The organism is Streptomyces cellostaticus (assembly GCF_001513965.1).
GTDB lineage: Bacteria > Actinomycetota > Actinomycetes > Streptomycetales > Streptomycetaceae > Streptomyces > Streptomyces cellostaticus.
Genome location: NZ_KQ948016.1, coordinates 696448 through 752735, shown reverse-complemented (window position 1 = coordinate 752735; position 56288 = coordinate 696448). Strand labels below are relative to the sequence as shown.

Sequence of the window (56288 nt, the reverse complement as noted above, 5' to 3'; positions counted from 1 at the left end):
AGCTCCACGGCGGCCTTGGACAGGACCTCGACGGCGGGGGCCATGTGCTGGGTGTGGAAGGCGCCGGCCACCTTCAGCGGGACGACCTTGCGGACGCCCTCGGGCTTGTCCTCGCTCAGCGCGGCGAGCTGCTCCAGCGTTCCGGCGGCGACGATCTGGCCCGCGCCGTTGATGTTCGCCGGGGTCAGGCCCAGCTTCTCCAGGTGTGCGACGGAGACCTCGGGGTCGCCGCCGAGCAGCGCCGCCATACCGGTCTCGGTGATCGCGGCGGCGTCGGCCATGGCCAGTCCCCGCTTGCGGACCAGACTCAGCGCGGTGGTGTCGTTCAGGACACCCGCGACCGCGGCGGCGGTGAACTCGCCGACACTGTGACCGGCGACGGCGCCCGGAGCGATCTCGGCGATGTCACCGAGTGCCGCGGCGGACAGGAGCCCGGCGGCGACCAGCAGCGGCTGCGCCACCGCGGTGTCCCGGATGGCGTCCGCGTCGGCCTGGGTCCCGTAGTGGAGCAGGTCCAGTCCGATGGCGTCCGACCACGCGGCGACGCGGTCAGCGGCACCGGGGAGGTCGAGCCAGGGGGTCAGGAAGCCGGGCGTCTGGGCGCCCTGGCCGGGAGCGACGAGTACGAGCACTCTCACACTCTCTCTTGGGGACGGCCACGGCCGCCCGTGGGGACTGGGACGAAGAACGCGTGGGGCTTTTGTGGGTACCCGACAAAAGCCTAGACTTGGGGGTCTCCATCGGCGAGACGCCCCAGGATCAGCGCGATTCGCAGTGTGAACGCGGATCGTACATCCGAGGGCGACCAGCCGGTGACATCTGTCACACGTCGGAGCCGGTAGCGCACGGTGTTCGGGTGAACGAAGAGCATCCGGGCCGCGCCCTCCAGGCTGCTCGCCTGCTCCAGGTAGACACTCAGGGTCTCCAGGAGCGCCGAGCCCGCCTCCTCCAGCGGTCTGTAGATCTCCTCCACCAACTGCTCGCGGGCGCTCGGATCGCCCGCGATGGCACGCTCCGGCAGCAGATCGTCCGCCAGCACCGGCCGCGGCGCGTCCTGCCAGGCCAAACACGCCTTCAGTCCCGCCGCGGCGGCCTGCGCGGACCGCGTGGCCGCCAGCAGGTCGGCGACGACCGGCCCGGCGACGACCGCCCCTGCGGCGTACGGCCCGATCAGCGACTTGGCCACGGCGAGCGGATTCGCGCTGCCCCCGGCGATGACGACGAGCCGGTCCCCGAGCACCCCCGTGAGCACCTGGAGCTTGGCATGCCGGGCGGCCCGCCGGATGGCCTCGACGGTCAGCTCGCTGTCCCCGTCGGGCGCGGTCCCGAGCACGACGCACACATGCTCCGGCGAGTTCCACCCGAGCGCGGCGGCCCGGCTCACGGCGCCCTCGTCGGCCTCCCCGCTGAGCACGGCGTTGACGACCAGCGACTCCAGCCGCGCGTCCCAGGCACCGCGTGCCTCGGCGGCCTGGGCGTAGACCTGCGCGGTGGCGAAGGCGATCTCCCGGGCGTACACGAGCAGCGCCTCGCGCAGCACGCTCTCGTCACCCGGAGCCGCGACCTCGTCGATCGCGCTCTCCATGACCTCGATGGTGGTCCGCACCATCTCCACGGTCTGCCGCAGCGTGATGGCCCGGGTCAGCTCGCGGGGTGCCGTCCCGAAGACATCCGTGGAGATCGCCTGGGGCGCATCCGGATGCCGGAACCACTCGGTGAACGCGGCGATGCCCGCCTGGGCCACGAGCCCGATCCAGGAACGGTTCTCCGGGGGCATGGCCCGGTACCACGGCAGGGTCTCGTCCATGCGTGCGATGGCCTGCGCGGCGAGACTCCCGGAGGACCTCTCCAGCCGCTTCAGGGTCGCGGAGTGCGGGTGGACGCGCTGGGCTGCGGGTTCGCTGCGGTGGGATTCGGGTTCGGGCACGGGACAAGACTGCCTTATCCGGACGGGACCGTGCGCCGCCGGGTCAGGAGTGAGGTCTACGGTGGTGCGCGTGATGGACGTACGGCGCGCCGGCGAGCGCTACCGCGGAGGGGACCCGGAGACCGGGATCGACACCCGCCACGCCTTCTCCTTCGGCCCGCACTACGACCCCGGGAACCTGCGTTTCGGCGCGGTGATCGCCTGTAACGAGGAGCGGCTGGCGCCCGGAGCCGGCTTCGACGAGCATCCGCACAGCCACACCGAGATCGTCACCTGGGTCGTCGAGGGCGAACTGACCCACCGCGACTCCACGGGCCACGAGACCCGGGTCCGCCCCGGAGACGTCCAGCACCTGAGCGCGGCGGCGGGCGTCCGCCATGTGGAACGCAACGACGCGTCGGTGCCGCTGACCTTCCTCCAGATGTGGCTGGCGCCCCTGGAACCGGGCGGCGATCCGTCCTACGAGATCATCCACGGCATCGCCGACTCCACCCCGTACGCCGTCCCCGGCGCGGGCGCGATGCTCCACGTCCGCCGCCTGCTCCCGGGGGAGCGAACGGCGATACCGGACGCGGCGTACGTGTATGCCCATGTGGTTCACGGGGAGATCCGCCTGGACGGGGAGACCCTCGGCCCGGGAGATTCGGTTCGGATCACGGGGGCGGAGAGCCTGGAGGCGGTGGGGGTCACGGCAGCGGAACTCCTGCTGTGGGAGATGACCCCGTAGCTGGCGGCACCCGGCCGGCGCCGGTAAGCGCCCCCCGCCCTGACCTCAGCCCCGCAGCTCCGCGAGCACCGCATCCGTGAACACCGGCCACGCCTCGATCGCCCAGGGCCCGAACGCCCGGTCCGTCAGGGCGACGCCCGCAACCCCCGCATCAGGGTCGATCCACAGGAACGTACCGGACTGCCCGAAGTGTCCGAATGTCCGCGCCGACGACGAACTCCCCGTCCAGTGCGGCGACTTGGAGTCCCGGATCTCGAAGCCCAGCCCCCAGTCGTTCGGGTTCTGGTGGCCGTAGCCGGGGAGCACCCCCTTCGTCCCCGGGTACTGCACGCTCATCGCCTCCGCCACCGTCCGCGGATCCAGCAGCCTCGGCGCCTGCACCTCCGCCGCGAACCGCAGCAGATCCTCCACCGTGGACACACCGTCCTTCGCCGGCGAGCCCTCCAGCGACGTCGACGTCATCCCCAGCGGCTCCAGCACGGCCTGCCGCAGATACTCGGCGAAGGGAATGTCCGTCGCCTTGGCGATGTGATCCCCGAGCTGCTCGAACCCGGCGTTGGAGTACAGCCGCCGCTCCCCGGCAGGAGCCGTCACCCGGTGCTCGTCGAAGGCCAGCCCGGAGGTGTGCGCGAGCAGATGGCGGACGGTCGCCCCGGGCGGCCCGGCCGGCTCGTCCAGCTCGACGGCCCCCTCCTCGTACGCGACGAGTGCCGCGTACGCCGCCAGCGGCTTGGTCACCGAGGCCAGCGGAAAGCGGTGCCCGACGGGCCCACCGGTCCCGAGGACGGTCCCGTCGGCCCGTACGACACCCGCCGCGGCGGTCGGGACGGGCCAGTTCTCGATCAGTGCCAGACTCTGCAACGACATGCCGGTGAGCCTATGCGACGCGTACCGCGGCTCCGCCTCGGCGGATGCGCCGGTCCGTCGCGCGGCCGGATTTCTTACCGGGTTCCGCTTGCTTGGAGTGCACTCGAAGGCCATAGCGTGGGGGCATGACGGTGATGCAGACCACGCCAGCGGACACCGAGCAGGCCACCCCCGCCGACATCTGCTCCGCCCCACCCCGGCGCCATCCCCGCCCCGACGGCCAGGACCGCTACACGATCAGCGAGGTCGTCGCCTTCACCGGCCTGACCGCGCACACGCTGCGCTGGTACGAGCGGATCGGCCTGATGCCGCACGTCGACCGCTCCCACACCGGCCAGCGCCGCTACACCAACCGCAACCTGGACTGGCTGGACTTCGTGACCAAGCTGCGCCTGACCGGCATGCCGGTGGCGGACATGGTCCGGTACGCGGAGCTGGTGAGAGAGGGCGAGAGCACCTACGCGGAGCGCCAGCAGCTGCTGGAGTCGACCCGCAGGGACGTCCTGTCCAGGATCGCAGAACTGCACGACACGCTGGCCGTCCTGGACAGAAAGATCAGCTTCTACGCAAGGGAGCGCTGACTCCGCCCCCGGCAGACGCTACAACTCGGCCAGCAACTCGGCCTTCTTCGAGGAGAACTCCTCGTCCGTGACCAACCCCGCCTGATGCAGCTCCCCGAGATGCCGGATCCGCTCGGCGATGTCGGCAGGGTCCCGCCGCGACGGGGCCGGTACCGCCGGTACCGGCCCCCGCGTGCGTACCGCTGCCAGCACGGCCGCAGCGAACGGCAGCGACTCGTGCACAGGCCCGTACCCCAGCCCGAACACCACGGACGCCAGATCCTGATCGGGCTGCGCAGACTCCGCTGAACCGGCCGAGCGCCGCAGCAGCCGCAGATGTCCTTCGAAGACCTCCGGCGACCGCCACTCCACCCCGCTGAGGTCGGTGACCGCGAAGCTCTGGTCCCCGGCCTTCCACTTTGCCGAGGACGCCCCCGTCCAGGACCACCGGAACCGCACCGACGTCCCGTCGAAGGACGCCTTCCCGTCGTACGCCTTGAACTGGAGGGGCGCCTCGGGTGCGGTCACCAGGTACCGGTCGGCCGGCCCGGACTCGGTCAGCAGCCCCTTCAGCTCGTCGGCGTAGTACTCGGCGAGCGTCGACCGCTCGGCCGGCAGCACCAGCCGGTACGGGTCGGAGCCCTCGCGCAGCTGCCCGGCGGCCGCCTCCATCAGCGGATCCGCGCCGGGGCGCGGCCGTAGTCGCAGGGCGACCGTGCCGCGCTTGCCCGTGGTGAGGATCACTTCCTCCAGCGCGGACAGCGGGATCCGCCGCTCGCCCAGCGCCTGGAACAGCTTCGGTGTTCGAATCCCCCGTTCGTAACGGATGAGCACGGAGTCGGACTCGAACTCCCAGACGGCATGAAAACCCGCCAGTACGTCACCCATGCGGCTCATCGTATGCGGCACGTGCTCCTCCGTCGCCACCCGCGCAGACCGCACTTCCTGCTGTTTCTACGCGCGTCCGGCCGTCGTCGTGCCGGGCAGACCTGCCCGGCAGGCGTCGTTCTCGCGGGCACAGGTCACCTCGTCGTACGCGCCCACTCCGACGTAGGCGAGGTTGCGCAGGCTGTCCGTGCCCGGCTGGAAATAGCCCGCGTGGCCCTGCGCATCTTGCGCCGACAGCACCCGCGCGCCGAACGCCGAGGACACCGGGTCGGCGCCGTGCCCGAGGCCGCCGAGCTCCAGGTAGGGCACGTCCTGCACCCAGTCGGTGGCGTCCCGCATCGCCCACACCCGGGCCGAGGTGTCCAGGCGGGAGGCCTTGGTGACGCGCATGCCGGGGCTGGCGGCCACTGCTATGTCGGCCACCCGGCGGGGCATGTCGTGCGCGGCGACCCCGCAGACCACCGAGCCGTAGCTGTGGCAGAACATCGACACCGGAGCCCGGCCGGGCAGGGCGTCGAGCAGGGCGTTCAGGCGTACGGCGCCCTCCGCGGCGCGCAGCCCCGTGGCCGCGTCCACGCCGAGTCCGTCCGGGGCGGTGTAGTCGGCCCAGGCGATCACGGCCGTACGCGTCGTGGGGCCCTGCGTCTGCTCGGCCGCGTACAGGGCCTCGGCCATGCCGACCGTGGCGCTGTACTTGCGGTTCGTCTTCTGGAAGGTGAGCAGATCGGTGTCGACGCCGGGGACGACGACCGAGATCCGCTCGGCCCTGGTGAGGTTCCCGAACACCTCGGCGACCCGGCCCGAGCCCTCGGGGTCGAAGGCGAGGATCTGCCGGCCGGGGTGCATCAGCGCCTCGTAGCGATGCATACGGCGGCCCGCGTCCTGCTGGCCGGCCGTGCTGAGGCGGCTGTCGTGCATGCGCTTCTTCTCGACCTTGCGCGCCTGCTCCAGTGCGATGCGGTTGGCGCGGTAGCGCAGGGAGACGGGGGCGCCGTTCATGTTGCCGACCGCGAGGGGGTAGCGGTGGGCGAGGTGGTCGCGCTCGTGCGGGGTGAGCGAGGTGAAGAAGTGGGCGAGCCGGGCCGGCGAACTGTCGGGGTCCGGCAGGTGGAGACCGTGGATGCTGCCGTGCTCCCACTTGGCGAGCGAGGCCTGCAGGGCGGTCGACTCCCGGTGGGTGCGCAGGGCGGTCCAGCCGGTGGTCGCGAGCATCACGAACACCACGCTCAGGGCAAGCAGAGCGCGCCAGACATTGAGTTGCGGGGAGGTATCGAAGGAAGTCACTGGGAGGACACACTAGGAGAACGAGAGGGTCTCGCGGTAACCGAGTGACAGGGATCACGTTTCGTGAGGGGGTCGAACGATCCGCGAACGATCTCGGTTCTCGGCGGATTTCGCCTATCAGGGTGACTCCGCTAAAGATTCCTCGCCCTCGGTGCGTGCCGCAGGTCACAGTGGGTCAAGTCCTCCGCATGACATGGGAGGACCGCGGGACCGCGGCGCGCGCTGCCGGAGGGGGGCAGCGCGGTCCGCGTCCGCGGGGGGCCGCTGAAGCGGGGGCCGCGCTTCGACTACGGGTCGGTGGGGGCTTGTCGCGCAGATCCCCGCGCCCCTTTGGGGCGCTCATGAAGTCAACTCCGCTGCTCTTCGCGATCCCTGGCCAACCGAGCCACTTCGGCCCGCAGCAACCGGATCTCCTCGGTCAAAGAAGCAATCGCCTCCGTCTGGCGCCGCTCCTCCACGTCATCCTTCTCGAACCGGGAGATGAACCAGGCCGCGATGTTCGCCGTCACCACACCCAGCAACGCGATCCCCGACAGCATCAGCCCGACCGCGATCATCCGCCCGAGCCCGGTCGTCGGTGCATGATCCCCGTACCCCACGGTCGTCATCGTCGTGAACGACCACCACACCGCATCACCCAGCGTCCGGATGTTCCCCTTCGGTGACTCCCGCTCCACGGACAGCACGGCGAGCGAACCGAACATCAGCAGCCCGACCACCGCCCCGGCCACATACGTCGTGAGCCGGATCTGCGAAGCCATCCGCGCCCGCCGCCCCACCAGCAGCAGCGTCGACACCATCCGCAGCAACCGCAGCGGCTGAAGGAGCGGCAGTACCACCGCGCACAGGTCTATCCAGTGGGTCCGGACGAACTCCCGGCGCCGCCGGGTGAGCGCCAGCCGCATGAGGTAGTCCACGGCGAACGCCCCCCACACCACCCACTCCGTGGCCGTGCAGACGACCAGCAGGGGCCGGCTCGCGGGGTTGTCCACGATCGGCACGGCATAGGCGACGGCGAACGCCACCGCGAGCGCCAGCAGGGGTCGTTGGGTGCGCCGCTCCCAACGCGCCTGCGCCGACTGTTCGTTCATGCCCGCATAGTAAAGAACAAGTAAGGGGACGGTGCGCAGGCACCGCCCCCTTACCCCTTCAAACAAGCCCAGCGCTACGCGTCGCCGCCGGCCGCTCCCGGATCCGCCGCGGAGACGTCCAGCAACTGGTACCGGTCGATGGCCTGCTTCAGCACGGACCGGTCGACCTTGCCCTCCTTGGCCAGTTCGGTCAGCACCGCCACCACGATCGACTGGGCGTCGATGTGGAAGAAGCGGCGGGCCGCACCCCGGGTGTCGGCGAAGCCGAAGCCGTCCGCGCCGAGCGACTGGTACGTGCCCGGCACCCACCGCGCGATCTGGTCCGGAACCGAGCGCATCCAGTCGGACACGGCCACGAACGGACCCTCCGAGCCGCTCAGCTTCTGCGTCACGTACGGCACCCGCTGCTCCTCCTCCGGGTGCAGCAGGTTGTGCTGCTCCACGGCCACGGCCTCGCGCCGCAGCTCGTTCCAGGAGGTCGCCGACCACACGTCGGCCTTCACGTTCCACTCCTCGGCGAGGATCTTCTGCGCCTCCAGCGCCCACGGCACCGCGACACCGGACGCCATGATCTGCGCCGGAACGGCGCCGCCCGTGCCCGCACCGATCCTGTGGATGCCCTTGAGGATGCCCTCGACGTCCACGTCCGCCGGCTCGGCCGGGTGCTGGATGGGCTCGTTGTAGACGGTCAGGTAGTAGAAGACGTCCTCGCCGTGCGGGTGCTCGGCATCGCCGCCGTACATCCGGCGCAGGCCGTCCTGGACGATGTGCGCGATCTCGTAGGCGTACGCCGGGTCGTAGGCCACGCACGCCGGGTTGGTCGAGGCGAGCAGCTGCGAGTGGCCGTCCGCGTGCTGCAGCCCCTCACCGGTCAGGGTCGTACGACCGGCGGTCGCACCCAGCACGAAACCGCGCGACAACTGGTCGGCCATCTGCCAGAACTGGTCGCCGGTGCGCTGGAAACCGAACATCGAATAGAAGACGTAGACGGGGATGAGCGGCTCGCCGTGCGTCGCGTACGCCGAACCCGCCGCGATCAGCGAGGCCGTGCAGCCTGCCTCCGAGATGCCGTCGTGCAGCATCTGGCCGGTGGGCGACTCCTTGTACGCGAGCAGCAGATCGCGGTCCACCGCCTCGTACTGCTGGCCGAGCGGGTTGTAGATCTTCGCACTCGGGAAGAAGGAGTCCATGCCGAACGTGCGGTACTCGTCCGGCGCGATCAGCACGAACCGCCTGCCGATCTCCTTGTCCCGCATGAGGTCCTTCAGCAGTCGCACGAACGCCATCGTCGTGGCGATGGACTGCTGACCTGTGCCCTTCTTCACGGTCGCGTACGTCTTGTCGTCCGGCAGTACGAGCGGCTCGGAGCGCACGACGCGGGTCGGGACGTACCCGCCGAGGCCCTTGCGCCGGTCGTGCATGTACTGGATCTCCTCCGAGTCCCGGCCCGGGTGGTAGTACGGCGGCACGCCGGACTCCAGCTCCTGGTCGGAGATCGGCAGGTGCAGCCGGTCCCGGAAGCCCTTGAGGTCCGCGACCGTCAGCTTCTTCATCTGGTGCGTGGCGTTGCGGCCCTCGAAGTTCGGGCCCAGCGTCCAGCCCTTGATGGTCTTCGCCAGGATGACCGTCGGCTGGCCCTTGTGCTCCTTGGCCGCCTTGAACGCCGCGTAGATCTTGCGGTGGTCGTGACCGCCGCGGCCCAGGTGCAGGATCTGGTCGTCGGTCATGTTCTCGACCATCGCGCGCAGCCGGTGGTCGTCGCCGAAGAAGTGCTGCCGGATGTAGGCGCCGGACTCGGTGGCGTACGTCTGGAACTGGCCGTCCGGGGTCGTGTTCATCTTGTTGACCAGCACGCCGTCGCGGTCCTGGGCGAGCAGCGGGTCCCAGGTGCGGTCCCAGACCAGCTTGATCACGTTCCAGCCGGCGCCCCGGAAGACCGACTCCAGCTCCTGGATGATCTTGCCGTTGCCGCGCACCGGGCCGTCGAGCCGCTGGAGGTTGCAGTTGACGACGAAGGTCAGGTTGTCCAGGCCCTCGCGCGCGGCGATGGACAGCTGGCCGAGCGACTCCGGCTCGTCCATCTCGCCGTCGCCGAGGAACGCCCACACATGCGACTTGGAGGTGTCGGCGATACCGCGTGCCTCCATGTAGCGGTTCATCCGCGCCTGGTAGATCGCGCCGAGCGGGCCGAGGCCCATGGAGACCGTCGGGAACTCCCAGAAGTCCGGCATCGAGCGCGGGTGCGGGTAGCTGGACAGCGCGTTCGGGTACTTCGACTTCTCCTGCCGGAAGCCGTCGAGCTGCTCCTCGCTGAGCCGGTCGAGCAGGTACGCGCGCGCGTAGATGCCCGGGGAGGCGTGGCCCTGGAAGAAGACCTGGTCGCCGCCGTCGCCCTCGTCCTTGCCGCGGAAGAAGTGGTTGAAGCCCACGTCGTACAGGGAGGCCGAGGAGGCGAAGGTGGCGATGTGGCCGCCGACGCCGATGCCGGGGCGCTGCGCGCGCGAGACCATCACGGCCGCGTTCCAGCGGGTCGCGTTGAGGATCCTGCGCTCGATCTCCTCGTTGCCGGGGAAGAACGGCTCGGCCCGGGTGGGGATCGTGTTGACGTAGTCCGTGCTGCGCATCTCGGGCACGGCCACGCGCTTCTCGCGGGCCCGCTCGATCAGGCGCAGCATGAGATAGCGGGCCCGCTCCCGGCCGCGCTCGTCCACGGCGGCGTCGAGGGAGTCGAGCCACTCCTGGGTCTCTTCGGGATCGAAGTCAGGAACCTGACTCGGAAGGCCGCCAATGATGATCGGGTTGCGATCGGATCCGGAAGCCACGCTGTTCCTTACCTGTCAGAGGGCCGCTTTATTCTCGTAGTTCTTCTCGTAGGTTTTTCGTGCCTACACCGATCCCCATCGTGTACCTCGCGAAGGCCTGCGTCATCTCTACCGCGGGGTAATCGAGGCCCGGGGCCAGTCAAAACGCAACGATACGCCCGGGGTGTGACAGGCTTGGCAAAGTTGTTCGGGGGTCGTATCGCCTGGTGATTCCAAATCGTGCAAAGCGGGCACATCGGTGTGATGTGGGTCACGATGAATCGGGATACGGTGCCAGGGGTTGCGGCGACACGGCCGGGATCGTCACCGTTTCGGCGGTCTGAAGGGCCGGGTACTTGCGCGATCGGTCCCGCCCGTGTGGACTACGGCCAATGCTTCGCGCACGCGCGTGGCTGAGATATTCACCAAGACATGATCAGGAGGCAACCCGTGAGCGCGACCGCGGACCACGCGGAGGAGCGGACCAACCCTGCCGCCAGGCTGGGTTTCCAGCCCGGGCAGGTGGTCCAGGAGATCGGCTACGACGAGGACGTCGATCAGGAGCTTCGCGAGGCCATCGAGGAAGCCATCCAGAGCGACCTCATGGACGAGGACTACGACGATGTGGCCGACGCCGTCGTGCTGTGGTTCCGTGACGAGGACGGTGATCTGACCGATGTGCTGGTGGACGCCACCACGTACATCGAAGAGGGTGGCGCCATCCTGCTCCTCACGCCGAAGACCGGCCGTTCGGGCTACGTGGAGCCGAGCGACATCTCGGAAGCCGCGACGACCGCCGGCCTGAGCGCGGCCAAGAGCGTCAGCGTCGGCAAGGACTGGAGCGGCTCGCGTCTGGCGACGCCGAAGGCCGCGAAGTCCGGCAAGAAGTAAACGCCTCGTCCCAGGGGCGTCGGACGGGCCGGGAACACCCGGCCCGTCCGGAGGCCTGCGGTGGCCCCGCGGTGATCGCTGCGTAGGGTGGTTCCGAGCGCTTGCTGTGCTCTCACCCGAACAGCCCACCGAAGGGATGCACGACGATGGCGATCCAGGTCGGCGACAAGGCGCCCGACTTCGAGCTCAAGGACAACCACGGCCGCACCGTGAAGCTCTCCGACTTCCGCGGCGAGAAGAACGTGGTGGTGCTCTTCTACCCCTTCGCCTTCACCGGCGTGTGCACCGGCGAGCTGTGCGAGCTGCGCGACAACCTGCCGAAGTTCTCGGACCGCGACACCCAGCTGCTCGCCGTCTCCAACGACTCCATCCACACCCTGCGCGTCTTCGCCGAGCAGGAGGGTCTCGAGTACCCGCTGCTGAGCGACTTCTGGCCGCACGGCAACGTCTCGCGTGCGTACGGCGTCTTCGACGAGGACAAGGGCTGCGCCGTCCGGGGCACCTTCATCATCGACAAGGAGGGCGTCGTGCGGTGGACCGTGATCAACGGCCTGCCGGACGCCCGCGACCTGACCGACTACGTGAAGGCGCTCGACACCCTGTGATCCGGCCTCGGGGCCGACACCTGTGATTCGTCGGGTCCAGGGTCTGCGGGGGGCGGGAACCCGTCACTAGGATCGGCACGTTGATCCCATATCCGAAGCACTACGGGGCTCCCCGCCCCTGGACATCACATGGAGGACCCGTGGGAGTCAGCCTCAGCAAGGGCGGCAACGTATCGCTGACGAAGGAGGCCCCGGGCCTCACCGCCGTCATCATCGGTCTGGGCTGGGACGTGCGTACCACGACCGGCACCGACTTCGACCTCGACGCCAGCGCGCTGCTGCTGAACAACTCCGGCAAGGTCGCGAGCGACCAGCACTTCGTCTTCTTCAACAACCTCAAGAGCCCCGACGGCTCGGTCGAGCACACCGGTGACAACATCACCGGTGAGGGCGAGGGCGACGACGAGCAGATCAAGGTCAACCTGGCCGGTGTCCCGGCCGACGTCGACAAGATCGTGTTCCCGGTGTCGATCTACGACGCCGAGAACCGCCAGCAGTCCTTCGGCCAGGTCCGCAACGCGTTCATCCGCGTCGTCAACCAGGCGGGCGAGCAGGAGATCGCCCGCTACGACCTGAGCGAGGACGCCTCCACCGAGACCGCGATGGTCTTCGGCGAGCTGTACCGCAACGGCGCGGAGTGGAAGTTCCGCGCCATCGGCCAGGGCTACGCCTCCGGTCTGCGCGGCATCGCGCAGGACTTCGGCGTCAACGTCTGACGCCCGGCAGTTCCGCCGACGTCCGGCGCCGCACCGTTTACGGGCGGCGCCGGACGCGCAGGACAACCAGGGAAGCACCACTAGGGGAGGACCAGCATCATGGGCGTCACGCTCGCCAAGGGAGGCAACGTCTCCCTCTCCAAGGCCGCACCGAACCTCACCAACGTCACGATCGGGCTCGGCTGGGACGCGCGCTCGACCACTGGCGCCCCCTTCGACCTGGATGCCAGCGCTTTGCTGTGCGGCGCCGGGAACCGCGTGCTGGGCGACGAGTGGTTCGTGTTCTACAACCAGCTCAAGAGCCCGGACGGCTCGGTCGAGCACACCGGTGACAACCTCACCGGTGAGGGCGAGGGCGACGACGAGTCGATCCTGGTGGACCTGGCCAAGGTCCCGGCGCAGTGCGAGAAGATCATCTTCCCCGTCTCGATCCACCTGGCCGACGAGCGCGGCCAGACTTTCGGCCAGGTCTCCAACGCCTTCATCCGCGTGGTCAACCAGGCCGACGGCCAGGAACTCGCCCGCTACGACCTCAGCGAGGACGCCAGCACCGAAACGGCCATGATCTTCGGCGAGCTGTACCGCTACCAGGGCGAATGGAAGTTCCGAGCGGTGGGCCAGGGGTACGCGTCGGGGCTGCGGGGCATCGCTCTGGACTTCGGGGTCAACGTTTCGTGAAGCCGGGACCAGCGCGACCTGTGGCTTTTCCGTGCAGGTCGCCCTGGCCGCCGCCCTTGGCGGGATGCCCCTCTACACTCGTGGTCAACGTTTAGCAAAGCTGAGTACGGCGCGGGGGAGACCCGTACCAACACGATGGGGTAGCCAGTGCTTCTCAAAACCTTCGGCTGGTCGTTCGCGGTCACCGCGATCGGTCTGGTCGCTGCGGTCTTCTACGGGGGGTGGGAGGCCTTCGGTCTTGTGGCGATCCTCTCCGTCCTCGAGATCTCGCTGTCGTTCGACAACGCGGTGGTCAACGCCGGAATCCTGAAGAAGATGAACGCCTTCTGGCAGAAGATCTTCCTCACGGTCGGCGTGCTCATCGCGGTCTTCGGCATGCGGCTGGTCTTTCCCGTCGTCATCGTCGCGATCAGCGCCAAGATGGGTCCGATCGAGGCCGTCGACCTCGCGCTCAACAACAAGGACCGCTACCAGCAACTGGTCACCGACGCCCACCCGGCGATCGCCGCCTTCGGTGGCATGTTCCTGCTGATGATCTTCCTCGACTTCATCTTCGAGGACCGGGACATCCAGTGGCTGCGCTGGATCGAGCGACCCCTGGCCAAGCTCGGCAAGGTCGACATGCTGTCGGTCTGCATCTCCCTGATCGTCCTGCTCATCACCTCCTTCACCTTCGCCACCCACGCCCACCAGCACGGCGGTGCCCACGTCGACAAGGCGCAGACGGTCCTGATCGCCGGCGTCGCCGGCCTGATCACGTACATGATCGTCGGCGGTCTCTCCGGCTACTTCGAGGACAAGCTGGAGGAAGAGGAGGAGCGCGAGCACGAGGAGGAGGAAGAGGCCGCCCGCTCCGGCAAGCAGCGCTCGGCGGTGGTCCTGGCCGGCCAGGCCGCGTTCTTCATGTTCCTCTATCTGGAGGTCCTGGACGCGTCCTTCTCCTTCGACGGCGTCATCGGCGCCTTCGCCATCACCAACGACATCGTGCTGATGGCGCTGGGTCTCGGCATCGGAGCGATGTACGTCCGTTCGCTGACGGTCTACCTGGTCCGCCAGGGCACCCTCGACGACTACGTCTACCTGGAGCACGGCGCCCACTACGCGATCGGCGCCCTGGCCGTGCTCCTCCTGGTCACCATCCAGCACGAGATCAACGAGGTCATCACCGGTCTCGTCGGCGTGGTCCTGATCGCCTGGTCCTTCTGGTCCTCCGTCCGCCGCAACCGCGCCCTCGCGGCCGCGGAGGGGGAAGCGGGCTCGGACGAGAAGGCCGAGATCTCGTCCGGAGTCTGACCTCCGGCCTCCCCTGCGGGCGCCCCTACGGGCAAGATCAGGGACGTGACGGGGTGTGGCACCCCGTCCGGTGAGGAACGCTCTGTTCGGGGCGGCCGACGTGGTCGGCCGCCCCGAGGCGTTCGATATCTGGGGGGCGGGAATGGGATTCTTCGACGGGCTGCGTGGCGGACGCGCCGCCGACTTCGACTCGGGCAGTGCCGCGACCAATGCGATCGAGCTGACCAGGCGGCACCAGCAGGTGTCCCTCACCAAGCAGGACGCGGCCGGCGGCCATCTGCGCATCAACCTGACCTGGCGGATGCGGACCTCCGACTTCGACATCAACCAGCGCACGAGTCTGTTCCGGCACCCCTTCAGGGCACTGAAGCCGCCGGAAGTCCTCGGGCACGGGCAGAGCATGGTCAACGTCGACCTCGACCTGGGCTGCCTGTACGAGCTGACCGACGGCACGAAGGGGGTCGTCCAGCCCCTCGGCGGCTACCTCGGAGACGTGAACGCACCGCCGTACATCAAGCTCAGCGGCGACGACCGGTTCGGGTCGGCGTCCGGCGAGACGATGTACGTCAACCTGGACCACCGGGACGCGATCAAGCGATTGCTGGTCTTCGTGTACATCTACGACCAGACGCCGGCGTTCGACCGTACCCATGCGATCGTGACTCTTTACCCCAGCAATGGGCCACGCATCGCGATAGGCCTGGACGAGCGGCATCCGCAGGCTCGGTCGTGTGCGGTCGTGATGATCGAGAACGTGCGGGGTGAGCTGGTGGTCCGGCGCGAGGTGAAGTTCGTGTACGGGTTCCAGGGCGAGCTGGACCGGTTGTACGGGTGGGGGCTGACGTGGGGGCGGGGCTACAAGTCGAAGGTGGAGAAGTAGCTCCTATCGGCCGATGAACTGCGGCCCCTGCGGCGGCAGCCGGAAGTTCGGGTCCAGGGGTGCGGCCAGGACCGGCTGGGGCTGGGGGTAGCCGTAGGCGGGCTGGCTCGTCGGCTGGGGGTAGCCGTACGCCGGCTGCTGGGGTGACGTCGGCTGGGGATAGCCGTACGCCGGCTGCTGGGACGGGACCGTGGTCGGCTGCTCGGGCGGCAGGGGCTGGGACGTGGTCTCGGGCAGGGACTGGCCCACCTCCTCCTGCGCCGGCTCCGACTCGTCGACCGAGATGCCGAAGTCCGTGGCGAGGCCCTTCAGGCCGTTCGAGTAGCCCTCGCCGAGTGCGCGGAACTTCCAGCCCTCCCCGCGCCGGTACAGCTCGCCACAGATCATCGCGGTCTCCGCGCCGGTCTGTGGAGTGATCTCGAAGCGGGCCAGCGGTTCGGCGTCGGCGACGGCCGCGTCGTAGAGCAGGATGCACAGGGCCGGGACCCGGTCGAAGGAGACACCGTCGGCGGAGGCGACCAGCAGGATGCGGCCCACCCCGGGTTCGACGCCCGAAAGATCTGACTGGATCGTGTCGGTGAGGCCTTCGGTGATCCGCTTCTTGCCGAGGCGCCAGACCTTCCCGGACGGGTGCCGGGGCTGGTTGTAGAAGACGAAGTCCTCGTCCGAGCGCACCCGGCCGTCGAGGCCCAGCAGCAGCGCCGAGGCATCCACGTCCGGGACGCCCTGCCCGGGCGTCCAGCGCAGCACGGCGCGCACCGTGGCGGCTTCGAGCGGGACGTTCGACCCCTTCAGCATCGCGTGCGTCATGCCGTCATCCTGCCCTCTCGGTCCTGGCCACGACAATGCGGGGGGTGGTGTCACCGACACGGCCGAGTTACCGGAAATTCATGCCCGATGGGAACCCCTGACATGGATCCCTACGTACTATTACCGGCCACCCTTTACCGGAATCCCAGGCTCGGCTTGCGCACTGAGGAGTGCTATGCGTCATTTCGGGCACATCGCCCCCCAGGTGCGGCAGCGCCTCTTCCATCAGGAGCCCTGCACGTTCACCGCCGACTCCCCGGCCCGGCTGCTCTCCGCGGCCCTGGGCGCCACGCTGTACAGCCCGGCGACCCGGCCGCGGCTCGCCGACGACATCGTCAAGCAGGCGGGCAACGGCGTGGTCTCGATGGTGCTGTGCCTGGAGGACTCGATCGACGACGCGGACGTCGCGGAGGGCGAGGAGAACCTCGTCGGGCAGTTCGCCGACCTCGACGCACGGGCGGGGGCGGAGCTGCCGCTCCTCTTCATCCGGGTGCGCGCCCCCGAGCAGATCCCCGACCTCGTACGGCGCCTCGGCGCCTCCGTGCGCCTGCTGTCCGGCTTCGTCATCCCGAAGTTCACCGAGGAGCGGGGCATCCCGTTCCTGGAGTCCCTGTCCTCGGCCGAGGCCGACAGCGGACGCCGGCTGTTCGCCATGCCCGTCCTGGAGTCGCCCGAGCTGCTCTACCGCGAGTCCCGCGTGGACACCCTGGAGGGCATCGCCCGCGCGGTCGACAAGTTCCGCGACCGCGTGCTCGCCCTGCGCCTCGGCGTCACCGACTTCTGCTCCTCCTACGGTCTGCGCCGGGCCCCCGACATGACCGCCTACGACGTGCAGATCGTCGCCTCCGTGATCGCCGACGTGGTCAACATGCTGGGCCGGGCCGACGGCACCGGATTCACCGTGACCGGGCCGGTGTGGGAGTACTTCAGAGTCCCCGAGCGCATGTTCAAGCCGCAGCTGCGGCAGAGCCCCTTCCTCGAGGTCCAGGCCGTGGAGCTGCGCGAGAAGCTCATCGAGCACGCGATGGACGGGCTGCTGCGGGAGATCTCCCTGGACCAGGCCAACGGCCTGCTCGGCAAGACCTGCATCCACCCCTCCCACGTCCTGCCCGTGCACGCACTGTCCGTGGTCAGCCACGAGGAGTTCAGCGACGCCCAGGACATCCTGCGGCCGGAACGCGGCGGCGGGGGTGTACTCCGGTCGGCGTACACGAACAAGATGAACGAAGTGAAGCCGCACCGAGCGTGGGCCGAGCGGACCCTGCTGCGTGCCGAGGTGTTCGGCGTGGCCAACGAGGACGTCGGCTTCGTGGAACTGCTCGCCGCCGGAATACCCGGCTGACCCTTCCCAACCCAAGGAACGCATGAAGAACGCAGTGAACGACGGGGTCTGGTCCGGCAGCTGGGTCGCCGAGCGGCTCGGGGTCGAACTGGAGGGCGACGACGGGCTGCCGGCCCTGCTGGGGCTCGCGCTGCGCCGCAACCCCAAGCGGGCCCATCTGCTGGTCTCGAACGTGCTCGGCAAGCACGTGCCGCAGTCGCCGTCCGTGGTCTACGGCCATGGATTCCGTCTGGGCCGTCGGGTCCGCGAGCTGCTCGGCGAACCGGAGGCGGCCCGGGCCGTCGTCCTCGGCTATGCGGAGACCGCCACCGGCCTCGGCCACTCGGTGGCCGACGGCCTGGGCCTCGCCCCGTACCTGCACTCCACGCGCCGCCCGGTGGCCGGGGTCGCCCGGGCGGGCGGCTTCGAGGAGTCGCACTCCCATGCCACGTCTCATCTGCTGCTTCCCGAGGATCGGGAGCTGCTGTCCGGCCACGGCCCGCTGGTGCTGGTGGACGATGAGTTCTCCACCGGCAACACGGTCCTCAACACCATCCGTGACCTGCACGAACGGTATCCGCGACGGCGGTATGTGGTGGTGGCCCTGGTCGATATGCGCTCCGCCGATGACATCGCGCGGATGGAACGGTTCGCCGACGAGATCGGCGCGCGGGTGGAACTCATCGCCGCGGCTTGTGGGACGGTACGGCTGCCGGAGGGCGTGCTGGAGAAGGGGCAGGAGCTGGTTGCGCGGTATGAGTTCGGCTGCGGGTCCCATGTGCCTGGTCGCGCAGTTCCCCGCGCCCCTTTGGGGGCGCACCAGTCGGGGCAAGTTGTCCGCGTGGACCTGCGCTGGCCCCATGGGCTCCCCGATGGCGGTCGGCACGGCTTCACGCCTGCCCATCGGGCCCGCCTGGAGGCCGCGCTCCCCGAGATGGCCGCCCGCATAGCGGACGCCCTGCCCACCGGTGCCGGACGCGTCCTCGTCCTGGGCTTCGAGGAGCTGATGTACGCGCCGCTGCGCCTGGCCTGCGAGCTGGAGCAGCTCGTGGCTGCCGAGGTGCGCTACTCCACCACCACCCGCTCGCCCGTCCTCGCGGTCGACGACCCCGGCTACGCGATACGCACCCGCCTGGTCTTCCCCGCCCACGACGACCCGGCCGACGGCCCCGGCGAGCGCTACGCCTACAACGTCGCAGGCAGCGGCTTCGACGCCGTCGTCGCCGTGGTCGACTCGGTTGCCGACACCCCCGCACTGCATGCCCCGGGCGGCCTGCCGGCCCGCCTCGCCGCCCACACCCCGCACGTCCTGCTCGCGGTCGTCCCCTCGTACGTCCCCGGGCCCCTCTCCTCTCCCGAAAGGCCGGCCATGCTGCCCGAGCCCCTCCGCGGCCCCGCCTTCTCCTCGTACGCGCCCGAGGAGGTCGGCTGGCTGCTCCAGGACCTCTCGGACGTGACGCTGGAGGCGCCGACCGAGGAGCGGGAGGAGGCCATCCAGAGCGGCGGGGCGCACTACGCCGAGTCGCTGCCGGTGGAGTACCAGCCCAGCGAGCAGTACCAGGAGCTGTTCCACACGGCCCTGGACGCCTCGGCCGCCCGGATCGCCCAGGCGGTCGGTGTCGTGACCGAGACCGTCATCGCCGAGCGGTCGCCCCGCCCGGTACTGGTCTCCCTGGCCCGCGCGGGCACCCCGGTCGGCGTGCTCATGCGCCGCTGGGCCCGGTTCCGGCACGGACTCGACCTGCCGCACTACGCCGTCTCGATCGTCCGCGGCCGCGGCATCGACGCCAACGCGCTGCGCTGGCTCGCCGACCGCCACGACCCCCGGGACGTCGTCTTCGTCGACGGCTGGACCGGCAAGGGCGCGATCACCCGGGAACTCGCCCAGGCCATCGAGGAGTTCGAGGAGAAGGAGGGCATCACCGGCTTCGACCCGGAGATCGCCGTACTCGCCGACCCGGGCTCCTGCGTGCGCACCTACGGCACCCGCGAGGACTTCCTCATACCGTCCGCCTGCCTCAACTCGACGGTTTCCGGCCTGATTTCGCGCACGGTCCTGCGCGCGGACCTGGTCGGCCCGCACGACTTCCACGGCGCGAAGTTCTACCGCGAACTCGCCGGCGTCGATGTCTCCGTGGCCTTCCTCGACGCCGTCGGTGCCCGCTTCCCGGAGGTCGCCGACACCGTCGACATGGCGGCCAAGGAACTGATGGCCGAGGACCGCACCCCGACCTGGGTGGGCTGGCAGGCGGTCGAGCGGATCAGCGAGGAGTACGGCATCCACGACGTGAACCTGGTCAAGCCGGGCGTCGGCGAGACCACCCGGGTGCTGCTGCGCCGGGTGCCGTGGAAGATCCTCGCCAGGTCCGGCGCGGGTGCCGACCTCGACCATGTGCGTCTGCTCGCCGAGCAGAGAGGGGTTCCGGTGGAGGAGGTCGGCGAGCTGCCGTACACCTGCGTGGGGTTGATCCACCCCAAGTACACGCGGGGCGCCACGGGCGCCGACGGCCGGGCGGTGAACGTCTGATGCCGGTGCTGGTGGCGAGCGACCTCGACCGTACGCTGATCTACTCCTCGGCGGCCCTGGCGCTGACGATGCCGGACGCGCGAGCGCCCCGGCTGCTGTGCGTCGAGGTGCACGAGAGCAGGCCGCTGTCCTACATGACGGAGACCGCGGCCCAGCTGCTGACCGACGTGGGCGACACGGCCGTCTTCGTACCGACCACGACCCGCACCCGCAAGCAGTACCAGCGGATCAACCTGCCCGGCCCCCAGCCGGCGTACGCGATCTGCGCCAACGGCGGGCATCTGCTGGTCGACGGCGTCACGGACCAGGACTGGCACGCCGCGGTGCTGGCGCGGCTCGCCGACGAGTGCGCGCCGCTGGAGGAGATCCGCGAGCACCTGATGAGGACCGCCGACCCCGTCTGGGTGCGCAAGCACCGGGTCGCCGAGGACCTCTTCGCCTATCTGGTCGTCGAACGCGAGCTGCTGCCCGAGGACTGGGTGAAGGAGCTTGCGGTGTGGGCGGAGAACCGGGGCTGGACGGTCTCGCTCCAGGGCCGCAAGATCTACGCCGTCCCCGAGCCGCTCACCAAGAGCGCGGCCGTGCGCGAGGTCGCCCGCCGCACCGGCGCCGAGCTCACCCTGGCCGCCGGGGACTCCCTGCTCGACGCCGACCTGCTGCTGGCCGCCGACCGGGGCTGGCGCCCGGGCCACGGCGAGCTGGCCGACGCCGGCTGGAGTGCACCGCAGATCAGCGCGCTACCGGAGCGCGGCGTCCTGGCGGGGGAGCGAATCCTCAGGGAGTTCTTGAAAGCGAGCCGCACGCCGACCCCCTAGGGGCGTGGGGAACGGCGCGACCAGCCACCACGGCGCCGCACCCGAACGACGACACACCGCGGCACAACCAGCGGAGCTACCCGCAGCAACCCCCGCCGCAGCACCCGCCACCGCCGCCGCCCGCCCGGGGCGCGGCCGGTGCGGACGCCGAGCCGCCCACGGCCACCGTCGACAGCAGCTTGACCGTGTCGTCGTGGCCCGCGGGGCAGGCGGCGGGGGCGGCGGACTCCGCCATGGGGCGGCTCAGTTCGAAGGTGTCGCCGCAGGTACGGCAGCGGTACTCGTAACGAGGCATGTGCACAGGCTAACCGGAGTGGCGCTACTCACAGCACCTCAAAATTTCGTGAGTGTTCGCTTCTACTCGATACTTGTGCGGAGATATTGAAAAGATCGCTGATAGCTTTGCTGAGCCGCGAGGAGCCGCAAGACCGGGGGGAAGAGGGGGGTTCACCGCGCCGCGACCACCGCCGCGGCCGTGTCCACCTGCTGAGTCCGACCGCGCGCGCAAGCACCACTGCGAGGGGAGACGCAGCCTTGACCGACGCATGGCAGCGCTCAGACGGCCGTGAGGACGACGACGACGCCGAGCCCGAGGAGTGGCAGCCGCCGGAGACGGACGCCACCCTGCATCTGAAGGTCGACGCCCTGCGCGCGGACGTCACCATGCAACTGCGCGTGCCCCCGCCGCCGGAGCCTGCCGCCGCCGGCGGCCGCGCCCAGCGGCGGCGCAGCGCCCGCCCGCCGGCTGTCGCCCGCGTCACCGCCGTCGCCACGTCCGCCCTCGCCCGGCTGCGTGCCGCCGCAGGCCCCCGGCTCGCGCCGCTCGCCCCGTACGCCCGCCGCCTCAGGCCGCTGTACCCGCGCCCCGGCCGCACCGGCTGGCGCCGCTGGATGCCCTCCTGGCGCCAGTGGGCCGGCGCCGTGCTGTCGGGCTTCTTCGTGATCAGCCTGTCCCTGTTCATCGCCTACGAGATGACGGACATACCGAAGGACCTCAACTCCTTCGCCACCCAGCAGGACAACGTCTACTTCTGGTCCGACGGGACGCCGATGGCCCGTACCGGCTGGGTGCAGCGCCAGGACATGCCCCTCAAGGACATACCCGAGCAGGTCCGCTGGGCGGTGCTCGCGGCGGAGAACGCGAGCTTCTACTCCGATCCCGGCATATCCGTCAAAGGCATCAGCCGCGCCCTGTGGCGGACCGTCGGAGAGGGGGACACCGAGGGGGGTTCCACCATCACCCAGCAGTACGTCAAGAACGTCTACCTGAGCCAGAACCAGACCCTCAGCCGTAAGTTCACCGAGGCGATGATCTCCCTCAAGCTCGACAACAAGATGAGCAAGGACGAGATCCTGGAGGGCTACCTCAACACCAGCTGGTTCGGCCGCGGCACCTACGGCATCCAGCGCGCCTCCCAGGCCTACTACGGCAAGGACGTCACCAAGCTCAACGCGGGCGAGGCCGCCGTGCTCGCCTCCATGCTCAAGGGCGCCGCGCTCTACGACCCCACCCTCAGCAAGGCCAACCACCAGCGGGCGGTCGAGCGCTGGTCCTGGATCCTGGACCGGATGGTCGACATCGGCAAACTGTCACCGTCCCAGCGGGCCAAGTACAGGACGTTCCCCGAGCCGCTCAAGTCGGGCCGCGTCTACGACACCGGCAAGCAGAGCGACTACCTGGTGGAGCTGGCCCAGCAGTACGCCAAGAAGGCCGCCCACATCTCCGACCGGGACTTCGACCTCGGCGGCTACCAGATCTACACGACCTTCGACCGGGGGCGGGAGACCGCGCTGACCGACGCCGTGACCAAGGCCCGCCGGCAGGCCGGCCGGGACCGCCCCGGTGCGGCGAAGACCGCCCACTACGGTGCCGCCTCGGTCGCCACCGACGGCCGGATCCTCGCCGTCTACGGCGGCCCCGACCACCGTAAACAGGGCTACAACGAGTCCAACGCGGCCACCGTCCAGGCCGGCTCGGCGTTCCTGCCGTTCGACTACGCCGCCGGCCTGGAGTACGGGGTCCGCAAGACACGCAGCGGACCCGCGACGCCCGTCACGCCCGAGACGGTGTACGACGGTGACGACGGCGTCGCCGTCACCACGCCCGAGGGCCCCTACTGGGACCGCAGCGGCAGGAAGGTCGCGGCGCACAACGATGGCGGGAAGTCCTACGGGCGGATCACTCTGGCCAAGGCCCTCGCGCAGTCGGTGAACACGCCGTTCATGCAGCTCGGCATGGACACGGGTCTGGACAACGTGCGCAGGACCGCGGTGGCGGCGGGCCTGCTCTCCTCCAGCATGGGTCCGCAGGTGCCCGCCCTGTCCCAGGGCAGCTCCACGCCCAGCGCGATCCGGATGGCGAGCGGGTACGCCACGTTCGCCGCCTCCGGCATGCACACCGAGCCGTACTCGGTGCGTCGTATCACCCGCAACGGCCGGACGGTCCCCCTGGGCACCCCCGTCCCGCGCCGGGCGGTCGGCACCCGGGTGGCCGAGGACGTCTCCCAGGCGCTCACGGACTCCCTGCGCACCGCCCACCCCGCCGCCGGGTCCGCGGCAGGCAAGGCGGGCACCACCGGGGACGACACCGCCGCCTGGTACGCCGGCACGGCCGAATCCGTGTCGACCGCCGTCGTCGTCTACCGCATGGATCTGACGAAGAGTCTCGAACCGCTGCCGCTCAAGGGCCTCGCGGGCACCTCTGCCGATGATGTCCCGTACGGCATTTGGGCCCATGCCATGGGCCTCGGCTGATCCCCGGGGCCCCGGGTACCGCATCGACTTCCCACCTTCCCTCGCAGAATGAGCCCCGCATGAACAGCAAGCCGACGACCGGCCGTCGCCGCCGGGCCAAAGCCCGCCGCCGTCCCGTCCGCCCAGGGATGCGGACCCTCGCTGCTCTCCTCGCCGTCTCCTCGGCGGTCGCGGGCTTCCTGGTGCTGAACCACCGGGACAGCACCGCGCCCACCGCATCCGCCAAGGACAGCCCGAGGACCGCTGCGCCGAAGGGCGGTACGGAACCCGCATGGGACGGCAGGACGAAGGTCCTCGGCGACGGCTCCACCTCCTACACCGGACCCCAGAAAGGGCAGCTGAAGGCCGAGCCGCTCAAGCCCGGTGAGAAGCCGCCCCAGTTCGTCGTCTTCTCCTGGGACGGCGGGCTGGAGGGCAGCGACCACCTCTTCTCGCACTACCGGGAACTGGCCAAGCAGTACGACGCCCACATGACCTTCTTCCTCACCGGCATCTACCTGCTGCCCAAGAGCAAGAAGGCCCTCTACCACGGCCCGCAGCACTCCGCGGGCGACGCCGCGATCGACTACGCCACCGACGACCACATACGCACCACCCTGGAGCAGCTCGGCGAGGCCTACGGCCAGGGCAACGAGATCGGCACCCACTTCAACGGCCACTTCTGCGGCAAGAAGGGCGGCGGCGACTGGAGCGTCGAGGAGTGGAAGAGCGAGATCGACCAGTTCTACGACTTCGTGGAGCACTGGAAGACCAACACCGGCTTCAAGGACATTCCGGCACTGCCCTTCGACTTCAAGAAAGCGGTCACCGGCGGCCGCGCGCCCTGCCTGGAGGGCCAGGAGAACCTGCTGAAAGCGATCAAGGGCTACGGCTGGCGCTACGACGCCAGTTCACCGGGCGACTTCCAGATATGGCCGGCAAAGAAGAACGGCATATGGGACTTCCCGCTCCAGATGCTCCCGTACGAGGATGGCAAGTACCAAGGGCTTTCCATGGACTTCAATTTCCTCTACAACCAGTCCGAAGGTGAGACCAAGGGCGATCCGGCCGAATACCCCAAGTGGGAACAGCAGACCGTCGCCTCGTACATGGCCGGCTTCAACCGTGTCTACTACGGCAGCCGGGCGCCGCTGTTCATCGGCAACCACTTCGAGGACTGGAACGGCGGCATCTATATGAAGGCCATCGACCAGGTCGTCAAAAACGTCTGTACCAAGAAGGGCGTCAAGTGCGTCTCCTTCAAGGAACTGGCCGACTGGCTCGACGCGCAGAAGCCCGCGACCCTTCAGGCGCTGCGCGGTCTCGATCCGGCGCAATCGCCCGAATGGTCCACTGTGGTCAAGTGACCTGCGTGGGCAGCAAGTTCCACTTTCGCAACCCCCTTCACATCGTGCACACAAGTCATGCGAAGATGCCCCTCCCGGTAGGTGTACCGGTGTAGAGGGGAAGTTCATTGAAATCTAGAAAACTGAGCCGTAAGGGGCGCCGCGCCGGCATAGTCTCGCTGGCGGCCGCCTCGGTCGTCGCCGGTGTGGCCCTGGTGCCCAACTGGAGCGCGGGCGCGGCGGTCACCGACGACCCGACGGTGGACGCCGCGACCAAGGCGACCTTCCAGCGGCTGGCCGACGCGGTCTTCACCGATCGCACGGACGCCCTGGTGGACGGGGGCAGCACGAAGCGCGCCACGTCCGGTTTCTCCGGTGACGTCAAGCTGTCCACCTCGCAGTCGCGCGAGGAGAGCTCCGCGCTGACCGAACTGCACGGCCGTAAGTCCCGCCTCGCCAAGCTGGGCGAGAAGTACAGCGCCGGCAGCACCCGGGTCACGCTGGACGCGACGCGGGTGACCGGCCGCACCGCCAAGGCCGACGTCACCGAGACCACGACGCTGACCTACGAGAAGGTCAAGGGCAAGGAGCCGAAGACCACCGGCTTCCAGGCCCACCACGAACTGACCTTCAGGGCCGACTGGCAGGGCAACTGGCAGCTGACCGACGTCCGGGACACCGACAACGGCTACATCGCGGTGAACCAGGTGGCCAAGCAGCCGCCCGTCTCCGTGAAGGCCAGTCCCACCGACGACAGCCCGCCCGAGGCGCCCCGCGCGGCGACCACGTGGCCCGCGCCGGTCAACCAGAAGAACGTCACCACCGGCGCCTACGACTACAAGGCCATGGTGGCGTACGCGAGCAAGTACTGGAACAACTACAACCCGGACTACCCCGACTACAACGGGCATGGGGCCGGCGGCGACTGCACCAACTTCGTCAGCCAGTCCCTGAAGGCGGGCGGCTGGAAGCACGTACCCGGCTACACGTACGACTTCCACAAGTGGTTCGGCAACGCCGACATCCAGTCGGACTCGTTCGTCGGCGTCAACGAGTTCTCCTGGTTCGCCCTGTCCTCCAAGCGCGTCACCAGCCTCGCCAACGTCTACCAGCTGGACATCGGCGACGTGCTGCAGATGGACTTCAACAAGGACGGGTCCAAGGACCACTCCATGATCGTCACCTACCGCAGCCCGCAGGGCCTGCCGTACGTGTCGTACCACTCCACCAACACCTACAACCGGTCGGTGGCGAGCCTCGTCGCGTCCTACCCCAACGCGGCCTACTACGCCTATCGCACCTGACCCCGGTCCCCGGGGGCCCGCTGCTCCGGCTCCACTGCGTCGGGGTGGCGGGCCCGCCAGTACGGGTTGTCGTGCGGCAGGGTCGAGCCGACTCTGCCGTACATCCCGAAGACCATGAGCAGCACACCGACCACGAAGCTGAACAGGACGTTCTGGATCTTGAAGGCCAGGAAGTTGTAGTCGGTGTCGAGCAGGGACAGGTTCAGGAAACCGCTGAGGATGAACAGGATCCCGAGCGTCATGTTCAGCGTCGACGCGAAGTTCCCGCCGATCACCATGCCGACGAAGAGCAGCAGCCCGACGCACACGGACAGGACACTGAGCGAGCCATTGGTGTTCAGGCCCATGGCGGTGTTCCCGCCGGTGTCGAAGAAGCCGATGTTGTCGGTGAGACCGAGGATGCCGAAGGCGAGCAGGAACAGGCCCATCAGGCCCGCGCCCACCCGGTAGACCGTGTTCAGGCGGTGATCGACGGGGAGATGCTCGTCGAAGCGGATCCGGCGACGCGTCCCCGCGTGTGTGGTGTGTGAGGCCATCTTCGCCTCCCTGTGCGTGCTGGCGAAGGCCGAACGTACCTCCCCCAATATCCGCCCGGCGCGGCCCGACGGCAACGGCTCAGCGCCCGGGGCCCCCGCGCTCCTCCCGGATCTGGGCCACCACCCGGGCCACCGTCTGCCGCACGGCCTCCGTCTCGGTCAGGAAGTGCCAGTAGTCGGGGTGCCGGCCCTCCAGCGTGCCGACCGCCCGCTCCAGCCGGGCCACCGCGTCGTCCAGCGGCCGCGCATGCCGCGGATCCGGGGTCGTACGACCGGTCATGGCCAGCCGCTGGGCGTCCCGGATCGCGAACCGGGTCCGCTCGGTCTCCTGCTGCGGGTCCTTCTGCACCGCGTTCAGCCGGGTGAGCCGGTCACCGGCGGCCGACACGGCCTCGTCGGTGGTGTTCAGCAGGGCCCGCACGGTCGACAGCAGCGAGGTGGCGTCCGCCCAGCGCTGGGCGTCCCGGGCGGCCTGGGCCTCGCGCAGCTTCAGCTCGGCCTGCCCCACGTTCTGCGCGGCCTGCGCGGGCACCTGCTGCAGATCCTGCCAGCAGGCGGCCGCGAACCGCCGCCGCAGCTCGCTCAGCACCGGGTCCACCTGCCCCGCCCGGGTCGTCAGCGCCTGCGCCCGGGTGCGCAGGCTGACCAGCCGGTGGTCGATCTCGGCTGCCTTCTCGGGCAGCCGCTCGGCCTCCGCCCGGATCGCCGCGGCCTCCCGCTGCACCCGCTCGGCCCGCTCCAGCGTCTGCGGCAGCCCGTGCTGCCCGGCGCCCTGGTTCAGCTTCGTCAGCTCGGGGGAGAGGGCGGCCAGCCGCGCGGCGAGATCCTCGGCCGCAAGGCCCGTCTGCCGCACCGCGTCCAGGGCGTTGCTCGCGCCCAGCAGCGCCTGCCGGGCCCGCTCCACGGCGGGGGCGAGCCGGGCGAGCTGTGTCTCGGCCTTGCCGAGCAGCGGCCCCAGCGAGCTGCCGAAACGGTCCAGCTCCTGCCTGACCCGGAGCAGTTCGTCCTTGGCGGCGGTCAACTCGCCCCGCGCCCGGGCGGCCGTGGCGGCCTCCAGATCGTCCCGGTCGAGGTCGTGTGCGTCGACGGCCTGGATGTAGCGCTGACTGACCTCGTCGATCCGCAGGCCCAGCGCCTCGAAGTCGGCGACCGCGCGCCGGGCCGCGGGGGAGTCGTCGACAGCGGTGATGGTCTCGACGGAGATCCGGAGGTCCCGCTGAGCGGTGTCGAGTTCGTAGAACGCGGCCGCCGCGGCGTCCTTCGCGGCCTGCGCCTCGGCCCGCTGGCCCTCCGCACGCCCGCCGAACCAGCGCCGGGTGCCACCGCCGGCGAACGCGGCGGGCAGCGCGAGCGCGGCCAGTACCGGCAGACTCATCAAGGTGAGGGTGTCGCGCAGGGCGGCGGACCCGCCCCGGCCCCGTACGGTCGACGGCTGATGCGGGTACGACCGCGTCGATGGCGTGCCCGGTGTCGCCGTCACATCCCTCTCCCGTGCTGTGGTCCGCCCTGGGTGGTGACATTCTCCCACCTGTGCAAGACGAACACACGGGCCGGTCAGTTCGCCGTGCGCACCGTCACTTTCCCGTTCGAGGAGTGGGCGGTCACGGTGTGCGGGCTCCGGTCGTCCTGGGGCACGGACACCGACACCTGCCCGTTGTCCGATCCCGCCTTCACGTCGTACGCGGTGCGGGGCAGGGCGACCGTCACGGCACCGTTGTCGCTGGTGGCGTCCACAAGGTCGGGCACGCCGCCCAGTTCGAGGTGCACCGAGCCGTTGCTGGTACCGGCCCGCACCCGGCGCGAGGCGGCGTCCGCGCGTACCGCGCCGTTGTCGGACCGCAGGTCCAGCGGGCCCGTGGAGTCGGTGACGTGCACGGCACCGTTGTCGGTGTGGATGCTGAGCGGATCCGTGAACCCGTGTGCCTGTACGCCCCCGTTCGCGTCGACGACCTTGACCCCGGCCCCGTGCGGCACCTCGACGCGATACCGGGCGGAACAGTCGGCTATGAGGCCGGAGCAGTGCACGCGCAGCACCAGCCGGTCGTCCTTGAAGGTCCAGCTCACCTTGGGGCCGCTGCCCACGGTCACCGAGCCCTTGAACCACCGGGTGACCTCGACCGTTCCCGCCTTCTTCCCCTTCGCGGCGACGATCTCCAGTGCCGCGTCGTCGGAGTCGACGGTGAGGGTGTGACCGTGCAGCGCGAAGGACCGGTGGTCCGGGTGCTTGTCGTCACGGGCATCGGCCCCGCAGGCACTGACTCCGGCGACGAGGCCGCCGACGAGCAGCCCGGCGACGGCCGAGCGAGCGGGAAGGGAACGGGTCATGCGAAATCTCCCCCTGAGGTGGTCTGCGACGACAGTAAATGATCTGTAGAGGGGGAGGGGATCCTGCCTGCGCCCGGATCGGAGGTGGGGATAACCCCCGCATGGGCCCGGAAGCGGCTGTTCGGGTTTGCGGTGCACTGCCCCGGGCAAGGTAGGCTGTCGACTCGTCCTGGGCGCATGGTCCGGGGAACGGGTGCGTAGCTCAGGGGTAGAGCGCCTGCCTTACAAGCAGGATGTCGGCGGTTCGAAACCGTCCGCGCCCACCAGGAGAAGCGAGAAGCCCCCGACCGGTGCCGGTCGGGGGCTTTCGTGTCACTCCTGTTCCTCGGCCGTCTCCTCGTGGGCGTGCTTCAGCTTCATGCGGGCCTCGACCCGCTCCGCCGCCGCGACCTCGGCCCAGAAGCGGTGTCCACTGACGAACACCGCCAACTCGTGCTCCCGTTGCCGTAGCTTTTCCACCTCGGCCTGTTCGTCCGCCGTCCAGCCGGGGGACGCGGGCCGCTCCGCCTTGCGCCAGCCGTTGTCGTCGCTGAAACCGTCCATCGGCTCGACCGACCAGGGCAGCCGTTTGAGCAGGGCCGACAGCTCGGCCCGGACCTGATGCAGCTCCTCCTGACCGGCGAGGAGGTCACTGGGGAATTCATAGGTCGTAGCCACGCGGCAATGCTACGCCTGTTCGAATTTGGTGGGCGAGCTCAGTTGTGAGGTTCACGCGAACGGGTGTTCAGGGCGAAAACAGGCGGCTCAGTGACCGGCCGCGTGCAGTTCCTCGACCAGGCGGGCCGCCACCGGGACCGGTACGCCGTGCCGGTCCGCCGCGCGCAGCAGCGCACCGCCGATGGCGTCGAGTTCGAGCGGGCGGCCCGCCTCGGCGTCGCGCTGCATGGAGGACTTGGCCGAGGGCGGGAAGGCGTCGTACCGGGACAGGGCCTGAGCCGGGTCCGCGGGGGCGCCGCAGGCGCGGCTGACCGCGGTGGTCTCGGCGACCAGGGACTCCAGTTCCGCCCGGTGGCGGGTGCGGGCTTCGCCGAGGGGCAGGCCGTAGCGGGTGGTGAGCAGGGCGAAGGGCGCGAGAAAGGCCATTTTCGCCCACAGGGCCGCCGTCTCGTCCTCGAGTACGCGAGTGGTCGCACCGGCGGCGGAGAGGGTGGCGGCCAGGTCTTCGAGGCGGGGGCGGGGGACCGCGTCGCCCGTCAGGTCGATCTCCGTGAAGGGGCTGCCGTGGTCGATCACGCCGGGGGCGGAGCGGGTGGACTCCACGCGGATCACGGCGGGGGCCACGCGGTCGGGGCCGTAGCGGGCGCGCAGGGCCGCGGGGTGTTCGACGCCGTTCAGGAGCGGTACCACGAGGGCGTCGCCGAGGGCGGTGGGCGGGACGTGGGTGAGGGCGGCGTCCAGGGTGGTGTGCTTGACGGTGATCAGACAGGCGTGCACGGGCTCGCGCAGCTCCGTGTCCGCCTCGACCGGGGCCGTGAAGTCGCCGAACTGGCGGCTGCGGACCTGGATGCCGGTACTGCGCAGGGTGTCGGCCGTGGCTTCCCGGGCCAGGCAGATGACGCGGTGGCCGGAGCGGGACAGCAGGGCGGCGAGCAGGCCGCCGGTGCCGCCGGGGCCCAGGATGGCCACAGTGCGCTTGGTCGTCATGAGGATGTTCCTCTCGTCGGGTCGGCCCCGGGGATCGGTGGCCGCCTTCGGCGTGATCATCGCAGCAGCGCGCGCTGTGCGTGAGACTGGGGGCATGTGCCGGAGTATCAAGACGCTGCGTCCGCCCGTACTGCCCGGTGAGGCCACCGACGGCGACATCCGTGCCGCCGCGCTGCAGTACGTGCGGAAGGTCTCGGGGTTCCGGGCGCCCGCCGCCCACAACCGCGAGGTGTTCGACCGGGCCGTGGAAGCCGTGGCCGAGGCCACGGCCGAGCTGCTCGGAGGGCTGGAGGTGCGCGGTCAGTCGCTGCGAGGGGCGGGGTGACGGGGTGAGGGGGGCAGGGCGCCTTCCGGGTGCGGCTGAGCGGGGGCCGTCTGCCCCTCGGGGCGGGGGTGGGAACCGCCCCTGAGTGCGCGCCCGAGACCGGCATGACGGACAACTCGGGCCTGTTGGACAGGGGTTGGTGCGGGCCGGGTTCGGGGTGTCCCCTCCCGGCCGCTGCCCGGCAGGCATGATGAGGCGGACCGTCCGCTTCCCGTGGGCGATCTGCTGCCATGCGCCCCACACGCCCGGGAGTCACCCCTTTGTCTGCACCGACCCAGGAATCCCCCACGGTCTCCGTCGCCCTGGTCGGGGCCGGACCGCGCGGCACCAGCGTCCTGGAGCGCCTCTGCGCCTCCGCACCGGAACTCCTGCCGCCCGGCGTCCGGCTGACGGTCCACGTGATCGACCCGGCGCCGCCCGGCCCGGGCCGGGTCTGGCGGACCGCGCAGTCGGCCGAGCTGCTGATGAACACCGTGGCGAGCCAGGTGACGCTGTTCACCGACGCCAGCGTGGACTGCTCGGGCCCGATCCGCCCGGGCCCCAGCCTGCACGAGTGGGCGCAGGGCGAACTCGGCCCGGACGACTACCCCACCCGGGCCCACTACGGCCACTACCTGGAGTGGGTGTTCGCACGGACCGTCCGGACGGCCCCGCGGGCGGTGCGCGTCGAGACCCACCGGGCCCGTGCCCTGCGCCTGGACGACGCCCCGGACGGCAGCCAGGTGCTCACCCTCGACGACGGCCGCGTCCTGCCCGGCCTCGCGGCGGTGGTCCTCGCCCAGGGGCACCTGCCGACGGCCGCGGACGAGGAGCAACGGCGATCGGCCGGCTACGCCGCCCGGCACGGCCTGCGCCACATTCCGCCCGCCAACCCGGCCGACGTCGACCTCTCCGCGCTCGCGCCCGGCGAACCGGTACTGCTGCGCGGCCTGGGCCTCAACTTCTTCGACCACATGGCCCTGCTGACCACCGGCCGGGGCGGCCGCTTCGCCCGGGGCGCCGACGGCGTCCTGCGATACCGGCCCTCGGGCCGGGAGCCGCGCCTGTACGCGGGTTCGCGGCGCGGGGTGCCGTACCAGGCGCGGGGCGACAACGCCAAGGGTCCGTACGGCCGCCACCTCCCGCTGGTGCTCACCCCCGAGGTGACAGCGGGCTTCCGCAAGCGCGCCGCCTCCGGGGAGGCGCCCGACTTCCTCGCGGAGGTATGGCCGTTGGTCGCGAAGGAGGTGGAGACGGTCTACTACGGCGCGCTGACCGGCCGGCCCGACTTCGCCGACCGCTTCCTCGCCGTACCGCACGGTGACCCCCAAGAGGCGGCGCTGCTGGACGAGTTCGGGGTGGCTGCCCAGGATCGCTGGTGCTGGGAGCGGATATCCCGGCCGTACGGGGACCGGGAGTTCGCGGATGCCGGGCAGTGGCGGGCGTGGCTGCTGTCGTATCTGCGCGAGGACGCGGCGCAGGCCGCCCTGGGCAACGTACGCGGTCCGCTGAAGGCTGCCCTGGACGTGCTGCGCGACCTGCGCAACGAGATACGTCTGATCGTGGACCACGGCGGCCTGACCGGCGGCTCCCGGCGCGCGCACCTGGACCGCTGGTACACCCCGCTCAACGCGTTCCTGTCCATCGGCCCGCCCCGGCGGCGGATCGAGGAGCTGGCGGCCCTGCTGGAGGCGGGCGTGGTCGAGGTGCTCGGCCCGCGTCTCGACGTGCGCGCCGAGCACGGGGCGTGGATGGCGCACTCGCCGCACGTGCCGGGCTCGGCGGTGCGTGTGACGACTCTCATAGAGGCACGCCTTCCGGAACCCGATCTGCGGCGGACGGCGGACGACCTGCTCGCGGGACTGCTGAAGAGCGGCGACTGCCGGCCGCACACCGTGGACGGTTACGAAACCGGAGGGCTGGATGTGACGCAGCGCCCCTATCGCCTGATTGACCGTCAAGACCGGGTGCACGCAAGGCGGTTCGCGTTCGGGGTGCCGACGGAGGGCGTGCACTGGGTGACTGCCGCGGGTGCCCGTCCGGGAGTGGATTCGGTCACGCTTTCGGACGCCGACGCGGTGGCGCGGGCCGTCCTACGTGCGGCCGCGGCCGACGGGGAATCGCACGAGCGCGCGAAACCATGGCCGAATGTTGAACTTGCAAGCATCGATTAGGTCCGCCTAACCTGGGTCCCTCATTCGGTACCGCCGCCCCCACGACCGGCCCGTCCCCGGCCGGCCCGACCGAACCGAAGAGGAGAAATCCCCTCATGTCTGCACGCCTCAACTCCGCTCAGCCGTACGCCATCGGACTCTTCCGCATCGTCATCGGCCTGCTCTTCGCCGTGCATGGCGCCGCCTCGCTCTTCGGCGTCCTCGGCGGCGCCATGGGCACCAACGGCGGCACGATCCCGTCCGGCACCTGGCCCGGCTGGTACGCGGCCGTGATCCAGCTGGTCGCCGGCGGCCTCGTCCTGCTCGGCCTCGGCACCCGCGCCGCCGCGCTGATCGCCTCGGGCTCGATGGCCTACGCGTACTTCGACGTCCACCAGCAGGCCGCCCTGTGGCCCATACAGAACGGCGGCGAGCTGTCGGCCCTCTTCAGCTGGGCGTTCCTGCTGCTCGTCTTCACCGGCTCCGGCGCCTTCGGCCTGGACCGCCTCCTCACCCGGCGCACCGCGTCGACGCAGCAGCCGGCCGCGGACCAGGCCCCGATAGCGGCCTGACCGATCCGCCCCCGACGGTGCCCCTCCCCTGCCACGCGGGGAGGGGCACCGTCATGCAAGGCGCCTTCCACGGCGGTGCCATGAGCCCCGGCGAACCTCCTGTCACACCCCCGGCGTACGCTGTATGGCTGTCATCGGGGGACAACGGGGGAAATACGGGGGAGTTGTCGTGCTGGAGAGTCTGGGGTCACTGGCGGGCGGTCCATGGATCTACGCCATGGTGGCCCTGTCGGTGCTGCTCGACGTGTTCGTGCCGGTGCTGCCGAGCGGAGTGCTCGTCATCACGGCGGCCACGGCTGCGGCGGCGGGTTCCGGTGCGGCCACCGGACGGTTTCCGCACGACGCGCCGGACGTCCTCGCCCTGATCTTCTCGGCCGCGACCGCCTCGGTCCTCGGTGACCTGGTGGCGTACCGCCTCGCCTGGCGGGGCGGGGAGCGGCTGGACCGCGCGATCGCCCGGTCCCGCCGCCTGACCACCGCGCAGGAACGTCTCGGCGAGGCCCTGTCCCGAGGCGGCGGCGCCCTGGTCGTCCTGGCCCGCTTCGCCCCCGCCGGCCGCTCGGTCGTCTCCCTGTGCGCGGGCGCCGCCCACCGCCGCGCCCGCGACTTCGTCCCCTGGTCCGCCCTGGCGGGCCTGTCCTGGGCCGCCTACAGCGTCGCCCTCGGCTACTTCGGCGCCCGCTGGCTGGGCGCCACCTGGGTGGCCACGGCCGTGTCGGTGGCGGCCCTGTTCGGAGCGGGAGCGGCGGCGGGGTTCCTGATGCGACGACGGCCGGCGTAGCGGCTCCGACTGCGGCGAGGCCGGGCCGGGCCGCTACGGAAACGTTGCGTCGTGACGGCGTGTACACCCGTCGTGCTGGAGGTGCAGCCGACGGAGGTCCTGCAGTGCGGCGACGGGAAAGGGGTACCGACCCCATTTCGCCAGGTAGCCGTCCTCGCCGTGGAGTCGCAGCACGGACTGAGCAGCCTCCACGACGACGTGGCAGAAAAGGCTGCGGGGTTGCAGGGAGCCGAAGACGAGCGCGCCCTCTTGGTCGGGTGCATCGAAGCTGGTGGACATGTCAGGAAACCGGTGGACGGCAACGTCGACGTCCGAGCCGCTGTTTCTCAGGACCCACCGCACTTCGACCGGTTCGAGGTCGAAGGAGAAGCGCTGGACGGGAGCAGGGCCGTAGAGACCCGCCACGCCGTGAAGCAGGTCGGCAAGGGCATCCGTGCAGTAGCTGACCACATCCTTCAGCTCTGAAGCGCCGTCCGCGATGCGGCACGTCGCCCAACCGGTGCCGCTCAGCTCCCAGCTGAACCGGAGATCATCCGTCATTCCGCCCTCCCCGTGACCGCTTGGCGAAACGGTACAGCGGACGGTGGCCGGAGCCCTGGGCGCCCGGCTCAGGCTCCCCTCGGGCGGCCTCGGGCGGCCTCGGGCGACGCGGAGAGGCGGTGTGTGCCTCCCCACGTGCCTCCCCGGTCGCCGCGTACGGCACGCGGCGACCGGGGAAGGGGCGCCCGGCGACGGCGTCAGCAGCTCGTCAGGTAGTTCGTCAGCGCGGTCTTCTCCGCGGAGTCGACCGAGAGGTCGTAGTAGTACTTCACCTGGACCCAGGCGCGGACGTACGTGCAGACGTACGCGGAGCGGGACGGGACCCAGGTGGCGGGGTCCTGGTCGCCCTTGGCCTGGTTGACGTTGTCGGTGACGGCGATGAGCTGGGGCCGGGTCAGGTCGTTGGCGAAGGCCTGGCGCTGGGCGGTGGTCCACTTGCTCGCACCGGAGTCCCATGCCTCGGCCAGCGGCACCAGGTGGTCGATGTCCAGGTCGGAGGCGGCGGTCCAGGTCGCGCCGTCGTACGGGGAGTACCAGCTGCCGCTGGTGGCCGCGCAGGAGGAGTCGGTGACGACGTTCGAGCCGTCGCGCTTGAGGACGGTCTCGCGGGTGTTGCAGGTGCCGCTGATGGTGATCCAGTGCGGGAAGAGGGAGCGGCTGTACCCGGTGCGGTTCTCGGTGGCCACGGTGAGCTGGGAGAGGTAGCTGCGGGCGGTGGCGGCGCTGACCGGCGTGGGGAGGGCGGCGGAGGCGCTCGGGGAGTTGAACAGGGCGGCGGAGGCTATGAGGCCGGTAAGGACGGCGAGTATGCTCAGCCGTCGACGCGCGTAGACCTTCTTCATGCGAACTCCCTTGTGGGGTGGGGGTGTTGGAGCGCGGGCGAGGGAATGCTCGCGGCGTCGCGTTGCCGGGAGGTAAGCGCCCGGTAAGACGCTAGTGACGTGTTCATGACACGACAAGGTTTTCGGCGGAATTTTCACGTCCCGTACTATGGAGCGCGCAGAAGGGGAGTAGCTCTTCGCCGGACCGTCGACATACTGCTCAGCCAGCCTGAGCCGGCGCCCGGAGGCGGATTCCGCGAGGACCGCCCAGCGAGACCTTCGGCAAGCAGTGCACGCCCGTGCCCCCCGGCGCGGGTGCCGAGTGTGCTGCCGTGCCGAGGTGTCTCCTATGGGGTTCAGCACTCTCGGTGGGGCAGCCCGACCGATTGAGGACCCTTGATCAGCATCACCGTGACGGCGCTCGTCTTCGGCGTCATCTTCCTCGCCGAACTGCCGGACAAGACCGCGCTCGCCGGTCTCGTGCTCGGCACCCGCTACCGCGCCTCGTACGTCTTCGCGGGCGTCGCCGCAGCCTTCCTGCTGCACGTCGTGCTCGCCGTCGCGGCCGGCAGTGTGCTGACCCTGCTGCCCCAGCGGCTCGTGCACGCGCTCACGGGCGTCCTGTTCCTCGGTGGCGCGGCGATGCTGCTGCTGAAGAAGGACGAGGGCGAGGAGGAGATCCGCAAGCCCGCCGACCAGTCCTTCTGGAAGGTCGCGGGTACGGGCTTCATGCTCATCCTCGTCGCCGAGTTCGGCGACCTCACCCAGATCATGACCGCCAACCTCGCCGCCCGCTACGACGACCCGGTCTCCGTCGGCCTCGGCGCGGTCCTCGGCCTGTGGGCGGTGGCCGGCCTCGGCATCGTCGGTGGAAAGGCCCTGATGAAGCGGGTACCGCTGCGGCTGATCACGCAGATCGCGGCGCTGCTGATGCTGGGGCTCGGCGCGTGGAGCCTGTATGAAGCCGTGGCGGGCTGAGCTGAACGGACGGTGAACCCTCGCCGGGGTGGTGGCGGGATCGGGGCAGGTTTTGTACCGTGGAGGAACAAAGTGGCTCCCGCTCGTTTTCCCTGACCGGCGGGCGGGGCCGCCTTGTCCCGTTTCTCATTCCTGGAGCTGCCGATGCCGGCCACCGTCCTCACCGCCCGCGCCCTCCTGCTCGACATGGACGGCACCCTCGTCAACTCGGACGCCGTGGTCGAGCGCGTCTGGCGGCGCTGGGCCGAGCAGCACGGGCTGGACGGCGACGAGGTGATGAACGTCGTCCACGGCCGGCAGGGACACGCCTCGATGGCGGTGCTGCTGCCCGGCCGGCCCATGGAGCAGAACCTCGCCGACAACGCCCGCATGCTCGCCGAGGAGACCGCCGACATGGACGGCGTGGTCGAGGTGCCCGGCGCGGCGGCCTTCCTCGCCTCGCTCAGGGGCGTTCCGCACGCGCTGGTGACCTCTGCGGATGTGGCGCTGTCCGACGCGCGGATGGCTGCCGCCGGGCTGGCGCTGCCCGAGGTGCGGATCACGGCCGAGTCGGTGGGGGCGAGCAAGCCGGATCCCGAGGGGTTTTTGAAGGGGGCCGCCGAGTTGGGGGTCGAGCCGGGGGACTGTGTCGTGTTCGAGGACTCCGGTGCGGGTATCGCGGCGGGGCGCGCCGCGGGGATGACCGTTGTGGGGGTCGGGGCGCGGGCCTCCTCTTACGGGCCCGATGTCGTCGTGGCGGACCTTACGCAGGTGCGGGTCGAGGTTGTGGGGGACGGGGCGATCCGGCTGTACGTGGGGTGAGGTGGGCTCGTGTGCCGGGTCGTTTCTACGCCGGTATGCGGCTGATGCCGTAGCTGGTTCGCCCCCGCCGCCCCTACCCTTCCCGTCCTCCAGGGGCTCCGCCCCTTCGACCCCGCCAGGGGGCTCGCCCCCTGGACCCCGATCGGCCTGAACGGCCTCGTCCTCAAACGCCGGACGGGCTGAAAAGAGCGGCCTGGACAGCCTCGTCCTGGGATGCCGGGCGGGCTGAAGGGAGCGGCTTGGACGGCGACGTCCTGGGATGCCGGGCGGGCTGGAAGAGGCGGCGTGGGGAGCCTCGTCCTCGAACGTCGGGCGGGCTGAAGGGAGCGGCCTGGACGGCCTCGGCCTCGAATGTCGGGCGGGGCTGGAGGAATTGGCTTGGGTGGCCTCGTCCTCGAACGTCGGGTGGGCTGGAAGTGGCGGTCTGGACGGCGACGTCCTCGAACGTCGGGCGGGCTGAAGGGAGCGGCCTGGACGGCCTCGTCCTGGGATGCCGGGTGGGCTGGAAGAGGCGGCCTGGGGGGCCTCGTCCTCGAACGTCGGGCGGGCTGAAAGGAGCGGCCTGGGCGGCCTCGGCCTCAATCGGTGGGCGGGGCGGAAGGTGGCTTTGACGTTTCCGACTCCAGGCTTGTCCGGGTGGCCGGGCCGTATACGCCCAGGGTGTCGTCGCTGATGCCGCGGGCCCACTGGTAGTTGCGTACGGCGTCCTCCACGGGGGTGGTGAAGACGCCGTTCACCTCGTCGCCGTAGAGGTTCAACTGCTCGAGGCGGAGCTGGAGTTCGATGACCGCCGCGCCCTTGTCGCCGCGTCGCAGTACCGGCGCGGTGGTGGGTGCCGCGTTCGGGGTGCCGGTGGCCGTCGCCGAGGGGGTCGGGGAGGCCGAGCGGGACGCGCTGGGGGACACCGTGGGGGTGGGCGAGGCGGAGGAGGCGCTGGGGGACGGGCTCGGGTCGGTGGAGGGGGAGGGGGGTTGTGCGGCCGGGCGGGTTGAAGCGGGCGAAGTGGGTGCTGACGAGGTGCTGGGTGTCGTCGCCTCCGGGACGCTCTCCCGTACCTCCTGGGCCGCGGGGTCCCGCGAGGGCGTGTGGTACGAGAACAGCCCGCTCGCCAGCCCGGCCGACGCCAGGACCGCGACCCCCGCACCCGCGACGGACAGCAGGAGCGTACGGCGGGAACGGCGCCGGGGTTCCTTCAGCGGCTCCGCGCCGGCCGTGGGCTCGTGCGGTGGTTCCCCTTCGAAGAGCCGCAGGTCCTGGCCGTTCGGGCCGGGCACGGGGTGCAGCGGCAGGGTGACCTCGGCGGCCGGTATCGGGCGGGTCTCCTCCTCGGCGGGTGCGTCGGAGGGGCCGGGGACCTCCACGTACGGGCGTATGCGCAGCGGGTCGAAGTCCTCCGCCGCTGCCGCCTCGGCCGTACGCGCCTCACGCAGGGCCTCGGACGCCCGCTGCGTGCAGTCGCAGGACGGGGTGTTGTCCGCGCCCCTCGGTGCCCCGCACTCCGGGCAGGTGTGGCCCCTCGGTTCCCTCACGCGTTCGTCCCTCCCCTCGGGAACTCCCGAGTTTATGCAGACCTCCTCCACATCCGCCGAACCGGAACACGCGGCAAACCGGCCATACAGGGACCTCAACAGGCCATAAACGGCGACACCGCCCAGGATGGAAGAGTGCACCCGAGCCCCGGGAGGTCTCCATGACCCTGGACACGCACGGCACGGCGAGGGAACGGGAGGCCGCCGAGCAGGTCTCCGGCAATGTGCTCGTCTCGATCGGCGCCCTGCTGCTCGGGCTGCTGCTCGCCGCGCTCGACCAGACCATCGTGTCGACCGCGCTGCCGACCATCGTGAGCGACCTGGGCGGGCTGGAACACCTGTCGTGGGTCGTCACCGCCTATCTGCTCGCCTCGACCGCCGCGACCCCGCTGTGGGGCAAGCTCGGCGACCAGTACGGGCGCAAGAAGCTGTTCCAGACCGCGATCGTGATCTTTCTCGTCGGGTCCGCGTTGTGCGGCATGGCGCAGGACATGGGGCAGCTGATCGGCTTCCGGGCGCTGCAGGGGCTGGGCGGTGGCGGGCTGATGGTGCTGTCGATGGCGATCGTCGGCGACATCGTGCCGCCGCGTGAACGCGGTCGCTACCAGGGGTTGTTCGGTGCCGTGTTCGGTGCGACGAGTGTGCTCGGGCCGCTGCTCGGGGGGCTGTTCACCGAGCATCTGAGCTGGCGCTGGGTGTTCTACGTCAACCTGCCCGTCGGCGTCGTCGCCCTCGCCGTGATCGCCACCGCCCTGCGCATCCCGCGCAGGGCCGCCCGCCATGTCATCGACTACCTCGGCACCTTCCTGATCGCCGCGGTCGCCACCTGTCTGGTGCTCGTCGCGTCGCTGGGTGGTACGACGTGGGCCTGGGGCTCGGCGCAGATCATCGGGCTCGCCGTGCTGGGCGTCGTCCTCGCCGTCGCGTTCGTCGCGGTGGAGCGCAGGGCCGCCGAACCCGTCCTCCCGCTCAAGCTCTTCGGCCTGCGCACCTTCACCCTCGCCGCCGTCATCAGCTTCATCGTCGGCTTCGCCATGTTCGGCGCGTTGACCTATCTGCCGACCTTCCTCCAGGTCGTGCACGGGATCTCGCCGACCCTGTCCGGTGTGCACATGCTGCCGATGGTGGTCGGCCTGCTGCTGTCCTCGACCGTCTCCGGGCAGATCGTCAGCCGCACCGGCCGCTGGAAGGTGTTCCCGATCGCGGGCACCGCCGTCACCGCCATCGGACTGCTCCTGCTGCACCGGCTGGACGAGCACAGCCCGACCGCCGTGATGAGCGTCTACTTCTTCGTGTTCGGCCTGGGCCTAGGCCTGGTCATGCAGGTCCTCATCCTCATCGTGCAGAACGCGGTCTCGTACGAGGATCTGGGCGTCGCCACCTCCGGCGCCACCTTCTTCCGCTCCATCGGCGCGTCCTTCGGCGTCGCCATCTTCGGCACCGTCTTCGCGAGCGGCCTCGGCGACAAGCTCGCCGACGCCTTCAGCGGGGTGCGCCTGCCGCCCGGCGTCACGGCCGACGCCCTCAAGTCCGACCCGCGCGGCATCGCCGCCCTGCCGCCCGCCCTGCGCCCGGCGGCCCTGCACGCGTACGCCTCCGCCATCACCGACGTGTTCCTGTACGCCGCCCCGGTCGCTGCCCTCGGCTTCGTCCTCGCCTGGTTCCTGAAGGAGGACCGGCTGCGCGGCTCGGTCACCGCACCGGACGTGTCCGAGACGATCCCGCCCAACCCGGTGGAACGCTCCTCCTACGACGAGGTGTGCCGCGCGCTGTCCGTGCTCGGCACCCGCGAGGGGCGCCGCGAGATCTACCGGACGATCACCGAACGGGCCGGGTACGACCTGCTGCCCGCCGCCAGTTGGCTGCTGCTGCGCATCCGCAAGTACGGCTCGGTGGAACCGGGTGTGCTCGCCGAGCGCACCGACGTGCCGTTGCAGATCGTCCTCGCCGCCGAACGCCAGGTCGAGGAGCGTCGCCTGGCCGAGCGCCGGGGCCTGGACCTGACGCTCACCGAGCAGGGCCGCGAGGTCGCCGAACGGCTCGCGAAGGCCCGCGAGGAGTCCCTGGCCGAGCTGCTCGGCGACTGGTGGCGGCCGGGCCGCTCCGCCGACCTGGACAAACTGGTGAAGGAACTTACCGGCGAACTGTGCGGCTCGGAGAGCGAGCGGCCGAACGGCGGGAAGGTGACCAGGGTCAGTTGACGGCCTCCGGCGCCAACAGGTCCTTGTGGAACCAGTGTTCGGCGTACTGGTCGTCGTTGTGGGGCGCGGTCTCCCGGTAGCCGAGGCGGGCGTACAGGGCGCGGGCCTCCACCAGGTCGCTGCGGGTGTCGAGGATCAGCTGCCGGGCACCCAGGGCGCGGGCGGCCTCCTCGGCGGCGGCGACCAGGAGCGCCGCCCCGCCCCGGCCGCGCATCCCCTCGTACACGAACACCCGGGTGAGTTCGGCCGTGTCCGGGCCGAGCAGCCGTACGCCTGCCGAGCCGGCCGGCTCACCGTCGTACCGGGCGATCAGCAACCCACCAGTGGGCGACGCGAGTTCGGCACCGGCGTCGGCCGCGATCTCGCGCTCCAGCTCGTCCGGGTCGGTGCGGTGTCCCTCGTGCAGCAGGTACCAGCGGTCGCTGACCTCCGTGTAGTACGCCCGCCAGAGTGCGGCGGCGGCCGGGGAGTCGTACGGTTCCGGGGTGATCGTCCAGGTCATGCCGGTCATTCTCGGGCGCCGTCGCGGACCCTGCGCAAGCGAATATGGGTGACCTCCGGGGAGGCCGGCACCTGCCGGAGCCGGAACCGGCACGCAGGCCGGGAGATTTTCCGGAGACTGTCTGCCGTGAACCGAACCGACCGCCTCTACGCCCTCGTCGAGGAGCTGCGCGCCGCCGCTCCCCGGCCCCGCAGCGCCCGTGCACTGGCCCGGCGCTTCGAGGTCAGCGTCCGTACCGTCGAGCGGGACCTGGCGGCGTTGCAGCAGTCCGGGGTGCCGATCCACGCCGAGCCGGGCCGCACCGGCGGGTACGTCCTCGACAAGGAGCGCACCCTGCCGCCGCTGACCATCACCCCGGCCGAGGCGACCGCCCTGGCCGTCGGGCTGCACGCGCTCGCCGGGACGCCGTTCGCGGCCGACGCGCGCAGCGCCCTGCACAAGGTGCTGGCCGTGATGCCCGGCCGCGAGCGGCGGGCAGCGGCGGAGCTGGCCGGGCGGGTCGGGCTGCTCGTACCGGCCGCGCGCCCGGCGCGGACCGCCGGGCCGGTGGTGCCCGCCGCGCTGCGCGAGGCGCTGTCGGCGGGCAGGGTGCTGCGCCTGGAGTACGCCGACGCGGCGGGCGCGGTCACCGCCCGGGAGGTCGAGCCGCTCGCCTTCCTGGGCGGCGCGGAGCACTGGTACCTGGCCGCCTGGTGCCGGCTCCGCCAGGCGCCCCGCGGCTTCCGCCTCGACCGCGTCCGCGCCGTCACGGCCCTGGACGAGCGGGCCCCGCACCGCCCCGTCGACCTGGCCGCGCTCGACACGCTCGGCTCGGACGTGGTGACCCTCGGCGAGCTGGGAATGTGACGGCAAACACCGACAGGGGGGTGTCGCGGACGGGCCGGAGGCTGGTGCCCGTTCCGATCATCGACGACTTTCAGACGACTTTCCGTCGACCTTCACCGGAGGTACCAGCCATGACGACGACACCCCTGACGACCGGCACCCTCACCCCCGCCACCGGCATCGCCCTCTTCGAGCGCTGGACCGCCCTGTGGAACGGCGACTTCAGCGACCCGGAGGCCTTCCTCGCGCCGGGTTTCCGTATCCGCTTCGGCAACGGCCCCGAGGACGCGGCCACCGACGAGATCCACGGCCCGGCCGGGATCGTCGCCTACGTCTCCGACTTCCGTGTGCGCAAGCCCGGGCTGCGCTATGCCCTCGACGGGACCCCGCTGGTGGACAGCGGCCTGGGGCAGGCCGCAACCCGCTGGTACGCGACGCGGCCGGACGGCGTCCAGCTCAGCGGCATCGACCTGCTGGAGGTGGCGGACGGGCGCATCGCGACCGTGTGGTCGGTGACCGGGCTGCGCCGCTTCGCCCACTGATGGCCCGTTTTACGGCCCTCCTGCCGGGTCACCCTGAGCGAAGGGAGAACCGCCGCCCGAAGGAGGCCTGAGCGATGCCACAGGACAGGGATGCCGGCCGGGGCGTCGGGAGCCGCCCGCCCTGGAGCGACACCGGTTCCTCGATGCCGGAGGACGGGCTCGGGGTGCCCTCCCCGGGTGAGCTTTCCGGTCGGGAGGCGGGGACGACGGACGGCCGGGCGGCGGATGCCTGGCCGTCCGCGCCCGCCCGGCCCCCGGCCGGACGTACCGGGGAGGCCGGCGGCGGTCTGCGTGCCCCGCTGCTCCCGCACGAGGAGTCGCAGCGGTGGGAAGCGCGGCTGCGCCGGGCGGAGGCCGGGTTCGCGGACGCACCGCGGGCCGCCGTCGAGGAGGCCGACCGGGTCCTGGAGGAGATCGCCGCGCGCTTCGGTGAGGCCGTGACGCGGCGCCGCCGGACCCTGCGCACGTCCTGGCAGGACGGTGACGAGAGCGACACCGGGCAACTGCGTCCGGCCCTGCGCGACTACCGGGAACTGGCCGAACGCCTGCTACACCTCTGACTCCGGCGCGTCCGTCCCCGGCGCGTCCCCCGTGGCGGCAGCCCTGCGCTGTCGCCACTCGCGTACGACCTCCTCGACGTCGTACGGCTTCTTGCCCAGCGGCGGGCCGGGCGGCGGCTTGAACATCATGTCGCGGATCTTCACGTTGATCTCGGTGATGATCTTCCGGACGAGCCGCTCCGAGGGCGCCGCGCAGGCCGCCGCGAGCGCGTCCTCGGCCTCCTTGCGCAGCGCCAGCGCCGGCGGCAGCACTGCCAGCCCCTCGCGGGCCATCTTCCGCTTGATCCACCACAGTTCGTCGTAGGTGGAGTCCAGGCCCTCGGGCAGCGGCTCGCCCGCGCCCGGCAGCCGGTCGAACTCACCGCGCTGCTGCGCGTCACGGATCTGATGGTCGACCCAGGACTCGAACGGGAGACCCGGTGGCTTTCGCTCGGTCATGAACCCATTGTGCCGGACGCGGCCCGGCCGGGCGTTTTATCATTCGGCGGCGGTGCGGCAAACCGGCCGCCGCACAAGGACGTTCCGGACGTCTCACACGCAGCAGGGGGAAACGCACGTGCTCGAACTGACCATGGCCACCGTCTCCGGGGCCGACGCGGGCGCCACGGCCGGCATGACGATGGCCGATGCGCCCAGCGAGCCGGGCGCCGTGCTGCGCGTGGGCCGGGACGCGGCCGTGTGCCGGCTGGTCACACCCGAGGACTGGCTGTTCGTCTCCCGGGTCCACCTGGAGTTCCTGTGCGGTCCCGAGGGCGGCTGGCAGCTGACCTGGCTGCGCGGCTCACAGGCCGAGCCGTCCGCCGAAGTGCGGCTGATCGTCGGCGAGTACGCGCAGACCGTGGCCTACGGCGGGACCGTGGCGCTGCCGCGTGGCGGCTCCGGCGAGATCATCGTCCAGGACCGCACCGACCCGCGCAGCGTCAACGTGGGCTTCTTCCACGAGGTTTGAGCCCCCGGGGGCCCAGGCCCCCGGGCGGGGCGCTCAGCCCAGCACCCGGGCCAGCGCGAAGCCGTCGTACCCCTTGCTGCCCACCGTCTGGACCGCCGTGCCGGTCAGCCTCGGGTGGGCGGCGATCAGTTCGATGGCGGCGCGGATGCCGAGGACGTCGGGGTCGGCGCTGTCGGAGTCGACGACCCGGCCGCCGCGCACCACGTTGTCCAGGACGATGAGGCTGCCCGCGCGGGTGAGCCTGAGCGCCCACTCCACATAGTGCGGGTTGTTGGACTTGTCGGCGTCGATGAAGACCAGGTCGAAGGGGGCCGGGTTCTCGTCCGCGAGCTTGGGCAGCGACTCCAGGGCCGGGCCCACCCGCACCTCCACGATCGGGTCCAGGCCTGCGCGGGCGATGTTGCGGGTGGCCACGTCGGCGTGCTTGGGGTCGTACTCCAGCGAAATCAGTCTGCCGTCGGCGGGCAGGGCGCGGCCCAGCCAGATCGTGCTGTAGCCGCCGAGCGTGCCGATCTCCAGGATGTTCCTGGCCCCCTGGACCTGGGCGAGCAGCTGGAGGAACTTGCCCTGGGTGGCGGTGACGCTGATGTGCGGCAGCCCGGCGGCCTCGCTGTCGCGCAGGGCCGCCTGGAGCGCTTCGTCGTCCGGTGTGAGGTGGCTGCTGAAGTAGAAGTCGACGTCGTCCCAGAGCTGCGACCCGCTCATGCGTCTGCTGCCTTTCCCGAGTGTCTCCTCAGGATCTCTTCCCGAGGCTCCTTGGCACTTCCCCCTGCATGGTCTCAGCCGATCGGTGCGGACGGGGTGAACGGCGGCGGGGGCTGTACGGGCGGCGGGGGAGTCACCGGTCGCCGGGAGCGCCGTACGACGACCAGCGCGACGGCCGTGACGACCAGCAGCAGGCCGCCACCGGTGGTCAGCAGCCAGACCGGGACCCCGGCCACCTCGCGCAGCCGGTCCTCGTAGATCACCTGCTGGACCGGAGTGTCGGCGGCCGCGCGGCGCAGCTCGTGGTCGCCCGAGATCCGGGCGGGTTCCGGGAACTGCTGGGTCAGGGCCGTCAGATACGGGGTGCCGGTCGCGAGCTTGCCCAGGGCCCCGGCGGGCTTGTCGAGGCGCCCGGCGAAGAGGATGCGGGGCTCTTCCCCGCCGATCGTCGTCCGGGTCCGCATGCGGTGTGCGGCGAGCACGTACAGGCCGAGCGACTGCGGGGTGCGGGCCAGGCGGGACAGCCGCATGGGGTAGACCGGGCGGTCGCTGGCGAAGGTGAGGTGGAGCGGGTCGAGGGCGCCGTTCAGGGGGGTGTGCGAGGCCTTCGGGGCGAGCCGTACGGCCACGTACTCCCAGCGCCGGTCGACATACGGCTGCAGGGCTGTCTTCAGCCTCGCCGGGAAGGTGAAGCCGTTCTCGTGCAGCCAGGTGTCCAGGGCGGCCGGGTCGGTGGCGGTCAGCCGGGCCACGTCGAACGGGCCGAGCCGCTGGCGGTCGACCACACTGACGCCGCCCGCGGCGGGGGGTGCGGCGGCGTCCATGGTGTCGTCGTTGTCGAAGGGCCAGTCGCCGTTTTCCGGCCAGAAGTGGTAGCGGGTGCGGTGTACGGGGGCCATGGCGGTGGCCAGCTGGTCGAAGAGGGCCGGGTCGCCGAGGCGGACCGTCGCCCGGTGCGGGACCGGCATGATCCAGGCGGCGCGGTCGGCGTCTCCGTTGACCGTCAGGCGCATGACGATCTGCTCCTGACGGCCGTCCCAGCGGAGCACGGACTGCTCGCTGGAGACGGCGATCTGCCGCGAGGGATCCGGGACCATCGCACCGCACCCGCAGGCATAGGCCGGGGCGATCAGCCAACCGAGCTGTATGCCGAGGACGGCGAGTACGACTGCGAGTATGCGGGCGCGTTTCACGGGGCTACAGACGGCACCGGTGTGTGATCGGTTCCGGCGCCGGTGCCGGGCGGGGGTGGGTTTCGCTTGCCCGCAGCTGAGCGCCCCGAAGGGGCGCGGGGCTGTATCGATATGCGGCTCCGCCGCGTGGGCGCGACCAGCCCCCGCCGGCCCGCAGCCGAAGACCGGGCCCGTAGCCCAGCGGCGCTTACCGCTGCTCCACCGCCGGCGGCGACCCCGGCAACGGCCGCCCCGCCGACTCGCTCATCCGCCACACCGCGAACCCGCCCACAACAGCCGCGGCCATCATGTAATACGCGGGCATCATCATGTTCCCGGTAGCCCCGATCAGCGCCGTGACCACCAGCGGAGTCGTCCCGCCGAACAGGGACACCGACACGTTGAACCCGATGGACAGGGAGCCGTAGCGGACCCGGGTCGGGAAGAGAGCGGGCAGCGCGGCCGGCATGGCCGCCGTGAAGCAGACCAGCAGCAGACCCAGCGCACCCATGCCCAGTGCCACGGCCACCAGGCTGCCCTCACGGATCAGCAGCAGGGCCGGGACGGACAGGAACAGGAAGCCCGCGCAGCCTGCCGCGATCACCGGGCGGCGGCCGACCCGGTCGGTCAGCGCACCCGCGAACGGCTGCACGATCATCATCAGCGCCATCACACCGAGCACGACCAGCAGCCCGTGCGTCTCGTCGTACTTCAGCTCACTCGTCAGGTAGCTCGGCATGTACGACAGCAGCATGTAGTCGGTGACGTTGAAGACCAGTACCAGGCCCATGCACACCAGCAGCGCCTTCCACTGCCCCGCCACCATCTCGCGCAGCGGCACCTTCGGCCGGGCGGCCTCCGCCTTCTCGACCTCGGCGGTGAACGCCGGGGTCTCCTCCAGGCGCATCCGCAGGTAGAGGCCGATGATGCCCATCGGGCCCGCGATCAGGAACGGGATCCGCCAGCCCCAGGAGAGCAGGTCGTCCGAGGAGAGCAGGGCCGTCATCAGCGTGACCAGACCCGCACCGCCGATGTAACCGGCCAGCGTGCCGAACTCCAGCCAGCTGCCGAAGAAGCCGCGCCTCTTGTCCGGCGCGTACTCGGCGATGAACGTCGAGGCGCCCGCGTACTCGCCGCCGGTGGAGAAGCCCTGCACCAGGCGGGCGGCCAGGAGCAGCAGCGGCGCTCCGACGCCGATCGTCGCGTACGACGGGATCAGGCCGATCGCGAAGGTGCCCGCCGCCATCATGATCATGGTGAGGGCGAGGACCTTCTGGCGGCCCACACGGTCGCCCAGCGGGCCGAAGACCATGCCCCCGAGGGGGCGGACCAGGAAGGCAGCGGCGAAGGCGCCGAACGTGGACAGCAGCTGGGCGGTCGGGTTGCCGGAGGGGAAGAAGACCTTGCCCAGGGTGACCGCGATGTAGCTGTAGACGCCGAAGTCGAACCACTCCATGGCGTTGCCCAGCGCGGCCGCCTTCACGGCGCGCCTGACGAGGGCGGGGTCGGTGACGGTGACGCCGGCCGGGGCCTCGGCGGCCCGCGGGGTCTTCGGATGCGGGGTGACGGCTGTGGCGGTCGCCAAAACGGGGCTCGCCTACCTTTCGACGGGGACGGGACAAAAAGCGACCATAGGGTCACTTCAGGTCATTACGTCGCGTACGCGCATCGGTGCAGAGTGCAGCCAAATGCGGTGTACGCAGGTACGTGTGCCCGCTCCCGCGGCCGCACGCGGGCCCCGCACTGTGATCCTTGTCGCGCCCGATGGAGGGCAACCGCACCCCCCGCGCACTGTCGTCTTCCGGACAAAAGACGGGCAGACGTCAGGTAAAGGGGGCGTTGCCCGCGTCTCTGTCCAGACGGGATGGGAGCCTCGTAGGGTTCTCAGAACGAGCGAAACGGGGCGGAGGCCGACGCGGCGTGGCGAACGTGGAGCACGGTGGGGGACCTACGGAAACCTTCGGGGCGGCCACGGCCGAAGCCCGTCTGAGAGCAGCCCGGCTCGGACTGTGGGCGGTGGCCGCGATCCTCGCGGTACGGCAGGTCGCCGTCGTCCTCACCACCCCGAGCGGCCAACGCCTCACCGACCTGGAGACCTGGGTCGGCCCCCACGGCGTCCTGCACGTCAAAGGCTCCCTGTACGACTCCACGAAGTTCACCGGCACTCCGTTCGGCGGGCTCGTGCTCAAGCCGCTCACCAGATCCGCCGAGCAGGCGCTCGGCTGGGGCTGGACCTTCGGCACCCTGCTCCTCGTCGTCGCCCTCGGCCTGGTCGCCGCCCGTGCGCTGCCCCAGCCGGTCGGCCGCCGCACCTCGCTGCTGGCCGCTCCGGTCGCCATCAGCCTGCTCATGCTCTCGCTGCCGGTCCGCACCACCCTGTGGCTCGGCCAGACCAGCATCATCCCGGTCCTGCTGGTGCTGCTCGGCTGCTTCACCGTACGCGGGCAGCGGGCCGGCGGCCTGTGTATGGGCCTGGCCGCCGCGCTTCAGCCGACGGTGCTGCTCTTCGCCCCGCTGCTGTGGTTCACCGGCCGCCGCCGGGCCGCCCTCACCACGGCCGCCACCTTCGCCGGGTGCACCGCCCTCGCCTGGGCCGCGATGGCCCACGACTCGTACACCTACTGGGTGCACCACATGGCCGGTGCCGGCCTCGGCGGCAGGGCGGACGGCCTCGCCAACCAGTCCCTGCACGGCACCCTGCTCCGCCTCGGCCTGTCCGGCCCTGCCGAGATATCCCTCTTCCTGCTCCTGAGCGCCGCCGTCGCGGCCCTGACCCTGCGCCGCGCCGTCCGCTACGCCCACGACGGCCAGCTGCTGCTCGCCGTCGCCCTCACGGGCTGCGCCGCGGTCGCCGTCTCCCCGACCACGTGGCAGCACCAGCTGCTGTGGGTGCTGCTCGCGGTGGTCGGCCGGGTCGGCAAGCGGGCCTCCGACCGCTACGTCTGGCCGGTCGCGGTGGTCCTCGTCACCACCCTCCCGGCGGAGATGCTGCTGCCGCACATGGCGGTGCTGTACCCGCTGCGGGACAACATCGTGCTGCTCGCGGCCGTCGTCGCGGCCACGGCCGTACCGTTCCTGTCCCGCACCTCGCCGTACTACCGGACACCGATCCCCACCGAGTACGCGCCGCCCGTCCCGACCCGCTTCCGGAACATCCCCCTGCTGCCCTTCCTGCGCCGGGTGCTCACCCGCCCGAACCTGCTGCTGGAGCTGCTGCTCATCCGCGTCGTGTACGCCGCCTACCAGCAGGTACGGCTCGCGGCGACCGGAGGCAGCAACTCCAAGGGCCGCGCGAGCGCCGAAGAGCACGGGCGGCTCGTCCTCGACGCCGAACGTTTCCTGCACATCGACATCGAGCACGCGGTCAACCACGCCGTGGCGAAGATCGACTGGCTGCGGGACTTCTTCGGCTTCTACTACGAGTCCTTCCACTTCGTCGTCCCGCTGACCATCCTGGGCGTCCTGTACTGGCGCCGCCCGGTCGACTACCGCTGGGCCCGCGCCTCCCTCGGCTTCGCCACCTTCCTCGCCCTGATCGGCTTCTGGCTCTTCCCGCTGGCCCCGCCGCGCCTGATGCCGACCCTCGGCATGATCGACACCGTCCACGGCGTCCAGGACTTCTCCAAGCCGGACTACGGCACCCTGACCGCGCTCACCAACCAGTACGCGGCGATGCCGTCCCTGCACTTCGGCTGGGCGCTGTGGTGCGGCATCGTCATCGCGGTCATCGCCCCGAAATGGTGGATGAAGGCCCTCGGCCTGCTGCATCCCTTCCTCACCGTCTCGGCCATAGTCGCGACCGGCAACCACTGGGTCCTGGACGCGGTCGGCGGTGCGGTGGTGGTGAGCGCCGGCTTCGGCCTGTCGTACCTCTTCCAGGGGCCGCGGGCGCGGACGGTCACGGCGGTGGCGGCCCAGGAGACGAGGGAGCCGGTGAAGGATGCGGCACCGAGCTGATCACTCCGGCAGGCCCGGCCAGGCGCACCTGAAGCACTCGAACCACACGGTCTTGCCGCCGGCGACCCCCGGTGCCACGCCCCATTTGTCGACCACGGCGTCCAGCAGAGTTAGCCCACGGCCACTCTCCGTCCCGGGATTCGGCATGCTTGGCACCAAAGGGAGTTCCTGGCCGCCGTCCGTCACCTCCACCCGCACCCCCGCCGTCAGCCGCAGCACCAGCAGCGAGCAGCGGCGGTCGGGGACGTGTCGCAGGACGTTGGTGACCAGTTCGCTCACGCCCAGTTCCAGGGCGTCGGTCAGGTCCGCCAGCTCCCACTCGGCCAGCAGCGAGCGGACGATACGGCGGATGTGGCGCACCGAGTGCTCGCGGACGGTGAGGCTCATGCGGTAGTGGGGGAAGTGGTAGTTCACGGTACGAGACTGGCCTTGCGTCACTACTCTGGGCCACCGAACGGATACAACCGGTCCCGCTGTGGGCCGAGTTGCGCGAGAGGGGACCGTACGTGACCCACATCAACGTCCTCGACCCGGGCGCCTCGCCGCTCGACTACTACGGCTATGAGCTGCGGCGGTGCCGGGAGGCGGCGGGGCTGACCCAGCGGCAACTCGGGGACATCATCAACTTCACGGGGTCGTTGGTCGGCCAGGTGGAGACGGCCCGAAAGCTGCCAACCCTGGATTTCAGCGAGCGTGCGGATGCGGCGCTGGGGACGGGCGGGTTACTGTCCCGGCTCCATCCGCTGGTGATGCGAAGTCAACTTCCGGCGTGGTTTCAGCAGGTGGCGGAGCTGGAGGTGCGGGCCACGCAGATGAACACCTTCCACACGCATCTGATTCATGGTTTGTTGCAGACTCCGGCATACGCGCGTGCTGTGCTCGGGGTAATTGACGAGGCCAAGCTCGATGACCGGATCGCCGCACGGCTGGCACGGCAACGCATCTTCGAGAAGGGCGAGCCTCCGCACTTCTGGGCCGTCATCAGCGAGGCCACGCTCTGGCAGGAGACCGGCGGCCGGGAGGTCATGCGTGAGCAACTGGCCCACCTGTTGTGGTACGTGGGTCACCGCCAGATCAACATCCAGGTGCTGCCGTTCTCGGCCGGGGCCCACGCGGGTTCGCAAGGCTCGTTCACCGTCTTCCACTTCGCGAGCGACCCCGCCATCGTGTACACCGAGGGCTACAGCAGCGGGCATCCGACCGCGAACCCGGACACCGTCAAGGACTGCTCGCTCCGTTACGATCATCTGCAGGCCGCCGCGCTCTCCATCAGGGGCTCGGCGGAGCTGATTCGGCGCGTGATGGAGGACCGCTTTGGAGAGCAAGTGGCGTAAGTCCAGCTACAGCGGAGACCAGGGCGGCTCGTGCGTAGAGTGCGCCGCGCTCGGCGGCCTGGCCTGGCGTAAGTCGTCGTACAGCGGCGACCAGGGCGGCGAGTGCGTAGAGATCGCCGACACCCCCTGCGCCACCCTCGCCATCCGCGACTCAAAGACCCCGGCGGGACCGATCCTCACGATCGACCCCGCCACCTTCACCACCTTCGTGAACTGGGCCTCTACAACCGCTGAATGATCGTCCCCGTCGCCAGCCCACCGCCCGCACACATCGTCACCAGCGCGAACTCCTTGTCTGCGCGCTCAAGTTCGTGCAGGGCGGTGGTGATCAGGCGGGCGCCCGTCGCGCCGACCGGGTGCCCGAGGGCGATTCCACCACCGTTCACGTTGACCTTCTCCAGGTCCTGCTCGAAGACCTGAGCCCAGCTCAACACCACTGACGCGAAAGCCTCGTTGATCTCGACCAGGTCGATGTCCTTGAGGGACATCCCGGCCTTGCCCAGCACGGCCTTCGTGGCGTCGATCGGCCCGTCGAGGTGGAAGTGCGGGTCGGCGCCGACCAGCGCCTGAGCGACGATCCGTGCCCGAGGCTTCAGCTTCAGGGCGCGAGCCATCCGCTTCGAGGCCCACATGATGGCCGCGGCACCATCGGAAATCTGGGACGAGTTGCCCGCCGTGTGCACCGCCGTCGGCATCACCGGCTTCAGCCCGGCCAGCGCCTCCAGCGACGTGTCCCGCAGCCCCTCGTCCTTGTCGACAAGGCGCCACATGCCCTGCCCGGCGTGCTGCTCCTCCTCGGTGGTGGGCACCTGCACGGCGAAGGTCTCCCGCTTGAAACGTTCCTCCGCCCAGGCGCCCGCCGCCCGCTTCTGCGAGAGCAGGCCCAGCCCGTCCACGTTCTCGCGGGTCAGCCCGCGGTGCCGGGCGATCCGCTCGGCCGCCTCGAACTGGTTGGGCAGGTCGACGTTCCACTCGTCGGGGAAGGGCTTCCCGGGGCCGTGCTTGGAGCCCGAGCCGAGCGGCACCCGTGACATCGCCTCGACCCCGCAGCTGATCCCGACGTCGATCACGCCCGCGGCGACCATGTTGGCCACCATGTGCGAGGCCTGCTGCGAGGAGCCGCACTGGCAGTCGACGGTGGTCGCCGCCGTCTCGTACGGCAGCCCCATGGTCAGCCAGGCGGTGCGCGCGGGGTTCATGGACTGCTCGCCGGCGTGGGTCACCGTGCCGCCGACGATCTGCTCGACCGCGTCGGCGGGGATGCCGGTGCGGCCGAGGAGTTCACGGTAGGTCTCGCCCAGCAGGTAGGCGGGGTGCAGATTGGCGAGCGCGCCGCCGCGCTTGCCGATCGGGGTGCGTACGGCTTCGACGATCACGGGTTCGGCGGCCATGGGTGCGGGTCCTCTCCGAGGGCTCTCCTCCAGAACTAGTACGTGTTCTAGTTCTCTGTGCAGTCTGCGGATGTGGCGTCCGTCACCGCAAGGGTCTTGCATGGGGTGAAGTCGCGATCTGCACGAGTTCCGCACGCAATTGAGACGGTCGTACCTCTTGCCAGTTGTAGAACCCGTTACTACGTTCACGGCAAATTCTGATGGACCGTCAGATGGCTGGAGCTGCCGATGCACTGCCCCGCGCTGCCCGACGGGTTCGACTTCACCGACCCCGACCTGCTGCACCACCGCGTGCCCCTCCCGGAGTTCGCCGAGCTGCGCCGCACCGAGCCGGTCCGCTGGATCGCGCAGCCGCACGGGCTGGCGGGCTTCGCCGACGACGGCTACTGGGCCCTGACCCGGCACGCGGACGTCAAGTACGCCTCCACGCACCCGGAGCTCTTCTCCTCGTACCTCAACACCGCGATCATCCGCTTCAACGAGCACATCCGGCGGGACGCGATCGATGCCCAGCGGCTGATCCTGCTGAACATGGACCCGCCCGAGCACACCAGGGTCCGCCAGATCGTGCAACGCGGCTTCACGCCACGGTCGATCCGCGCCCTGGAGGAGCGCCTGCGGTCCCGCGCCGAGGCGATCGTCGCGGCGGCCCGCGCCCGCTCGGGCCCCTTCGACTTCGTCACCGAGGTCGCCTGCGAACTGCCCCTGCAGGCCATCGCCGAGCTGATCGGCGTACCGCAGGAGGACCGGTCCAAGATCTTCGACTGGTCCAACAAGATGATCGCCTACGACGACCCCGAGTACGCGATCACCGAGGAGGTCGGCGCGCAGTCGGCCGCCGAGATCATCGCCTACGCCATGAACATGGCCGCCGAGCGCAAGCAGTGCCCGGCCCACGACATCGTGACGACGCTGGTGGCGGCGGAGGACGAGGGCAACCTGAACTCCGACGAGTTCGGCTTCTTCGTGCTGATGCTGGCGGTGGCCGGAAACGAGACGACCCGCAACGCCATCACCCACGGCATGCACGCCTTCCTCACCCACCCGGAGCAGTGGGACCTCTTCCGGCGCGAGCGCCCGGCGACGACGGCCGAGGAGATCGTCCGCTGGGCCACCCCGGTCAACTCCTTCCAGCGCACGGCCACCCAGGACACGGAGCTCGGCGGAGCGCACATCAAGAAGGGCGACCGGGTGGGCCTCTTCTACGCCTCCGCCAACCGCGACCCCGAGGTCTTCGCGTCCCCGGACGCCTTCGACATCACCCGCGACCCCAACCCCCACCTGGGCTTCGGCGGCGGAGGCCCGCACTACTGCCTGGGCAAATCCCTCGCGGTCCTGGAGATCGACCTGATCTTCGGGGCCATAGCCGACGCCATGCCCTCCCTGCGCCTGGCCGGCGACCCCCGCCGGCTGCGCTCGGCCTGGATCAACGGCGTCAAGGAACTCCGGGTCACCACGGCCTGACCCGCCGATCGGGGCCGACGGCACCAGGCGCCGCCGGCCTGCCCCGAGGGAGGCAGGAACACTCCCGTCCCTATGCCCGGTTCCTGCCTCCCCCGAGGTCCGCACCCCTCACTCCCGCCCCGAGGCCACCACCGCCAGCACCCCCGAGGCCGCCGCCGCGAGGAGCAGGGGGAGGGCCAGGCCGTGGTGGAGGACCAGCCAGGCGCCCAGCCAGGCACCTGCGAACATGGCGATCACCGCGGCCGTGCGGCGCGGGGAGCGCAGACCCGTGGCATCGCCCAGGCGGGACTCGGCGGCCAGGCCGGTCAGGGTCATCGTCAGGACCGTGGTGGTCGTCAGCCCGGGAACGCCCAGCTTGCGGACCGTCGCGTTGCGCAGGCCCATTGCGAAGGCGGTGAGGGCGATGAGGGCGTAGCGCGTGCCGGTCGTGCCCGGCCAGCCGAAGGCGACCGCGGCCGAGGCGCCGACCAGTAGTGCTTCCGCCGTCAGGGTCAGCCGGGTCCACCTGCGGCGCGACCCTCCCCCAGTCTCGACTTCGCTCGACCGGGGGGACCCCCATCCGAAGCGGGCCGTCAAGCGGCCGCCGGCCGCCGCGCCCAGCAGGAAGCCGGCCAGCGAGGTCACCGTGTGCGGGACCGAGAAGCCGGGGGCGCCGGCGGCGGCGAAGCCGAGGACCACCACGTTGCCGGTCATGTTGGCCGTGAAGACCCGGCCGAGGCCCAGATAGCTCACCGCGTCGATCAGGCCGCTGACCACCGTCAGCGCCACGAGTACGACCACCAGCCGCACCCCGCGCAGGTCCGGGTCCGCCCTCGGTGTCGTCATCGTTCCTCCGGTCAGCCGGACGGACAGGGTGGTGGCAAGTCCACCACGGGAGCGGGGGACTCTCGGATGTCCCGGCGCATCGTGCGTCCGTAGCGTTCGGGACATGGCACAAGACATGCGCACATCAGGAAAGAACGCGCGCACACCGGGGGACATACAGCCCGGTCGGCGTATCCGGAGGACGGGTGTCGTCGCGGCCGTCGCGCTGCTCGCCGGCGTCGCCGTGGCACCGGCCGCCGTCGCCGGGGGCGGACAGCAAGGCCGGGAAACGGGAAACGGGAAAAAGAGGGGAGAGGTGGTGTCCGTCGTGCCGGTCGCCCGGCACAGCCGGGCCGAGGTCGCCCGGGGACTGGAGAAACTGGGCGTCGGCACCGACTCGCTGCGCTACGGCGTCCGGGCCTACCGGGTGACGTACCGGACCGTCGACCCGTACGGGCGGCCCACCACCGCGACCGGCCTGCTCACCCTTCCCACGGGCGGCGGCCGCACCCTCGGCCTCGTCTCCGACTCGCACGGGACCATGACTACCCGGGACTACGCACCCTCGGTCTCGGAGGACGCGCGGGCGCAGTCGTACCTCTTCGCCTCGGCCGGGCACGCCGTCGCCGCGCCCGACTACCTGGGGCTGGGGCAGGGGCCGGGCCTGCACCCCTACATGGACACGCGGTCGGCCGTGACCGCTTCCGTCGACATGCTGCGCGCGGCCCGCTCGGCGGCGCACCGGCTCGGCCGGACGCTCGACGGGAACCTCTACGCGACCGGCTTCTCACAGGGCGGGCAGGTCGCCATGGCGGTGGGGCGGGCGGTGCAGGA

The 56288-nt window shown here is 70.6% G+C and carries 55 protein-coding genes and 1 tRNA gene (2 of these 56 only partly in view); 31 read left to right on the top strand and 25 right to left on the bottom strand.

Annotated elements, in window-relative coordinates; all coding sequences use genetic code 11:
- A protein-coding gene (locus tag AQI88_RS07040; protein WP_066993484.1) for an ACP S-malonyltransferase crosses the window boundary here: on the bottom strand, positions 1-632 show its 5' portion. 316 nt of this gene lie to the left of the window's left edge; the window shows 632 of its 948 coding nt (coding positions 1-632); the start codon lies at positions 630-632; its stop codon lies off the left edge, out of view.
- A gap of 89 nt (positions 633-721) precedes the next feature.
- Positions 722-1927, bottom strand: coding sequence for a fatty acid biosynthesis transcriptional regulator FasR (gene fasR, locus AQI88_RS07035; RefSeq protein WP_066993481.1), 1206 nt, complete (start codon positions 1925-1927; stop codon positions 722-724).
- A 73-nt stretch (positions 1928-2000) separates the two neighbouring features.
- Here fasR and AQI88_RS07030 point away from each other — a divergent pair, with 73 nt between their 5' ends.
- The gene (locus AQI88_RS07030) at positions 2001-2654 is read left to right on the top strand and encodes a pirin family protein (RefSeq protein ID WP_066993805.1); all 654 of its coding nucleotides are present in this window, start codon (positions 2001-2003) and stop codon (positions 2652-2654) included.
- Between the two features lie 45 nt (positions 2655-2699).
- Here the strand turns inward: AQI88_RS07030 and AQI88_RS07025 are convergent, their stop codons facing one another.
- On the bottom strand, positions 2700-3521 hold the full coding sequence (locus tag AQI88_RS07025) for a serine hydrolase domain-containing protein (RefSeq protein WP_066993478.1): 822 nt from the start codon (positions 3519-3521) through the stop codon (positions 2700-2702).
- 125 nt (positions 3522-3646) lie between these two features.
- Between AQI88_RS07025 and AQI88_RS07020 the strand changes: the two genes are divergently transcribed.
- Complete coding sequence (locus tag AQI88_RS07020; RefSeq protein ID WP_066993475.1) at positions 3647-4102, top strand: MerR family transcriptional regulator; 456 nt, start codon at positions 3647-3649, stop codon at positions 4100-4102.
- Positions 4103-4120: 18 nt separating this feature from the next.
- Here the strand turns inward: AQI88_RS07020 and AQI88_RS07015 are convergent, their stop codons facing one another.
- The 4 genes from AQI88_RS07015 to aceE all read right to left on the bottom strand — a co-directional run bounded on the left by AQI88_RS07015 (position 4121) and on the right by aceE (position 10166).
- Positions 4121-4969, bottom strand: coding sequence for a DUF4429 domain-containing protein (locus AQI88_RS07015; protein ID WP_066993471.1), 849 nt, complete (start codon positions 4967-4969; stop codon positions 4121-4123).
- A gap of 66 nt (positions 4970-5035) precedes the next feature.
- The gene (locus AQI88_RS07010) at positions 5036-6253 is read right to left on the bottom strand and encodes an alpha/beta hydrolase (RefSeq protein ID WP_066993468.1); all 1218 of its coding nucleotides are present in this window, start codon (positions 6251-6253) and stop codon (positions 5036-5038) included.
- Positions 6254-6600: 347 nt separating this feature from the next.
- Positions 6601-7344, bottom strand: a complete 744-nt coding sequence (locus AQI88_RS07005) for a potassium channel family protein (RefSeq protein ID WP_066993465.1) — start codon at positions 7342-7344, stop codon at positions 6601-6603.
- Between the two features lie 74 nt (positions 7345-7418).
- The gene (gene aceE / locus AQI88_RS07000) at positions 7419-10166 is read right to left on the bottom strand and encodes a pyruvate dehydrogenase (acetyl-transferring), homodimeric type (RefSeq protein ID WP_066993462.1); all 2748 of its coding nucleotides are present in this window, start codon (positions 10164-10166) and stop codon (positions 7419-7421) included.
- Positions 10167-10595: 429 nt separating this feature from the next.
- On the opposite strand from aceE, the gene AQI88_RS06995 reads away from it, so the two are divergent.
- From AQI88_RS06995 to AQI88_RS06970, 6 genes are all read left to right on the top strand, one after another.
- Complete coding sequence (locus AQI88_RS06995; protein WP_066993459.1) at positions 10596-11036, top strand: DUF3052 domain-containing protein; 441 nt, start codon at positions 10596-10598, stop codon at positions 11034-11036.
- 146 nt (positions 11037-11182) lie between these two features.
- Complete coding sequence (locus AQI88_RS06990; RefSeq protein ID WP_066993456.1) at positions 11183-11641, top strand: peroxiredoxin; 459 nt, start codon at positions 11183-11185, stop codon at positions 11639-11641.
- Positions 11642-11781: 140 nt separating this feature from the next.
- Positions 11782-12357, top strand: a complete 576-nt coding sequence (locus AQI88_RS06985; RefSeq protein WP_066993453.1) for a TerD family protein — start codon at positions 11782-11784, stop codon at positions 12355-12357.
- 99 nt (positions 12358-12456) lie between these two features.
- The gene (locus tag AQI88_RS06980) at positions 12457-13035 is read left to right on the top strand and encodes a TerD family protein (protein ID WP_066993451.1); all 579 of its coding nucleotides are present in this window, start codon (positions 12457-12459) and stop codon (positions 13033-13035) included.
- Positions 13036-13182: 147 nt separating this feature from the next.
- Positions 13183-14328, top strand: coding sequence for a DUF475 domain-containing protein (locus tag AQI88_RS06975; RefSeq protein WP_066993448.1), 1146 nt, complete (start codon positions 13183-13185; stop codon positions 14326-14328).
- Between the two features lie 142 nt (positions 14329-14470).
- Positions 14471-15208 (top strand): TerD family protein, encoded by a 738-nt coding sequence (locus tag AQI88_RS06970; RefSeq protein WP_066993802.1) that lies wholly within the window; start codon positions 14471-14473, stop codon positions 15206-15208.
- Between the two features lie 3 nt (positions 15209-15211).
- Here AQI88_RS06970 and AQI88_RS06965 read toward each other — a convergent pair whose 3' ends face one another.
- Complete coding sequence (locus tag AQI88_RS06965) at positions 15212-16018, bottom strand: TerD family protein (protein WP_066993444.1); 807 nt, start codon at positions 16016-16018, stop codon at positions 15212-15214.
- A 175-nt stretch (positions 16019-16193) separates the two neighbouring features.
- On the opposite strand from AQI88_RS06965, the gene AQI88_RS06960 reads away from it, so the two are divergent.
- The 3 genes from AQI88_RS06960 to AQI88_RS06950 are packed head-to-tail and all read left to right on the top strand — an operon-like array spanning position 16194 to position 20681.
- Positions 16194-17360 carry an HpcH/HpaI aldolase/citrate lyase family protein gene (locus AQI88_RS06960; protein ID WP_066993441.1) on the top strand — a complete coding sequence of 389 codons (1167 nt, stop codon included), beginning with the start codon at positions 16194-16196 and terminating at the stop codon, positions 17358-17360.
- A 22-nt stretch (positions 17361-17382) separates the two neighbouring features.
- Positions 17383-19866, top strand: a complete 2484-nt coding sequence (locus tag AQI88_RS06955) for a phosphoribosyltransferase (RefSeq protein ID WP_066993439.1) — start codon at positions 17383-17385, stop codon at positions 19864-19866.
- Positions 19866-20681 carry an HAD family hydrolase gene (locus tag AQI88_RS06950; RefSeq protein WP_066993436.1) on the top strand — a complete coding sequence of 272 codons (816 nt, stop codon included), beginning with the start codon at positions 19866-19868 and terminating at the stop codon, positions 20679-20681. Before AQI88_RS06955 ends, AQI88_RS06950 begins: the two co-directional genes overlap by 1 nt.
- A gap of 76 nt (positions 20682-20757) precedes the next feature.
- Here the strand turns inward: AQI88_RS06950 and AQI88_RS06945 are convergent, their stop codons facing one another.
- Complete coding sequence (locus AQI88_RS06945) at positions 20758-20976, bottom strand: FmdB family zinc ribbon protein (protein ID WP_066993433.1); 219 nt, start codon at positions 20974-20976, stop codon at positions 20758-20760.
- Between the two features lie 239 nt (positions 20977-21215).
- Between AQI88_RS06945 and AQI88_RS06940 the strand changes: the two genes are divergently transcribed.
- The 3 genes from AQI88_RS06940 to AQI88_RS06930 all read left to right on the top strand — a co-directional run bounded on the left by AQI88_RS06940 (position 21216) and on the right by AQI88_RS06930 (position 26064).
- Positions 21216-23435: a transglycosylase domain-containing protein gene (locus AQI88_RS06940; RefSeq protein ID WP_398698686.1), complete on the top strand. Its 2220-nt coding sequence runs from the start codon at positions 21216-21218 to the stop codon at positions 23433-23435.
- A 59-nt stretch (positions 23436-23494) separates the two neighbouring features.
- Positions 23495-24781, top strand: a complete 1287-nt coding sequence (locus tag AQI88_RS06935; protein WP_066993430.1) for a polysaccharide deacetylase family protein — start codon at positions 23495-23497, stop codon at positions 24779-24781.
- Between the two features lie 107 nt (positions 24782-24888).
- Positions 24889-26064, top strand: coding sequence for an amidase domain-containing protein (locus AQI88_RS06930; protein WP_208615729.1), 1176 nt, complete (start codon positions 24889-24891; stop codon positions 26062-26064).
- On the opposite strand, the gene AQI88_RS06925 is transcribed toward AQI88_RS06930, so the two are convergent.
- From AQI88_RS06925 to AQI88_RS06915, 3 genes are all read right to left on the bottom strand, one after another.
- Complete coding sequence (locus AQI88_RS06925; protein WP_066993425.1) at positions 26052-26600, bottom strand: DUF4383 domain-containing protein; 549 nt, start codon at positions 26598-26600, stop codon at positions 26052-26054. The two genes, AQI88_RS06930 and AQI88_RS06925, sit on opposite strands and share 13 nt — an antisense overlap.
- A 79-nt stretch (positions 26601-26679) precedes the next feature.
- Positions 26680-28080: a coiled-coil domain-containing protein gene (locus tag AQI88_RS06920; RefSeq protein ID WP_066993422.1), complete on the bottom strand. Its 1401-nt coding sequence runs from the start codon at positions 28078-28080 to the stop codon at positions 26680-26682.
- Positions 28081-28154: 74 nt separating this feature from the next.
- Positions 28155-28925: a DUF4097 family beta strand repeat-containing protein gene (locus tag AQI88_RS06915; protein WP_066993419.1), complete on the bottom strand. Its 771-nt coding sequence runs from the start codon at positions 28923-28925 to the stop codon at positions 28155-28157.
- A gap of 191 nt (positions 28926-29116) precedes the next feature.
- Here AQI88_RS06915 and AQI88_RS06910 point away from each other — a divergent pair.
- Positions 29117-29191 (top strand) — tRNA-Val (locus AQI88_RS06910).
- 46 nt (positions 29192-29237) lie between these two features.
- On the opposite strand, the gene AQI88_RS06905 is transcribed toward AQI88_RS06910, so the two are convergent.
- Together AQI88_RS06905 and AQI88_RS06900 are read right to left on the bottom strand one after the other, a co-directional pair.
- The gene (locus AQI88_RS06905; RefSeq protein ID WP_066993416.1) at positions 29238-29582 is read right to left on the bottom strand and encodes a hypothetical protein; all 345 of its coding nucleotides are present in this window, start codon (positions 29580-29582) and stop codon (positions 29238-29240) included.
- An 87-nt stretch (positions 29583-29669) separates the two neighbouring features.
- On the bottom strand, positions 29670-30569 hold the full coding sequence (locus AQI88_RS06900) for a ketopantoate reductase family protein (protein ID WP_066993413.1): 900 nt from the start codon (positions 30567-30569) through the stop codon (positions 29670-29672).
- A gap of 94 nt (positions 30570-30663) precedes the next feature.
- On the opposite strand from AQI88_RS06900, the gene AQI88_RS06895 reads away from it, so the two are divergent.
- From AQI88_RS06895 to AQI88_RS06880, 4 genes are all read left to right on the top strand, one after another.
- On the top strand, positions 30664-30894 hold the full coding sequence (locus tag AQI88_RS06895; protein WP_066993795.1) for a DUF2277 domain-containing protein: 231 nt from the start codon (positions 30664-30666) through the stop codon (positions 30892-30894).
- Positions 30895-31124: 230 nt separating this feature from the next.
- Positions 31125-33047, top strand: coding sequence for an FAD/NAD(P)-binding protein (locus AQI88_RS06890; protein WP_066993411.1), 1923 nt, complete (start codon positions 31125-31127; stop codon positions 33045-33047).
- Positions 33048-33142: 95 nt separating this feature from the next.
- Positions 33143-33598, top strand: coding sequence for a DoxX family protein (locus AQI88_RS06885; protein WP_066993408.1), 456 nt, complete (start codon positions 33143-33145; stop codon positions 33596-33598).
- 169 nt (positions 33599-33767) lie between these two features.
- Positions 33768-34379: a DedA family protein gene (locus AQI88_RS06880; RefSeq protein ID WP_066993405.1), complete on the top strand. Its 612-nt coding sequence runs from the start codon at positions 33768-33770 to the stop codon at positions 34377-34379.
- Positions 34380-34412: 33 nt separating this feature from the next.
- Here the strand turns inward: AQI88_RS06880 and AQI88_RS06875 are convergent, their stop codons facing one another.
- Positions 34413-34919 (bottom strand): hypothetical protein, encoded by a 507-nt coding sequence (locus AQI88_RS06875; RefSeq protein WP_066993402.1) that lies wholly within the window; start codon positions 34917-34919, stop codon positions 34413-34415.
- A gap of 197 nt (positions 34920-35116) precedes the next feature.
- Positions 35117-35761 carry an HNH endonuclease family protein gene (locus AQI88_RS06870; RefSeq protein ID WP_066993400.1) on the bottom strand — a complete coding sequence of 215 codons (645 nt, stop codon included), beginning with the start codon at positions 35759-35761 and terminating at the stop codon, positions 35117-35119.
- Between the two features lie 375 nt (positions 35762-36136).
- On the opposite strand from AQI88_RS06870, the gene AQI88_RS06865 reads away from it, so the two are divergent.
- Complete coding sequence (locus tag AQI88_RS06865) at positions 36137-36718, top strand: TMEM165/GDT1 family protein (RefSeq protein ID WP_066993397.1); 582 nt, start codon at positions 36137-36139, stop codon at positions 36716-36718.
- A gap of 144 nt (positions 36719-36862) precedes the next feature.
- Entirely contained in the window at positions 36863-37519 is a 657-nt protein-coding gene (locus AQI88_RS06860) for an HAD-IA family hydrolase (RefSeq protein WP_066993395.1), read from the top strand.
- A 578-nt stretch (positions 37520-38097) separates the two neighbouring features.
- Here AQI88_RS06860 and AQI88_RS06855 read toward each other — a convergent pair.
- Positions 38098-39048 (bottom strand): peptidoglycan-binding domain-containing protein, encoded by a 951-nt coding sequence (locus tag AQI88_RS06855; protein ID WP_066993393.1) that lies wholly within the window; start codon positions 39046-39048, stop codon positions 38098-38100.
- A 161-nt stretch (positions 39049-39209) separates the two neighbouring features.
- Between AQI88_RS06855 and AQI88_RS06850 the strand changes: the two genes are divergently transcribed.
- Positions 39210-41249 carry an MDR family MFS transporter gene (locus tag AQI88_RS06850; protein WP_066993390.1) on the top strand — a complete coding sequence of 680 codons (2040 nt, stop codon included), beginning with the start codon at positions 39210-39212 and terminating at the stop codon, positions 41247-41249.
- Here AQI88_RS06850 and AQI88_RS06845 read toward each other — a convergent pair.
- Positions 41242-41760, bottom strand: a complete 519-nt coding sequence (locus AQI88_RS06845) for a GNAT family N-acetyltransferase (protein ID WP_066993387.1) — start codon at positions 41758-41760, stop codon at positions 41242-41244. The two genes, AQI88_RS06850 and AQI88_RS06845, sit on opposite strands and share 8 nt — an antisense overlap.
- Positions 41761-41877: 117 nt before the next feature.
- Here AQI88_RS06845 and AQI88_RS06840 point away from each other — a divergent pair, with 117 nt between their 5' ends.
- The 3 genes from AQI88_RS06840 (at position 41878) to AQI88_RS06830 (ending at position 43678) form a co-directional block, all read left to right on the top strand.
- Complete coding sequence (locus tag AQI88_RS06840) at positions 41878-42597, top strand: helix-turn-helix transcriptional regulator (RefSeq protein WP_066993384.1); 720 nt, start codon at positions 41878-41880, stop codon at positions 42595-42597.
- 110 nt (positions 42598-42707) lie between these two features.
- Complete coding sequence (locus AQI88_RS06835; RefSeq protein ID WP_066993381.1) at positions 42708-43118, top strand: nuclear transport factor 2 family protein; 411 nt, start codon at positions 42708-42710, stop codon at positions 43116-43118.
- Between the two features lie 74 nt (positions 43119-43192).
- Positions 43193-43678 (top strand): hypothetical protein, encoded by a 486-nt coding sequence (locus tag AQI88_RS06830; protein ID WP_244184054.1) that lies wholly within the window; start codon positions 43193-43195, stop codon positions 43676-43678.
- Here the strand turns inward: AQI88_RS06830 and AQI88_RS06825 are convergent.
- On the bottom strand, positions 43667-44116 hold the full coding sequence (locus AQI88_RS06825) for a DnaJ family domain-containing protein (protein ID WP_066993378.1): 450 nt from the start codon (positions 44114-44116) through the stop codon (positions 43667-43669). The two genes, AQI88_RS06830 and AQI88_RS06825, sit on opposite strands and share 12 nt — an antisense overlap.
- Positions 44117-44234: 118 nt before the next feature.
- On the opposite strand from AQI88_RS06825, the gene AQI88_RS06820 reads away from it, so the two are divergent.
- Positions 44235-44627, top strand: coding sequence for a hypothetical protein (locus tag AQI88_RS06820; protein ID WP_066993375.1), 393 nt, complete (start codon positions 44235-44237; stop codon positions 44625-44627).
- 33 nt (positions 44628-44660) lie between these two features.
- On the opposite strand, the gene AQI88_RS06815 is transcribed toward AQI88_RS06820, so the two are convergent.
- The 3 genes from AQI88_RS06815 to proP all read right to left on the bottom strand — a co-directional run bounded on the left by AQI88_RS06815 (position 44661) and on the right by proP (position 48089).
- A complete protein-coding gene (locus tag AQI88_RS06815) occupies positions 44661-45332 on the bottom strand; it encodes an O-methyltransferase (protein ID WP_066993372.1) in 672 nt (223 codons plus the stop codon).
- 74 nt (positions 45333-45406) lie between these two features.
- Positions 45407-46525, bottom strand: coding sequence for a DUF2330 domain-containing protein (locus AQI88_RS06810; RefSeq protein ID WP_066993370.1), 1119 nt, complete (start codon positions 46523-46525; stop codon positions 45407-45409).
- Positions 46526-46712: 187 nt separating this feature from the next.
- Entirely contained in the window at positions 46713-48089 is a 1377-nt protein-coding gene (gene proP, locus AQI88_RS06805) for a glycine betaine/L-proline transporter ProP (protein WP_066993367.1), read from the bottom strand.
- A 335-nt stretch (positions 48090-48424) separates the two neighbouring features.
- Between proP and AQI88_RS06800 the strand changes: the two genes are divergently transcribed.
- Entirely contained in the window at positions 48425-50461 is a 2037-nt protein-coding gene (locus tag AQI88_RS06800; RefSeq protein ID WP_066993364.1) for a bifunctional glycosyltransferase 87/phosphatase PAP2 family protein, read from the top strand.
- On the opposite strand, the gene AQI88_RS06795 is transcribed toward AQI88_RS06800, so the two are convergent.
- Entirely contained in the window at positions 50462-50875 is a 414-nt protein-coding gene (locus AQI88_RS06795) for an ATP-binding protein (RefSeq protein ID WP_398698687.1), read from the bottom strand.
- A gap of 92 nt (positions 50876-50967) precedes the next feature.
- Here AQI88_RS06795 and AQI88_RS06790 point away from each other — a divergent pair, with 92 nt between their 5' ends.
- Both AQI88_RS06790 and AQI88_RS42695 read left to right on the top strand, forming a co-directional pair.
- Positions 50968-51795 (top strand): helix-turn-helix domain-containing protein, encoded by an 828-nt coding sequence (locus AQI88_RS06790; protein WP_066993361.1) that lies wholly within the window; start codon positions 50968-50970, stop codon positions 51793-51795.
- Entirely contained in the window at positions 51776-52033 is a 258-nt protein-coding gene (locus AQI88_RS42695; RefSeq protein WP_079057424.1) for a DUF397 domain-containing protein, read from the top strand. Before AQI88_RS06790 ends, AQI88_RS42695 begins: the two co-directional genes overlap by 20 nt.
- On the opposite strand, the gene AQI88_RS06780 is transcribed toward AQI88_RS42695, so the two are convergent.
- Positions 52017-53186, bottom strand: coding sequence for a steroid 3-ketoacyl-CoA thiolase (locus tag AQI88_RS06780; RefSeq protein WP_066993355.1), 1170 nt, complete (start codon positions 53184-53186; stop codon positions 52017-52019). The two genes, AQI88_RS42695 and AQI88_RS06780, sit on opposite strands and share 17 nt — an antisense overlap.
- Before the next feature lie 228 nt (positions 53187-53414).
- Between AQI88_RS06780 and AQI88_RS06775 the strand changes: the two genes are divergently transcribed.
- The gene (locus AQI88_RS06775; RefSeq protein ID WP_066993351.1) at positions 53415-54650 is read left to right on the top strand and encodes a cytochrome P450; all 1236 of its coding nucleotides are present in this window, start codon (positions 53415-53417) and stop codon (positions 54648-54650) included.
- Between the two features lie 108 nt (positions 54651-54758).
- Here the strand turns inward: AQI88_RS06775 and AQI88_RS06770 are convergent, their stop codons facing one another.
- On the bottom strand, positions 54759-55475 hold the full coding sequence (locus tag AQI88_RS06770; RefSeq protein WP_066993348.1) for a YoaK family protein: 717 nt from the start codon (positions 55473-55475) through the stop codon (positions 54759-54761).
- A 115-nt stretch (positions 55476-55590) separates the two neighbouring features.
- Here AQI88_RS06770 and AQI88_RS06765 point away from each other — a divergent pair, with 115 nt between their 5' ends.
- Positions 55591-56288 carry the 5' portion of an alpha/beta hydrolase family protein gene (locus AQI88_RS06765; RefSeq protein ID WP_066993345.1) on the top strand. 574 nt of this gene lie beyond the right edge of the window, so only the first 698 of its 1272 coding nucleotides appear in the window; the start codon lies at positions 55591-55593; its stop codon lies beyond the right edge, outside the window.

Coding starts and splice junctions, on each gene's coding strand:
- AQI88_RS07015 (WP_066993471.1), bottom strand. CDS start 4,969: ATGGGTGACGTACTGGCGGGTTTTCATGCCGTCTGGGAGTTCGAGTCC.
- AQI88_RS06835 (WP_066993381.1), top strand. CDS start 42,708: ATGACGACGACACCCCTGACGACCGGCACCCTCACCCCCGCCACCGGC.
- AQI88_RS06890 (WP_066993411.1), top strand. CDS start 31,125: ATGCGCCCCACACGCCCGGGAGTCACCCCTTTGTCTGCACCGACCCAG.
- AQI88_RS06895 (WP_066993795.1), top strand. CDS start 30,664: ATGTGCCGGAGTATCAAGACGCTGCGTCCGCCCGTACTGCCCGGTGAG.
- AQI88_RS06950 (WP_066993436.1), top strand. CDS start 19,866: ATGCCGGTGCTGGTGGCGAGCGACCTCGACCGTACGCTGATCTACTCC.
- AQI88_RS06780 (WP_066993355.1), bottom strand. CDS start 53,186: ATGGCCGCCGAACCCGTGATCGTCGAAGCCGTACGCACCCCGATCGGC.
- AQI88_RS07025 (WP_066993478.1), bottom strand. CDS start 3,521: ATGTCGTTGCAGAGTCTGGCACTGATCGAGAACTGGCCCGTCCCGACC.
- AQI88_RS06925 (WP_066993425.1), bottom strand. CDS start 26,600: ATGGCCTCACACACCACACACGCGGGGACGCGTCGCCGGATCCGCTTC.
- AQI88_RS06845 (WP_066993387.1), bottom strand. CDS start 41,760: ATGACCGGCATGACCTGGACGATCACCCCGGAACCGTACGACTCCCCG.
- AQI88_RS06830 (WP_244184054.1), top strand. CDS start 43,193: ATGCCACAGGACAGGGATGCCGGCCGGGGCGTCGGGAGCCGCCCGCCC.
- AQI88_RS06815 (WP_066993372.1), bottom strand. CDS start 45,332: ATGAGCGGGTCGCAGCTCTGGGACGACGTCGACTTCTACTTCAGCAGC.
- AQI88_RS06970 (WP_066993802.1), top strand. CDS start 14,471: ATGGGATTCTTCGACGGGCTGCGTGGCGGACGCGCCGCCGACTTCGAC.
- AQI88_RS06980 (WP_066993451.1), top strand. CDS start 12,457: ATGGGCGTCACGCTCGCCAAGGGAGGCAACGTCTCCCTCTCCAAGGCC.
- AQI88_RS06990 (WP_066993456.1), top strand. CDS start 11,183: ATGGCGATCCAGGTCGGCGACAAGGCGCCCGACTTCGAGCTCAAGGAC.
- AQI88_RS06945 (WP_066993433.1), bottom strand. CDS start 20,976: ATGCCTCGTTACGAGTACCGCTGCCGTACCTGCGGCGACACCTTCGAA.
- AQI88_RS06960 (WP_066993441.1), top strand. CDS start 16,194: ATGCGTCATTTCGGGCACATCGCCCCCCAGGTGCGGCAGCGCCTCTTC.
- AQI88_RS06955 (WP_066993439.1), top strand. CDS start 17,383: ATGAAGAACGCAGTGAACGACGGGGTCTGGTCCGGCAGCTGGGTCGCC.
- AQI88_RS06875 (WP_066993402.1), bottom strand. CDS start 34,919: ATGACGGATGATCTCCGGTTCAGCTGGGAGCTGAGCGGCACCGGTTGG.
- AQI88_RS06935 (WP_066993430.1), top strand. CDS start 23,495: ATGAACAGCAAGCCGACGACCGGCCGTCGCCGCCGGGCCAAAGCCCGC.
- AQI88_RS06860 (WP_066993395.1), top strand. CDS start 36,863: ATGCCGGCCACCGTCCTCACCGCCCGCGCCCTCCTGCTCGACATGGAC.
- AQI88_RS06775 (WP_066993351.1), top strand. CDS start 53,415: ATGCACTGCCCCGCGCTGCCCGACGGGTTCGACTTCACCGACCCCGAC.
- AQI88_RS06915 (WP_066993419.1), bottom strand. CDS start 28,925: ATGACCCGTTCCCTTCCCGCTCGCTCGGCCGTCGCCGGGCTGCTCGTC.
- AQI88_RS06900 (WP_066993413.1), bottom strand. CDS start 30,569: ATGACGACCAAGCGCACTGTGGCCATCCTGGGCCCCGGCGGCACCGGC.
- AQI88_RS06825 (WP_066993378.1), bottom strand. CDS start 44,116: ATGACCGAGCGAAAGCCACCGGGTCTCCCGTTCGAGTCCTGGGTCGAC.
- AQI88_RS06965 (WP_066993444.1), bottom strand. CDS start 16,018: ATGACGCACGCGATGCTGAAGGGGTCGAACGTCCCGCTCGAAGCCGCC.
- AQI88_RS06870 (WP_066993400.1), bottom strand. CDS start 35,761: ATGAAGAAGGTCTACGCGCGTCGACGGCTGAGCATACTCGCCGTCCTT.
- AQI88_RS06770 (WP_066993348.1), bottom strand. CDS start 55,475: ATGACGACACCGAGGGCGGACCCGGACCTGCGCGGGGTGCGGCTGGTG.
- AQI88_RS07020 (WP_066993475.1), top strand. CDS start 3,647: ATGACGGTGATGCAGACCACGCCAGCGGACACCGAGCAGGCCACCCCC.
- AQI88_RS07005 (WP_066993465.1), bottom strand. CDS start 7,344: ATGAACGAACAGTCGGCGCAGGCGCGTTGGGAGCGGCGCACCCAACGA.
- AQI88_RS06850 (WP_066993390.1), top strand. CDS start 39,210: ATGACCCTGGACACGCACGGCACGGCGAGGGAACGGGAGGCCGCCGAG.
- AQI88_RS07030 (WP_066993805.1), top strand. CDS start 2,001: ATGGACGTACGGCGCGCCGGCGAGCGCTACCGCGGAGGGGACCCGGAG.
- AQI88_RS06885 (WP_066993408.1), top strand. CDS start 33,143: ATGTCTGCACGCCTCAACTCCGCTCAGCCGTACGCCATCGGACTCTTC.